Genomic DNA, 57,671 nt, shown 5'->3' with positions numbered 1-57,671 from the left:
TTATTAGTAATTATACAGGAGTAAAGATTGGACATGGAACAATTACCTCCCAGGACTGGTTGACAAATATGAACAGTGAAAGTGCGATCGCTAATACTAGAATTATGGGTGTAACGATAGGTGGTTTACTTGGCGGACCCATTGTTGGAATTGGGGTCGGTTTAATTGCTGGTATACACCGATTGACCCTAGGTGGTTTTACAGCTGCTGCTTGTGCCCTGTCAACGATTATGGCTGGAGTTGTCACAGGAATCTTAAGTAAGCGCTTTAAGATTCAAGAGGGGAATTCGCCTTGGAAGGCTGTTGTCATGGGGATATTAATGGAATGTGCACAGATGGGGATTATTCTTTTACAAGCCAGACCATTTAATGAGGCTCTGCATCTTGTAGAGGTAATTGCTTTCCCGATGATTGCGATTAATGGGTTTGGGACACTTCTTTTTGTATTGATAATCCAGGAAATTCTGCAAGAACAGGAGCGGATGAGAGCACTTCAAACACATAAAGCCTTATACATCGCTAACCAGACTCTCCCTTTTTTTCGCCAAGGTTTAAATGTGGAATCTTGTACAAAAGCAGCGGAGATTATTCTCCATTGGACCAATGCGGATGCCATTTCGATTACAGATCAATCCCATGTTCTTGCCCATGTCGGTACAGGTTCAGACCATCATATTCCATCAGGAAACATGGCGACGGAATTAACGAAAAAGGTGCTGGAACAAGGGAAGATCACAATTGCAAAATCGGTTCATGAAATTCAATGTTTTAACCCAAACTGCCCTCTGAAAGCAGCCATTGTATTACCTTTACAGGTCCATGCAAAAACAGTGGGGACACTGAAGCTGTATTTCACTGATACTAGTAAACTAGACCGGGTTGAACAAGAGTTGGCAGAAGGTTTAAGCAACTTATTTTCGGTTCAATTAGAAATGGCGGAGCTGGAAATGCAAAGAAGATTATTAAAAGATGCGGAGATTAAGGCTTTGCAAGCCCAAGTCCATCCACATTTCTTATTCAATGCTATTAATACGATTTCAAGTCTTATTCGAACAGATGCCGATAAAGCTAGGAGTCTATTAATCAAACTAAGTACCTTCTTCCGAAGTAATCTACAGGGAGCAAGGCAAATGTTAATACCGCTTGAAAAAGAACTCGAACATATTGAGGCTTACCTAACCATTGAGCAAGCACGCTTTCCAAACCGTTATCATGTTGAATTGGATATTTCACCACCGCTAGAAAGGGTACTAGTTCCGCCTTTTACATTGCAGCCGCTTGTTGAAAATGCAATTCGTTATGCTTTTCCAAAGGCGAAACATGGAACCGTAAAAGTCTGTGCCTTCCAGGAAGGGGAGAAAATGGTCCTTTTAACTGAAGATGATGGAAAGGGTATCTCAGCAGAGCTGCTTGGAACACTGGGAAACCAAACAGTGGATTCATCTGGAGGGACAGGAACGGCGCTCTGGAATATCAAAAAAAGGATTGAAGAAATTTATGGTCAAAATGCTTCTTTTCAAATTGAAAGTAGCCTTAATAAAGGAACGAAAGTATCGATTACACTACCGTTAACACAACAAAAGTGGGGTGAGGATGTTGTTAAAGGCTTTTATTGTGGATGATGAGCCGTTAGCTAGAGATGAGCTGACCTATCTTCTTAAACGAAGCAAACAGATTGAAATAGTGGGGGAATCTGATAGTGTAGAAAGCTCATTTGAAAAAATAAGCAATCTAGAACTTGATGTTATTTTTTTAGATATCCAGCTCGCTGATGAAAGTGGAATCGAAATTGCAGCTCTTGTTAATAAACTTGATCACCCTCCATTCATTGTATTTGCGACAGCGTTTGATGAATATGCCCTTAAGGCTTTTGAATTAAATGCCGTTGATTACATCTTAAAACCTTTTGATGAAAAAAGAGTCTTACAAACAATTGAGAAGCTTTATAAACTTATCGAATATAAAAAACAAGCTATTCCTTTTTCAATTCAGAAAAATAATTTTGTTTACGAGAGGTCTGAAAAGCTTGCGATAACAATTGATGAAAAAATTGTAATCGTAAACATAAGTGACATACTCTATATCGGTACAAATGAAGGGAAAACAGTCATTGCGACAGGGAACTCAAAGTACTCTGTCAGTGATACGCTAATCACTTTCGAAAGGAAGCTGCAACATTCGTCGATCATTCGTGTCCACCGCGCTTATTTAGTTAATGTCGATGCCATTGTTGAGATAGAGCCTTGGTTTAATTCTACCTACAACTTAATTATGAAGGATGGAGAAAAGGTTCCAGTAAGCAGAACCTATACAAAAGAGCTAAAACAGCTTCTTGGTTTTTAAGAAGCTGTTTTTTGCATTTCATGCTATTATTCTTGTTTTTCATCGTCTAATCCTTGCATTTTAGCTTGAAAACCCAATGTTGGCGTTTTCTTTCGCTAAGATAGAGACAAGTGAAGTATGAATATAGGAGGTTAGAATAATATGAATGCGGTTTCAATTGTAATTGGTTCGATCTGTATTTTAATGATTGCTTATCGTTTATACGGAACATTCATGGCAGCAAAGGTTTTAAAATTAGATGATTCAAAGCAGACACCGGCGCATGAATTAAACGATGGTAAGGACTATGTCCCAACCAATAAATGGGTAACATTTGGTCATCACTTTGCAGCAATCGCTGCGGCAGGCCCTCTTGTAGGTCCAATCCTTGCAGCACAATTTGGTTACTTGCCTGGTCTACTCTGGCTGTTAATCGGGGCTGTTATTGGTGGGGCAGTTCATGATGCGGTGGTTCTTTTTGCATCGATGCGAAAAAAAGGAAAGTCCTTATCAGAAGTAGCGAAGGATGAACTTGGACCTGTTGCAGGTTTTTGTACGGGTCTTGCCATGTTGTTCATTATTACCATCACAATGGCAGGTCTTTCAATGGTTGTTCTTCATGCACTTGAACACAATCCATGGGGAACCTTCTCAGTGGGAATCACGATTCCAATTGCGATGTTTGTTGGGATCGCTTATAAAAAAACCGGCAACTTGAAATTAACATCTACTATAGGTTTTATTCTCGTTATGGTCGGAGTGTTTGTTGGTCCGTCCATTCAAAATACGGTATTAGGTGATTGGCTGACATTAGATACAAAAACATTAGCTATTATACTACCAATTTACGCTTTCTTTGCAGCAGCGTTGCCAGTATGGCTTTTGCTTGCACCACGTGATTACTTAAGCAGCTTTATGAAAATTGGCGTATTTATTGCACTTATCATCGGAGTATTCATTATCAATCCCGCAATTGAGATGCCTGCTTTCACAAAATTCACATCTGGTGGTGGACCGGTATTAGGTGGTCCTGTATGGCCATTTATCTCAATTACGATTGCCTGTGGAGCGATCTCCGGTTTCCATGCTTTCGTAGGTTCAGGTACGACTCCTAAAATGCTTGATCGTTGGTCTGATATTAAAGTGGTTGGTTTTGGCGCCATGCTTGTAGAATGTGTGGTTGGAATCATGGCATTGATTGCGGCAACAGCCCTTCAGCCTGCAGACTATTTTGCGATTAACTCCACACCTGAAGTCTTTAAAACACTTGGCATGCAAGTGCAGGAGCTGCCGAAACTTGCCAAAGAAATTGGCATTAATCTTGAAGGTAGAACCGGTGGTGCGGTGACATTAGCAGTAGGTATGACCTATGTCTTCACAGCCATTCCATGGTTTACGAAATTATCATCTTACTTCTTCCAGTTTGTTATTATGTTCGAAGCTGTATTTATTTTAACAGCCATTGATTCTGGAACACGCGTTGCTCGCTATTTAATCCAAGACTTTTTCGGTGAATTCTATAAGCCATTGAAGAAAACAGATTGGCTTCCTGGTTCTATTTTTGCTAGTGCATTAGCATGTTTTATGTGGGGTTACCTACTCTTCTCGGGTGATATTGGCTCCGTCTGGGCGCTGTTTGGTGTTTCCAATCAACTAATGGCTTCCATCGGTCTAATTATCGGTGCAACAGTAATACTAAGCATTGCTGATAAACGTCGATATATGCTTACATGCTTGGTACCGCTCGCTTATCTCTTTGTAACTGTAAACTATGCGGGCTACTGGATGGTGAAAAATGTTTATCTAAATTCCGAAGCAGCAGGCTATAGTGTTTTAAATGGGGTTTTATCCATCATTATGCTAGCGCTTGGTATGATTATTATGGTGACTGCTATTAGAAAATGGATCACTATGTGGAATTCACCACGGATTAAGCTTGAAAGAAATGTAGCTTAAAAAAACGAAACAGATTACCTCGGAAGTCAATTTCTTCGAGGAATCTGTTTTTTTTTTTTTTTTTTGTTATATAGGAAATGATTATTCGTTAGAGTGGAAATTATAATAATTATATCGTAATAGTAGAAACCTTTGAATAAAAGGTTTCTACAAGTTAATTGAATATTAAGGCGGGGCGTTTCCATCGCTTTAATTTCCATGGAATAATATTCAAATAGTTTTATTTTTCGAAAAATATTGCTTTTTCGATAAAGTAATTATATTATTTCGATATATATTTTTAGTGAACTGTTTTTTCAGAACATTCCGTCATCATTTTCGTGGAGGTAAACCAATGAATTTATTTAGAAAAAGATCAATAAAGGATCTTATACAAGAAGCTGGACAAAAAGATGTAATTTTAAAGAAAGATTTAGGTGCCTTTGATTTATCCATGCTTGGAATTGGAGCTATTATAGGTACCGGAATATTTGTATTAACTGGTGTTGCAGCAGCAGAACATGCAGGACCTGCACTTATTTTATCTTTTGTTTTATCTGGATTTGCGTGCGTATTTGCTGCCCTATGTTATGCGGAATTTGCATCCACTGTACCGGTTTCAGGGAGTGCATATACGTATAGCTACGCTACCTTTGGTGAAATAATTGCCTGGATATTGGGCTGGGATTTAATCCTCGAATACGGGTTTGCATCATCTGCTGTTGCTAGTGGTTGGTCCGGGTATTTACAAGGGCTTCTCGCTGGCTTTGGTATACATTTTCCTAAAGCAATCACAAGTGCATATGATCCAGCAAACGGCACATTTATCGATGTTCCGGCAATTCTTATCATAGTAATCATCACGTTACTATTAACACAGGGTGTTAAGAAATCTGCTCGCTTTAACACGATTATGGTAATTATAAAGTTAGTCGTTGTTTTGTTATTTATCGGTGTGGGCGCTTGGTATGTAAAGCCTTCAAACTGGACGCCATTTATGCCGTTTGGATTTTCAGGTGTGACAGCTGGTGCTGCAACGGTATTCTTTGCTTATATTGGCTTTGATGCCGTATCAACTGCAGCTGAAGAAGTGAGAAATCCGCAAAAGAATATGCCAATTGGTATTATCGTATCTTTACTAGTATGTACGGTGTTATATATTACTGTCTCTGCCATTCTAACAGGAATCGTTCCTTACCAAGAGTTAGGCGTGAAAAACCCAGTTGCATTTGCTCTTAACTATATCCATCAGGATTGGGTGGCTGGTTTTATCTCGCTTGGTGCAATTGCAGGTATCACAACGGTATTATTGGTTCTTCTTTATGGACAATCTCGTTTATTTTATGCGATTAGCCGTGATGGCCTATTGCCAAAGGTATTTTCAAAAGTTGATAAGAACAAGCAAACACCAATGGTGAATTCATGGATTATTTGTTTACTTGTATCAATTTTTGCAGGTTTAGTTCCATTAAACAAACTTGCAGAACTAACAAATATCGGAACTCTCTTTGCCTTTATGACGGTTTCAGTGGGGATTTTATATCTTCGAAAAAATAAACAAGCACCTAAAACAGGCTTCCGGGTTCCATTTGTACCTTATATTCCAATTCTTGCTTTTGTGTTCTGCGGGTATTTAATTATTCAGTTACCAAAAACAACTTGGATTAGCTTCGGAGTTTGGCTTGTGATTGGACTATTCGTTTATTTTGGGTATGGACGTAAACATTCAACCTTGAATAAAGCAGTGGATTTGTTGAAAAAAGTTAACTAATTGGATTAAACAAAGAAGGGGCTTGCTATAGTAAGTTCAGATTGTCGAGAAAGGGTATTTTTCTCGGCAATTTTTTATTTTGCCAAATACCCATTTTTATTAAATTATTTGTCCTTGCAACCGGGCCTGTTGATTTCCGCTCCAGGTGCTTCGCTTTCCGCGGGCGTGCCGGGGAGCCTCCTGATATGAACGAAACTGTCAAGGCCCCCACTCTAAATTAGTATTTGTATTATTTTTGGGCAATTTTAAGAAGAGAAGCTAATTTTGGCTTCTTTTCATTGTTGTCTTATTAGCCTTCTGGCTAGATTATCTCCTTCTTTAGCTTACCAACCTATTCTCATCTCTTAGAATGGCTGTCAAGTGCTCTCCTTGACTGCCATTCTAAGAGATGAGACACTATTTTAAGCTAAAGAAGAAATGATCACATGTCCGCTCCTTATTTATTTGAATAGATGTTAAGAACACGGCACGAAAGCAAAAATCTCTACTGCGGTTAGCATTCTGATATTCGTGGGTTTTCACATTTTATCTTTCCGTTTAAAGGACTTTTCCACTAACTCGGCGCGTGCGTTAACCCTTATAAGGTATAGCACAGAGGAGGCACGTGGATTTTCCTTTCCGGTATTACTCTTTGCCTTCGAGCCCTATTCTCATCTTCTATTTTTAAATCAATATAAAAGCATTTTATTTTCAATATTTACAATCAAATTTTGGAAGTATCATTTATCTCTTGCGTAATAGCCCAAATAAAACCTGCCAACTCTCTTGCTACTGCAGTGATTGCTTTACCACCTGTTTTTCCTCTGGATAGTAGTTGAAAATATCTTTTATGAAGCCTATTTTGAGCTTTCCAGGATATACCTTGAACTATTGGAGATAAGCCGTCTTGCCGTCTCTTTAATTCACCTTTAACTGAAGGTTGATATCGATAACTCCAAGCAGACTCAATTAATAGACGGCGAACATGGCGATTTCCAGTTTTAGTAATTTCTCCTTGTCTCCTTTTCTCACCACTAGAGGATTCGCTCGGTACTAAACCAACATAAGCCATAAATTGTTTCGGGGTTGGAAAACGTTTAAAAGAACCAATTTCTGCGACAAGACTAGTCGCAGTTATAAGCGCAACACCTCTTAATGCTTGTAAGGCTTGAATCATTGGAGCATGAACACCTTCGGCTGCTTGTAATTTTATTTCCTCTTCGAGTCTTAGAATTCGTTGTTCTAACTCTTTTAATTGATGATAATATTCCTGAAAAACCACTCGTAAAGATGAGTTTTCAAATTTTAATACATTTAGCCATTCACGATACTTTTTAGTCCATTTATTAACTCCAGCTGGTGGGTGAAGATTATTACGTAATAAAAATTTAGATAAACGATGCTTAGCTCTTAGTTCATCTTCTTTTGCGTCTTCACGTGCTCTTACTAAATCACGGAGAGCTTCATCTTCCGTATCAGGAACATAAATAGGTGTTAATTCACCTGCTCGATATAACTGAGCAAGTCGGATAGAATCCCTACGATATGTCTTGATACGCTCACCTGGTCTTTTAGGTATTAAGGATGGAGCTATCACATCGCAATGAACTCCCAAAGTAAGTAATAGTCTAAATAGTGGGTACCCAGTTGGACCTGCTTCATAACACACTCGAAGAGTGTTAGGTTCTCCAAGTTTTTTTATTAATTTCCTAATTGCTTCAGGTGTATGAGGAATCATTCCAAAGTATCTAGGCTCTCCGCGGCCCTCTTCAGCAATAGCTACAGCAATTTTTTCCTTTGATACGTCTAAACCTACAAATTTTATGGCATCCTGCATAATGACTAGCTCCTTTCGTAATGTAGCTCTAATTTGGTTTTTTGTTTTTCAACATTAAACATTCTTACCAAATTAACCTACGAATTTACGAGTAAGGAGCTAGTTTCGTTCATGATAACTCGGCGCTAAGCGCCTGTGGGGTCTCCCCAGTCCCGTACTCCCGCAGGAGTCTCGCACCTTCCGCTCCAATCAATAGGGTGGCGAATCAATCTAAAGAATTGCAACACACTTTTTCCAGTCTGGCTAAGTGTGTTGCAATCTTTTTTATATTTTGGCAGGCTGCCGTAAGGAGAGCCTGTTCACTTGCATTCTTCAATCCCCGTAACCGGCAGTCCTCCCTTTCCTTAAACGGCTTTTTTTCCAAATTTAATTCTATCGTCTTCTATAACTTTATTTAATTCCTCAAAATATAGTAAGTTCCTTTTTTTATTTGATTTATCGAAAAATGTCGAAATTTATCGCTTTTACAAAAATAATGTAATTTAAACATAAGAAAGATGATAAAATAGGAGCAGGTTTTTTATCTAATTTAATACAAGATGATCAGATTGAGGAGAAACTAGCATGAAAGAAGGCATTAACAATCCGAAGCTTTTATTTGAAGAGAGAAAGGCAATAACACTGTTTTTATGGTTATTTTACTTTATGTTTTATTCGTTTGATATTTTCTATAATTATATTAGACCTCACTTAAATGACCAGAAAAGTCAATTTAATACAGAGAGAGTTGGTCTGGGAATTTGGTTATATATATTAATCCTTGCTTTGTTGCCTATTGCTATTTACTTTATTAAAAAGGGAAATCCTTACATTGTTAAATATATCTACATCATTAGCTATATCGGTATTGATATTTTGGACACCCTTTTAGAAATTTTAGGAACAACAGCTTCTTATGCTGCAGGAAATATCGTGGAAGTATTATTTGTTCTATTTAGTCCTATTTTTGTAAATAAAAAATACTTCTGGGTTGTTTCGTTGGGGATGATAGGGAAGGAATTATTGTTAGGAATAATTTTACAAGATTTAAACGTATTAATTCCAACAGTTATCTATGTCATCTTATCAGTGATAGCCTATATTTTAGTGATACGCTTTAATTCCTATATTCAAACCTTGACAACCGTTTACGAAGAACTACGACAAAAAGAAAAGCTGGCTGTTATTGGTCAAATGGCTGCGGCAATCGGCCATGAAATACGTAATCCCCTTTCATCATTAAAGGGCTTTACACAACTGCAGCAGGAACGGTACCCAAACACAAACGATTATTATCCAATTATGATTCAGGAAATCGACCGGATTAATTCCATTGTAAATGATCTGATGTCCATTGGAAAACCAAGAGTAATCAAATTTGAAAAGGCAAGTATTGAAGAAATAATTGCTTATACATTATCCATTACGCAACAACAAGCCGAAAGACAAGGAGTAATTGTTGAAACAATAATAGCTGGCCCCTTACCACCTCTGGATTGTGATGATAAACAATTAAAACAAGTATTTATTAATTTGATAAAAAATGCAATCGAAGCAATGCCTGAGGGCGGCAGGATAGAAATACATGTTAAAGTATTAGAAAAACACAAACTGTCCGTTTCAATTCAAGATGAGGGGTGTGGAATTGCTGATGAGAATATCCTAAATCTTGGAGAACCATTTTTTACTACGAAAACGGATGGAACAGGCTTAGGCTTAATGGTTACAGATCAAATAATTAAGGATCACAGGGGTGCGATGAAAATAAAAAGTATTATTGATAAAGGAACACGAGTAATTGTAACTTTACCGATACTACAAATAGACAAATAGTTCTACAATTATACAAAATTCATCAAAATAAAGTGTTTCAAGGGTATTATCAATGATATATAATGTAGAGGAATACTGAACATTAATAGATTTTGTAATTTTCTTTTATAGATTTGAAAAAAGTAAAAGTATTTTATATTAGCATTTCTATGAGGATTTTATGGAAAGTACAATGGGATAGATACATGGAGGAGTTTATGTTACCTAATGAAGAAATAAGAACTGTTAAATGGTTTCTTTTATTTTTTTATATAATTCTTGTAGGTTATGATTTTTTCTATTACTATCTTTTCCCAGCCTTCATAGAACATGAAGCAGTGGGCCCGCCTAGTAAATTTTTTTATTTAACCTATATCCTTTTAATAATATTAATTCCAATAGCATATTATTTAAATAAGCGGAATAAGCAAGCCTCAATAAAATACGTATTTTTTATTAGCTATCTATTGGTTACTTTTATTGTGGATATCTTATCCTTCTATGGAAGGGGAGCGTCTTACAAAAGTGGGAATTTAATAGAAGTGTTTTTACTTTTATCACTACCGCTTTTCCTTAGTAGAAGATATTTTTGGCTAGTAAGCTTAGGTGTTACGGCAAGATATTTACTTGTTGGTATTATATTAAAAACTTCTTATGTAATAATCCCAATTATTTTAATAGCTGTACTGTCTATCATGGCATTTTTTTTATTAGTTCGTTTTCAGGGATACGTAAAAGCGATAAGTACTTCATACGACAAACAATTAGAAGGAATTGTAAAAGGTGTTATTGCTACTCTGGAGTTAAAGGATCCATATACTAAGGGACATAGTGAAAGAGTAGCCAGTTATGCTTTGTTGTTAGCAAAGGAAATAGGTAAGCTTTCCAAAGATGAGCAAAAATCTTTTTATTATGCATGTTTATTACATGATATAGGAAAAGTTCATATCCCTGACCGTATTCTAATGAAACCAGGGAAGTTGACAAACGATGAATTTGAGATAATAAAATCACATCCAGTTGTTGGTGCTGAAGCAGTTGATAATGTCGAGGGGATTAAAGGTAGTCTTTCTGTCATTCGTTCGCATCATGAACGTTGGGATGGTAAAGGGTATCCTGATCAATTAAAAGGAGAAGAAATCCCCTTCCTTGCTAGAGTGGCTGCAGTTGCAGATGCTTTTGATGCAATGACATCTTCTCGATCTTATCGAGCAGCAATGCCAGTTGAAGTTGCCTATCAACGCATCATTGACGGAAAAGGTTCCCAATTTGATCCTATGTTAGTGGAAGAATTTAAAAAGGTATATCCAGCATGGATTAAATTTCATGAAAAATATCCGTGGTTAAAAGAATGGGAATTTCCTAAGGAGGTGGATTTATGAAAATCCGTAAGCTGAAAAAGGTAAAAACAACTTGCTGGTGGTGTCAATTTGTTCCTGGTTGGAAAGGTTAAAAAAAGGATGCTAGCGAAAAGCTAGCATCCTTTCTTAATGATAAAATATGAGATAAAGGGTGTTAATATGAACCTAACACTTCATTCACGTCTTTTGTTGGTCCCAGTCAATATTCGCAAGGATAGAAAACATTATATCGTTGAAGATATTGCATTAGGCGAGTTTTATGAGATGCCGAGGGTTTGTATTGATGCAATCCATTTAATCAACAATGGTGGGTCGATAGAGGAAATTGAACGGGTGCTTAAAGATAAATATCCTAATGATGAAGTAGATATGCTCGATTTTGCCGAACAATTACTAATTATGGGCTTGATAGGTGAAGTTGATGGTGTAAAAGTTGAATTGAAGGAAAAGAAAAAGAAAGACTTAGGCCTTTTATGGATTTCACCAAAGATCGGGGAGTTTTTCTTTAATAAGGCTGCATACCTTGTTTATTTCACTTTATTGCTAGTTAATGTGTTTATCCTTCTATCCCATCCAAGTTTATTTCCGCATTATAAGGATTTGTTTGTTTTTGATTTAATGATTTTGAACATCCCGACTTGGATGGGAATTACGATTATCCTTGTCTTTATTCATGAGTTTGGCCACATATTAGCGATGAGGGCTCAAAATCTTCCGACTAAGCTGGAGGTCGGGCATCGATTAATCCTTGTTGTCCTTGAGACTGATATGTCATCGGTTTGGAAACTTCCTTCTAATAAGCGGAATGTTTTATTTCTGGCGGGTCTTTGCTTTGATACACTTATTCTTTCATGCACATTAATTAGCCATCTAATTTTTACAAATGGGTCAGAAATTTTCCTGGGTGTTATGAATGTAGTGGTCTTGGATACATTTATTCGAATGGTTTACCAAGGCTTCATTTATATGAAAACCGATTTATATTACGTAATTGAAAATGTATCGGGCTGCTATAACTTAATGGAAAATGCTCAGAAAGCGATAAGGAAGAAGCTTTCATTTCTCAACTCACCATCAATACAAGAGGTTGTTTTTGAGGGAGAAAAAAAGATCGTTTTTTTATATTCAATCTTTTATTTTGTCGGAGTCATTCTGACAGTTAGCATATATACATTTTTTTATGTCCCCCAATTATTATTTGCATGGAAAAGAATTCTTCCTGGTTTTTCTCAAGGAACGTCCTCGCTTCCATTCTGGGATGCAATACTTTTTACCTTGCAAATACTAATTGGTTTATTGCTTCTTCTATATTCCTGGCGAAAAAAGTACACTCAAAGATAGATCTTAATACTAGATGTGACAAACATTTGTCTAAAATAATATTTCTAAGGGTTTTTTCCTTCCATGATAGGGGAACTCCCTGATATTTATAACACCACCGTTTTTCTTACAATAAGAGTAAGAAAAACGGTGGTGTTATTTTTTTAGGAGGGACTAGAGGATGCAATCAAATATTGCTACAAATAAAAAAACAGGAAGCTCGGTCAATGATGCCTTTGCTTCACATTTTGCTAAATCAATGTTTTTAACTATTGCCGGACTGGCCATTTTAACGTTTATTGGCACAAGAATGTTCACGCACGTTGACTTGAATCTTTATGGATATATGGTCGGAACAATCGTCTTTATCGGCGGATTTTTCTACCGCTTTATTGCTTGGGGCGAGAGACCACCGACCAAGATTCTTATTAAAAAAGGCTTAAAGCTTTTATTTCGAAAAAGTACTCCGAAAACGGCTGTTAATCATTTAGCTATTTACGATTTTATCCGAAATCGCGGGATTTACCGATGGGTACAGCATATTTTAATCGGTTGGGGCTGTGTCCTTGCGTGCTTGGTGACCTTTCCGCTCGTATTCAGCTGGATGTATTTTACGATGGAAGACAATGGCTACTATACGATCGTGTTATTTGGAATGAACGTCATGCAGGTTAAGGCCGAAGGAATTATTGCATGGTTTTCCTATAATGCACTGAATATTGCAGCTATCATGGTGACCGCGGGTGTGTGCATGGCGCTTTACCGTCGCTTAGGTAACATGCAGGCGAGAGCAGAACAAAAAATCATGTATGATTTTTTACCACTTTATCTATTGTTATTTATCTCTGTAACCGGGCTTTTACTAACCTTTCAAAACATTGTCATGCATGGCTGGATGCAGCCGCAAATGTCACTGATTCACCAATTTTCCGTAATCGTCACGTTAATTTATCTACCGTTTGGAAAGTTAGCACATATTCCATTCCGTCCAATGAGTGTATTCGCAAGAAATTACCGTGAACATTATGCTGAGCAGCAAATGAAGAAATGTAAGGTGTGCGGTGATCATTTTGTATCAGTGGAACAATCTAGTGATGTGATTCAAGTATTAGGCGCTAACGAGATCGACTTCAATATGCAAGATGGCTTTAATCTAGCTGAACTATGCCTGCCATGTCGCAGAAAATATAGAATTTCAAGATTCTCAGGCTTCGCAACTCATCAAGTAAAGGTCAAGGAGGCAAACCAGAATGCAAAAGGATAATTTTAGGAACCCAAGAGATAAATTTTTCAAAGAAGTCGAAAATGTTCGTCATCCGAATGAAACGCTTGTAAAAACACATTGCAGTTATTGCGGGATGCAATGCGGGATGAATTTACGGGTAAATACAAAAACAAATAAAATAATTGGGGTGGAGCCTCGATATGACTGGCCAGTAACGGTCGGAAAAATGTGTCCCAAAGGGGTTACTGCTTACCAGCAAACCAACCATGATGATCGTATTTTAAAACCACTAATTCGTGATGATGCCTCACTAAAGGGAACAAAAGATGGCTTTCGTGAGGCAACCTGGGATGAGGCCTATGATTTAATCGTGAAAAATTTTCAAGAGCTTCAAAAAAATTATGGTAAGGATTCGCTTAGTGTCTATAGCGGTGTATCGATGACAAACGAAAAATGTTATTTATCAGGAAAGTTTGCCCGTGTCGGCTTACAGACTCGTTACATTGATTACAACGGCCGATTCTGTATGGCAAGTGCCGCAGGTGGCTTTCTGAGATCCTTTGGAGTCGACCGAGGATCAACCCTGCCTTGGACAGATCTTCATGAAACGGATTGCTTGTTTATTGCAGGAAGCAATACAGCAGAATGTCACCCAACTTCCATGTTCCGAGTGTGGGCAGTCCAGGAGAGAGGAGGCTACTTAATTGTAGCAGACCCGCGTGAGACACCCATTGCCAGGAGAGCAGATGTTCACTTAGATTTAAGACCTGGAACAGACTTAGCCCTTGCCAATGGAATTCTAAACTTACTTATTCAAAATGGCTATGCGGATGAAGAATTCGTAAATAACCATACAAATGGCTTTGAAGAAACAAAAGAATTGGTAAAAGAATTTACACCAGAATATACGAGTGAGCTTACTGGGGTTGCACCGGAAAAAATCATTCGTGCAGCAGAAATCTACGGTAAAGCACCAAATGCCATTGTCATGTTTGCCCGAGGAATTGAGCAACAGCATAAAGGTGTTGATAACGTATCAGCATACACAAACATGGCCTTAGTCACAGGGAAAATTGGCCGCCCTAAAGCAGGAGTTGCTACATTTACTGGTCAAGGGAACGGTCAAGGCGGTCGTGAACACGGTCAGAAATCAGATTTACTTCCAGGCTATCGTAAGCTTACGAACCCAAAACATGTTGAGGAAGTTTGTAAAGTGTGGGGGATTACTCCTGAAGAAATGCCGGAACCAGGTGTTTCTGCTTATGAAATGTTCGAATTAATGGAGCAAAAAACAATTAGAGGTTTGTACCTGCTTTGCTCCAATCCAGCCGTATCGGCTCCAAATCTAAATTATGTACGTGAACAAATGAAAAATCTGGACTTTATGGTGTGTGCAGACTTTTACTTATCGGAATCAGCTGAGTTTGCGGATGTCATTCTTCCAACCACAACTTGGTCTGAAGACGAAGGAACAGTAACCAACCTTGAAGGACGTTGTATTAAAATTAACAAGGCACAAGAACCGCTGGGAGAATCGAAACCAGATTGGCAAATCCAAGTGGAATTATGTGAGCGTCTAGGCAGAGGAAAATACTTCTCACATTTAAAAACAGCAAGCGATGTTGGGGATGAATTCCGTTTAGCTTCTAAAGGCGGCTATGCCGACTACTATGGTATCACATGGGATAAAATCGAAAAGCAAGATGGTGTCTTTTGGCCATGTAAAGATGAAAATGATCCAGGAACACCCCACATGTTCTTAGATAAAAAGTTCTATCATCCAGATGGAAAGGCAAAAATCTGTGCCCTGCCCTATCGTCCACCGGCTGAAGAGCCTGATGAAGTATATCCATTACGCTTAACCACAGGACGTGTCGTCTACCATTATCTATCTGGAAACCAAACCCGCCGGATCCAATTTTTGCGCGATATGTGCCCAGAGCCGTATGTAGAAGTACATCCAGAAACAGCTGCTAAATATAACATTGAACACGAAGAATTTGTTCGCCTCTTTACTCGTAGAGGTGAAGCGGAATATAAAGTAAAAATCACTGAAGCCATTCGAAAAGATACCGTATTTGTTCCCTACCATTTTGGTCACGATAAATCTATTAATCTATTAACGATTGCAGCGCTTGATCCTATGTCACGGATGCCGGAATTCAAAGCGTGTGCCGCTCAGATTGAAAAACTAGAAATGAAGAAGGTGCAGTAAATGAAAAAGAGGCTATATCTCGAACTTGAAAACTGTATAGGGTGCCGCTCGTGTTTGGCGGCTTGTACGCAGTGCGGAGGGCATGAGGAACGTAACCGTAACTATGTTTACGATGTAAATCCGCTTGTTAACCGTCAAACGATGCCTCTGATGTGCCTTCACTGTGTGAATCCAGCTTGTGCAAGAAGCTGTCCAGCACAGGCGATCCAAATCCATGAAACAGGAGCCGTTCTTTCGGCTCTAGTGGAAAAGTGCATTGGCTGCCAAAACTGTACAATTGCTTGCCCGTATGGAATACCGAAGTTTGATACAGAGCAAAATTTAATGTACAAGTGCGATCTTTGTATCGACCGTACAAAGGATGGCATCCCGCCAATGTGTGCAAGTGTTTGCCCGTCTAATACATTACAATGGCTGACAGATGAAGAAATTGAAGCGAAGCAAAAGCAATTTAACTTAGATAATGGTAAATGGGTAACAAGTATGCCTTATTTAGAAGGCGAAACAAATGTAAAAGTGAATCTTCCTGGTATTCTGCAGGGCGTCACTAAATTGTTTTAGGAGGGATTCGCATGACAGATAAAAATAATAAAATCCCGTTCAAAGAAGATAATTATACACATAATATAAACCGCAATAATGAAAGAAAGCTCGATCGACGCGGATTTATGAAAACACTAGTTGGTGCGGCAGGTGTTTTCGCTGTTTCTTCACTCCCTTGGGGAGCCTTGGCTGCAAAAGAATTAACAGGATTGGGCGATAAAAAATATCCAAAGCAAAAAATTACCGATGTTAAATCTCTGCCTATCGGAGATGCAGTAGACTTTGCTTTTCCTAGTGAACATGATAGTGCTATTTTAATTAGACTCTCCGAAAATAAATATGTAGCCTACCAAAATGCATGCACCCACTTAAGATGCCCTGTGTTTTGGAAAAAGGATGAGGGAGAAATGCTTTGCCCTTGCCATCACGGGAAATTTGATGTCGAAACAGGCGCGCCGATTGCTGGTCCACCGAGACGTCCACTTCCTGAAATTTATGTAAAAGTAGAAAACGGAGTGGTTTATGCTGTGGGGGTGAAGCGTTATGAAGCGTAGCTATTTGCCAGTTGCCCTACTACTTGCGGTGTTGATGTTAAACATTATCTTTACACAATATATGGTTCATCAATACTTCTATGAAAACTATACTAATACAATAATTGCCGCAATCATTAACGTTATTTTATTTCCAGTCGCATTCCTTATTTATAAAAAAGGTGTGAATATCAATGACTAGTGAAACCTATATTGATTTTTGTTTTGTCCGGCCAGAAGCAGGCGGCTTTAGCCATGAAATTGATGAGTTATTGAAGAACACTTTTTCGAAAAAACGCCTAAATTGGTTTCTTGAAGAAAAAACACTCGATGGGGCAGAGATGGTTATTGCTGAAATAAAAGGAATGAGTGACTGGGGTTCTGAAGAAGAAACGATTCAATTCATCGAGGAAAATGCCGATGAGAAGTTTTGGGAGTATTTGCAGGGCTTTAAGGTGTTCATCTATCCTGTGAAGAGAGGATGTAACAGCTGTGGAACTCATTAAATTAGATGATTTGAACATATTTGTGGGTGTGCCGGTAGCAATTGCGATTCAAGATGCGGATGGTGGAGATCAGGCGCCAGCTGTGAAGAAAACCATAAAAAAGGTGCAGTTCTGTCCTGATGGAACCCATATCCGCTTTTATTTTGATGATTTTTATTTTCTTGCGGTACCGATTTCTTGTCGAGTAAGTCAGATGGATGGACAATGGTCGGCTTTTGATTCGGAGAGCGGCTTAACGTATACTGTAAAAAAGGTACAGGTCTTTTAAAAAAGAACCTGCCTTTTTTTTATAACCGGAGGTGGCGGGATGGATGTATTAAATTCAAAACAGCAGATTAGCTCTTATATTATTCATTCCCAAGAGGAAGAAATAAAACGGATTGCCATAGAGCTGCACGAAGGTGTTGGACAAAATCTATATAGTATTTTAACAGGCTTGCAGTTTATTGAATCAGGTGCAAAAGAGCTGCATATGAAAAGTTATGTCCGCGAATTGTCGCAGTTGATTGAAAAGACCATCCAAGAAATTAGGCTTCTTTCGGTTGAATTGCATCCGCCTACCCTAACTACTCTTGGTTTACTACCAGCCATGAAGAGCTATATTAAGTTATACACATCCACGTTTGGGATCCTAGTGGATTTAGATTCAACGGGTGAAGAAAAGTGGATATCTGAAAAAAATAGGATCACTGTATTTCGTGTATGCCAGGAGGCACTTGCCTATATTGCCAAGTATGCAGATACATCCAATGTAAAAATGAATTTTATTTGGTCAGAGCAAGAGCTGAAAATTTCCATATATGATTTCGGCAGAGGGTTTCAACAGGACGAAAACGATTTCATTAATCCTTCATCAGGTATTGCGGCCATGAAAGAACGAATGCTTCTGACTGGCGGACAGTGTACCATTTCTTCTAAAATAGGAGAAGGAACATCCATAGTGCTAGCCCTTCCGTTAGTAAATAGGGATTAAAGGGGAGTTAAGAGTGATAAAGATTCTGTTGGTTGATGATCATGCCGTAGTTAGAATGGGTTTAAAAATGCTTTTGAACACAAATCCTGAAATGGAAGTAATTGGTGAAGCATCAGAAGGCAATGAAGGAATCAAAAAAGCCTTGAAGTTAAAACCGGATGTCGTAGTCATGGATTTAAGTATGCCACATGGAAAAGACGGCTTGTCGGCAACGACCGAATTAAAAAAGCTAAAGCCGGAAATAAATATTTTGATCCTCACGATGCATGATGATGAAGAATACCTTTTTCGAGCAATTCAAGGGGGAGCTTCCGGCTGTATTTTAAAAAGCGCCCCACATGATGAACTAATGTCAGCAATCGAATCAGTTGCAGTCGGGGATGCCTATTTACATCCATCTGCACAGAAGCGATTGATGGAAGAATATTTGAGCAGCGTAAAACAAGATGGGAATGATACGTATAATCTTTTATCCGAGCGGGAGAAAGAAGTTCTAACACTTATTGCTAAAGGGTATTCCAATAAGGAAATTGCTGAACAGCTGGTAATCAGTGTAAAAACGGTCGAAACCCATAAAGGTAACTTGATGGAGAAACTTCAGATGAAAACCAGACCTGAGTTAGTGGAATACGCAGTTAGGAAAGGTTTATTAGGTTATGGTATTTAAGGAGAGTTACTTGGGATGAAAGAGATTATAGAACTGCAAGATGTTATCAAGGTTTGCAACAGTCTTATGGCTGTGGCAGGCTGCGAATTTGTAGCCTTGGCGTTGCAAAATGAAGTGGGCCCGGATGTTAGGTGGCATTATGCATCCGCCAATTTAAATGATAAATACAAAAGAATAACCGTCCGTTTCGGTAAAGGGATCGCGGGAAAAATAATCTCAAGCGGCAGTCCGATGATGATAACAGATTTTCCGAATGGAATTATCGGAAAAGTAACAGATTATCCAATTATGCTTGCTGAAAAACTTGTTTCCTCCTATGCCGTCCCTTTATTTTTTAATGCTGTACCAAAAGGAGTTTTACTCATTGGTAATAGGAGAGCCACAACGTTTACTGAACAAGATCAGCAGTATGTAAGAGAATCCGCTCAAGCCTTGGAACAGATATTAAAGGAGCAGATACTATGAAAGATGCAGGGGGATGTTAATGAACAAGAAAATGGACCAGCCTGCAAATAATCTCGCAGACCTTGAGATAGAATTAAAAAAATCGATGCAAGAATTGGTAGATATAAAGTTTGCGCTCGATGAATCTTCTATTGTTGCCATCACAGATTCTCGGGGAATGATTACATATGTAAATGATCAATTTTGTCATATCTCGAAATATTCCAGAGAAGAACTGCTGGGTCAAGATCATCGAATTGTGAATTCCAGGTACCATTCAAAAGAATTTTTTAAAAAAATGTGGAGAACAATTGGTTCCGGTGAAGTCTGGAAAGGTGAAATTTGTAACAGGGCAAAAGATGGTACAAATTATTGGATGGATACCACGATTGTCCCTTTTTTAAATGAAAAAGGAAAGCCTTATCAATACTTAGCGATTCGTTATGAGATCACCGAGCGAAAGCGAGTCGAACGAGAACTTCAAAACATGATGACAACCATCATCAATGTTCAAGAAGAAGAACGTAAGCGTTTGTCGCGAAATTTACACGATGGCATCGGTCAAAATCTTTATAGTCATTTAATAACGATCAATCGACTCCTTGCTGAAATGGATCATCCGCTTCTTTCGCAGATGCAAACAGAAGCAACCCAGTTAATCGAAGAAATCCGCGAAATCTCATGGGAGCTGCGGCCGTCGGTATTAGATGACCTGGGTTTAGTACCAGCCATTCGCTCCTTTCTATCACGTTACTCTGACCATTATAGTATTGATGTTTATTTTGAATGCGTGCTAAATCGCCGCCTGAACATCAGCATTGAACTTACGATTTACCGGATTATTCAGGAGGCGCTAACAAATATCCGAAAATATGCAGAAGTGACCGAAGCAACAGTGACTGTTAGAGAGCTGGATGATATCGTTCGGGTTATGGTTGAGGATAAAGGAAAGGGTTTTGAGATTAAAAATCAATCCGTGGGTGTAGGTTTGTTTAGTATGGATGAGCGCGCTCGCTCTGTCGGAGGAGAACTATTTATTAGTTCTTCCCCTGGGATGGGAACCAAACTTATCTTAGAAGTACCCATCACTATTATAGAATAGAAAAAGAACCAGGCAATGTTTTGCGCCTGGTTCTTTACTGTTATATTTTAAAAGAACTTTTTAAGGAAACAATCCTGTTAAATACTAACTTATCGACTGTCGTTTCTTTGGGATCGACGTTGAAGTAACCGTGTCTAAAGAATTGGAATTTTTCCTGCGGTCTGCTTTCCTTCATGTTTGGTTCTACAAAACCTTGTAACACCTCAAGTGAATGTGGATTAACGTTATCAAGGAAGGATTTTTCAGCCCCGTCAGCTTCATCAGCTGTATCCAAAATAAGCGGCTCATAAAGTCGGAATTCAGCAGGAACTGCATGGGCTGCTTCCACCCAATGAATGGTTCCTTTTACTTTTCTGCCTGTAAAACCTGTACCACTTTTTGTTTCAGGGTCATAGGTACAGCGCAGTTCGACGACCTTACCATTTGGATCTTTGACAACTTCTTCACATTTAATGAAATAAGCGTTTTTAAGGCGTACCTCATTGCCTGGGAATAGACGGAAATACTTCTTAGGTGGTTCCTCCATGAAGTCGTCTTGTTCAATATAGATTTCACGAGAGAATGGAATTTTCCTTGTTCCCATCTCAGGATTTTCTGAATTGACTTCGGCATCAAGCAATTCAATTTGTCCTTCTGGATAATTCGTGATGACTACCTTTAAGGGGTTGATTACACCCATGGTACGAGGTGCTTTTAATTTCAAATCTTCACGGACAAAATGTTCAAGCATTTGTGAATCAACTGCACCTGAACCCTTATGAACGCCAGTTTCACTGACAAAAGCACGAATCGATTCTGGTGTAAATCCTTTTCTTCTCATCCCGGAAATCGTCGGCATACGCGGATCATCCCAGCCATCAACAAATCCCTCGTCAACCAATTGCTTCAACTTTCGTTTACTCATCACAGTATTGGTTACATTTAAGCGGCCAAATTCAATTTGTTGTGGGATGCTTTCCATTTCACAGTTTTCAACAATCCAATTATAAAGGGGGCGTTGATCCTCAAATTCAATCGTGCAGATCGAATGAGTTACCCCTTCAATCGCATCTTCGAGTGGATGAGCAAATGCGTACATCGGATAAATGCACCATTTATCGCCCGTGTTATGGTGCGTCGCATGTGCAATTCGGTAAATAACTGGATCACGTAAATTAATATTTGGTGATGACATATCAATCTTTGCCCGCAGGACCTTTTGACCGTTGTCGTATATACCATTTCGCATATTTTCAAATAATTCAAGGTTTTCTTCTATGGAGCGATCGCGATAAGGGCTATTTTTGCCGGGCGCGGTAAGTGTTCCACGGTATTCACGAATTTCATCCGCTGACAGGTCATCAACATAGGCTAATCCTTTTTTTATTAAAAGAACCGCTCTCCTAAACATTTCTTCAAAATAATTCGATGCAAATAGTAAGTTATCCCATTCAAAGCCTAACCATTTTACATCTTCTTTGATCGAATTTACATATTCGATATCTTCCTTTAACGGATTCGTATCGTCAAAGCGTAAATTGGTAAGCCCGTTAAATTCATCTGCCAAGCCGAAGTTGATTACAATCGATTTTGCATGTCCGATATGTAAATAACCGTTTGGCTCTGGCGGGAACCTAGTGACGATTTTGTTGTGCTTTCCGGACTCCAAATCTTTTATCATAATATCTTTAATAAAATTTGATGTATGATTTTCCACCCTTTTCAACCTCTTTCATTCTTAACTACTACTTTATAAATAACATAAATACTGATATTTTTCCATTGTTCCCTACAATTCATGTGAAAAACACACATAAAATGGAATGTTTGCTCATTTTTTTGAAATTCGGAATTGGCAAGTGTGGTTGAAAAAGACTACAATGGTTTCTTGAAGATATATAAAGGAAGGGGAAGTACAATGATTAACTTTGGTACAGTCGGGACAGGGTGGATTACTGAATCCTTTATCCAAGCAGCACAACTTAGCGGACAATGGCAATTAACAAGTGTCTATTCCAGAACAGAGGATAAAGCGAAACAATTTGCAGATACATATAACGTTCCTAATTTTTATACAGATCTAGAGGAGATGGCAACAAGTTCTGAAATAGAAGCTGTATACATAGCATCGCCAAATTCAGTCCATTTTGACCAGACACTAATGTTTTTGAAAAATAAGAAACACGTGATCTGCGAAAAACCGATATTTTCAAATAGTGCAGAGTTGGCGGAGGCATACCAGACAGCGGAGGAAAATGGGGTTTATTTATTTGAAGCAATTCGAAATGTGCATACCCCTAATTTCAAAATATTAAAAGACAAGCTCCCTATGGTCGGGGAGTTGCGAAGTACCATGTTACCATACATGAAATATTCCTCCCGTTATGATTTATTTTTACAAGGGGAAGAACCAAATATTTTTTCTGCTTCCTATTCTGGCGGCGCGCTTGTTGATTTAGGTGTTTATCCACTCTATTTAGCCGTCGGGTTGTTTGGTGAGCCCAAGCAGGTAACCTATCACCCGGTCCTCCTCCGCAGCGGTGTGGATGGAAGTGGAACACTTGTGTTAACGTATGACGATTTTGTTTGTACAATCCTATGTTCGAAAATATCTCATTCGGAATTACCTTGTGAAATACATGGAGAAAAGGGAACCTTTGTCCTCGAAGATGCGGCCCCGATTTCAAAAATAACCTTCGTTGACAACCGTGGATTAGAGAGCGAGAACTTGAGTGTCGATCTAGATGAACAAAATATGGTTTATGAATGTAAGAATATTGCCAGGATTATTGAAACCGAAAATGATCAAGAATATCAGCAATTAAAAAGTTGGAGCGAAATTGTCCTTCGAATCACAGAAGAAGCACGGAAACAGAATAATATTTTATTTGCTTCAGAAATATAGAAACAAAAACAGGCCAGGGGATACATCCTCTGGCCTTGTCTTATGGGGTTTTCTTCAATGGTAATGAACTTAATTGACGTTTTAAAGAATGGTTATATGAACTCTTTATGAATTCAATATTCTCAATGACTTTTATCACATTCCATGCATTGTATGTTCTTTATAGTTGATGTAACAGGATTGGAGGAAACCCTTATGAAGTCAAAAGCGTGGTATATGAAACAGATGAAACGTAAGCCTGTGCAAATGACAAGATATACTGTTCAGGGCTTGTTTCTGCTGTTTTTACTATATATTGGTTTGCAGTTTTATCAATTTTATTTGCATTTTGAAACCCTCGGAAAAACCCCTTTCGTTGAACGACCATCTGCGGTCGAAGGGTTTTTGCCAATCAGCGGCTTGGTCGCCTTAAAGGTATGGCTGACGAGTGGAGAGTTTGATGTGATTCATCCTGCGGGCCTGATTTTACTAGCATTTTTTGTAGGTGCAGGAATTATTCTTCGTAAGTCGTTCTGCAGCTGGATATGTCCTGTTGGAACATTTAGTGAAATGATTGGCTGGTTTGGCAGAAAGATGTTTAAAAGGAATTTTGAAATTCCACGATGGGTAACTTGGCTTTTAACACCTATTAAATACTTATTGATGCTCTTTTTTGTCCTAATGGTTGTTCAAATGCCTGCTTTTACTGCTAGAAGCTTTCTCGAGGAGCCGTATAATAAGGTCTCTGATGTGAAAATGCTTCTTTTATTCACAAATCTTGGCGGCTTTGCCTTGAAGTTTATTATTGTGATCTTCATCTTGTCATTATTCTTTAGAAACTTTTGGTGCCGCTTCCTCTGTCCGTACGGTGCATTAATTGGTCTTGGAAGTATCTTTAGGATTACAAAAATTGAGCGGAATGAAGATACTTGTACAAACTGCGAAATGTGTACAAAGGTTTGTCCGCAACGATTAAAGGTACACAAGGTGGAGACTATAAATTCTCTTAATTGTTCAGCATGTATGTCCTGTGTAGAGGCATGCCCTGTAAAAGACACACTCAACATGACGGTTGTGCGTAAAAAGGTGAATAAATGGTTTGTACCAGTTACCTTCTTCGTGCTGTTTTTCGTTATTATTACTTTTGCAAAAATAACAGGTCACTGGGATTCAATCATCTCCTATGAAGAATGGAAACAACTAATCCCAGAAGCCAAAAACATAAAATAATTAGCGGTGTTTTCCCGTATAAGTGTTAAACACATAGCCCACATTTCATCATATAAATATAGAAAACTAAAATGGGTGAGTTATGATGTTTGGATCTAACAGTGAATTAATAACTTGGATAGTGCCATACCTCCCAGCTGGAGCAGAATTGGAATATCGAGATTCACAAGCGGTTATCCAATATATGGATATAGATGAGGATGGATTATATGAAATATTTGGGGTGTATTGTCTTAATCGAAAGCCCTATTTATTTGTTCTGAAAAATTATTTTGGTTATTTTATATATTATTATCCTATGCCTCCTGAAGTGGAGAAAAAGGCGGTCCGAGCGCTTTCAAATTTTCGAGACACAAGGGCCGTCTATCTTTTCCCAGTGGTGATGAAGGAAATTGGCGGAAATAAGTGGGGCTATATCGATACGAAAGGGAAACTGATTCTTCCTATCAGCTATGAGCATGCCGAGGATTTCCAGGAGAATGGTTTAGCTATTGTTGGTTTAATGGACAAATCAGGAATTATTAATGACCAAGGGTATTTTATTGTGCAGCCCAAATACGATACAATTAATCCTTTTTCAGAAGGCCGGGCCGTTGTCAACGACCCTCAAGGATTTAAGGTGATTGATGAAAGTGGCAAAGAAATCACGGATCGGGCTTATTCGATTATTGTCGGAGAGTATAAAGAGGGGCGCGTACGTGCTGTAGAAAAAGATGAGCATGGGCGGTATTTATACGGTTATTTGAATAAACGAGGGAAAGTGGTTATTCCGATAACCTTTGAAAGCGCTAGTGATTTTGATCAGGGGAAAGCAATTGTAAAAACAAAAGATGGAAGTTTTCAATTAATCGACCTTACCGGAAAGATATTACAATCGTACCCTTATGCTTATGTCAGTAATTATGGCCAAGGTTTGCTTGCATTTAAGGAAATCAACGATGGGAAGATTGGATATATCAATGAACAGGGAAAAATCGTCATAGAGCCTAAATTTTCATCTGCAGAGTCATTTATAGACGGACGTGCCATTGTTAGTTTGTCAGATAATAATAGGGAACAGTATGGCGTTATTGATCGAACTGGCCATTATGTGATTAAGCCAAACTATAACCAAATCTTATATCTAGATGAGGGACGCTTTGCCATCGGGAATGAGATGGATCCAAAACTACCCTGTATGAGGTCTATTTACGCCTTAGCAGATTCGAGTGGTCATATCCTTACAGGATTTATCTTTAATGGAATCACGAAATTTCAGGACGGCCTTGCCTCTGTCTCCGATGCTCAGCATACTTACTTTATTGACAAACTTGGAAAGAGAATCGAACAGCTGCCAATGGTCAGGGGCAGCGGCTCGATTAGTTTTGAGAAAACGTTAATCAAAGGTGATGTTGACGAGCGCCTGCACTATTTTAATCAAAATGGTGAGTTGCTCTGGAAGCAAGCCACGATTGTCCCGCTAAATAATAACTACTCAGTTGTCGAGCAAAAATATAAGCCGAATAAGGATTATTTAGTCTATTTCCCGCAGATTGAAGGTATGAAAATTCATCAGGAAAAAGTAAATCATGCTTTAAAGGAACTGGCGGGGGTAAAACCCATGCCGGCACACACACAATTGGAATCGAATTATACGGGGGATTTTGAGGTTACCCTTTACGAGAAAAATTTACTGGTCATTAAGATAACAGGGTATGACTACCCGTTTTGTGCCGCTCACGGTATGCCAGTGGAAAAATATGCTAATATTAACCTAAAAACAGGCTCGATCTATCAATTAAAAGACCTCTTTAAGTCTGGCAGCCCGTACGTGAAAGTAATCAGTGATATGATTGGTGATCAAATAAAAAGTAATGAAAAATATTCATCTTACTTATTTCCTGATGAGTACCATGGAATCCAAGCTGATCAGCCATTTTTTATTAGTGAGGCGGGCTTGAATATCTACTTTAATCCATATGAAATCGCCGCTTTTGCTGCTGGTTTCCCTACCTTTACCATCCCTTTTAAGGACTTAAAGAACATCATTAATGGTAACAGTGAATTTTGGAAATCGTTTCATTAACAAAGGCAGGAATCAAACCTGTCTTTTTTTCATGGATTCTAATGAAAAAAAATGAAATAATGGTGATACAGTCAAGATGTCTAGGGGAGGTATTGGAATGAAGATTTTTGATGTTTCTAGAAAGCTAATAAACGGGATGCCAGTCTGGCCGGGTGATACCACCTTTAAATATGAGGTCTCATGGCCAATGGAGGAAAGCGGCTCTGTTAATGTTGGCAGACTCGAATTAAGTACGCACACGGGAACACATGTGGATGCTCCGTTTCATTTTGATAACGCAGGAAAAAAGATCATTGAGTTGGACCTTAATCTATACATCGGTCCAGCGAAAGTTATTGATATGATTGGAAAGGAAAGCATTGGTGCAGCTGATTTAAGAGAGATGGATCTTGATGGGTGCAAACGGGTGTTGTTCAGAACCCTTGCGTGGGAAAATCCCAATCAATTCCCTGAAAAGATCCCACATATTGAGCCAAACTTAGCTCCTTTCTTAGGAAGGAAAGGGATTCAGCTTATCGGCTTGGATATTCCATCTGTTGATCCAATCGACAGTAAAGAGCTTCCTGCCCATCATAGCTTGAATGAACATGGAATTCACATCCTAGAGTCACTAATGCTCGATGAAATTGAACCAGGAGATTACGAACTCATTGCCCTGCCGCTCCCATTGGTCGAAGGAGACGGGAGTCCAGTTCGCGCAGTCCTGCGTCAGAAATGAATGGTGTCAGGCACCATTATGGAATAAAAAAGAAGCGTGAATCTCAACTAAACTGGATTCACGCTTCTTCTGTTAAAGGCCACAATCAGATTTGTTTGGTTTAAGCAATAACACATCAATCTAAAAGGAAAAAACCTCCAGAGTCTCTTCGTTCTAAGTATGTTTTCTACGAAATACTAGCCAGTAACTCCCCAGTCCGAAGATAAAAAATAAACCGACCAAAACAGGAATAACATAATTATTAAAGGTAGGCTCAGCATCCTTCTCTTGTTTAGGAGTCGATGAGGCATGCTCCATTTGTGTCATGGTCTTTTTATTTGCTGATACTATTTTATGATTAACAGTGGTTAAGGGGATAACCTGAACTGTTTGGCTTAATACTCGATTATTTTGAGGAGAAGAGACTTCTAATCTAGAATCGGCAAAGACATTCGTTCCTAATAGAAAAAACAACATGGATGTGATAAGAGAAATCTTATTAAACATCATTTTCAACTCCACTATATTGAAATCTTCTTGTTGTTGATTCTATCACCGATTCTTGAAGGTGATATCAAATTGAAGGCATTGTTCACAAAGCTTTCGAATTTAAAACTCTTTAATCTAACCAAATGTCTGCCAAACCATAGGAATACACAGTGTATTGTGCCATATTTATCGTAATTATTCCAAACTCAAACTTGATATAAATCAATTTCATTAAAGAAGAATGGTGATAAACTGAAGCATAAACTTAAACTCTAAGGGGAGCGAGAACTATGTTTGAAATAGTTGATAAAAAAGCAGTCATGGATATCCGCGAGCACATTGCAAAGGGGGAACATCCGCGAAGAGAAATAATAAATTTCGTGAAAGCTGCACCTGTAGGAACCTTATTTGAAATTCATTTGCCACATCGTGGTGAACCGCTTATTGGCAGTTTGCAATCATTAGGAATGAATGTAATTGTCAACGAAATTGAACCCATGCATTTTAGACTAATGGCAATAAAGTTAGATGAAATTAACTAATACCTGCGATCTGTTTAAGCCGGTGCAACTCAAGAATCTGTATTTGGCGGCGTCCGTCCATGCTAATTAGCTTTTGCGACATGAACGACAACAACTTTCTGCTTACCGATTCTGGAGTTGTTCCAATATAACGAGCTAAATCCTTTTTTGTGATTGGCAAGGAGAAGGTCCCGTTCTTAGCGATCATTTTATCATGAAAGAGAATAAGTGCTCTTGCAAGCCGTTGTTCAACCTCTAGTAAACTTAGGAAACCAACCGACTCATCTGCTTCAAATAGCCTGTCGTTTACGGCCAGTAAGAATTGGTAGGACAACTCCGCGTTATTTTCCATTGTTTTAAGAAAGTCCTTTTTTTCGATATAACAAATAACCGTTGAAGATCCCACGGCTTCTGCATTCATATAGTGTTTTTCATTTTTTAATAATGAAAATAATCCAAAGAAATCCCCAGGGAACAGCAATCTTACAATTTGTTCCTTCCCTTCTGCGGACATTTTTGTTAACTTGATCAGTCCTTCATTGACAACGAATAATGTTTCCGAATGTTCTCCTTCTCGAAAAATAAATTCTCCTTTCACAAAGCTTCTGCTTCTTGTTACCTTTTGCAGCTTTTGACGATCCGCTTCCTTCATTCCTTTAAAAACAGGTACGGATGTAATGCACGATGATTCCTTAGAGCAGCAATGGTTACAACACATTCTTAAGTCACTCCTCCACATTTCTATTAACTTAATAGTATCTGTTTTGATCAATCCTTGTAGTGATTTATATCAATTCTGCTTTTCTTGATATAGGTCAATGTTAATGAGAACGATTCGCATTACAATAAAAGAAAAACAAGAGGTGATTTAATTCAAATGAGTATTATGGAATTGGCATTGAATGAGGTCGCATGCTCAGGATGTATCGGGAAGATTAAAAGAGAGATGCAAAGAACCAATGGGATTGAAAAAGTAAAGATCATGTCCGGTAGTGGAAAAATCAAAATAAGCTTCAATGAAAATATTATTCATTCGGAGGAAATTAATCGTAATCTGTATAAAATGACTTTGCGAACATTTGATTAAAGGCTGCTCCTTGTGGGCAGTTTTTTTTTTGAAAATAAAAACTGTATTAAGAACGGAAAATTCGTTATAATATTAACATTAAAGAACCAAGGATAAGAGGTTGTAATAATTTTCCCTTCCAGATAAATAATAAACAAAAAGGGAGGGATTTTTTTTTGGAGCGCAATCAGGATAGTAAATTTGAAGAAACCTTTCTTCCAGTGACCTCAATCGGCAGTGGAGTTGGAATAGCAGTTTTGCCTGATATTTATTGTTACACCGACAAAATCGTGAACCTAGTACTTGTAGGCAACCCGAATGAGTTGGATGATTTTGTTTTAATTGACACGGGCATGCCTAAGTCAGCAGATGAGATAAAGGAAATGGTTGAAGAACGTTTTGGTGAGGGTGCCCTTCCTAAAGCGATTGTATTAACGCATGGACATTTTGACCATGTCGGATCAGTGGCTGAATTGTTGGAGGAATGGGAGATTCCGGTATATGCACATGAGCTGGAAATCCCTTATTTGACTGGAAAGTTAGATTATCCGCCTGGTGACCCTAATGTTGATCGTGGACTTGTTGCAAAAATGTCGCCGATGTTCCCCAACCATGGAATTGATATTAGTGCGCATGTTCAAATGCTTCCTGCAGATGGAACCGTTCCAAATATGCCTAATTGGAAGTGGGTACATACACCCGGGCATACGCCTGGCCATATTTCCTTATTCCGTGAACAAGACCGGGCGCTGATTGTGGGAGATGCATTTGTGACGGTAAAACAAGAATCTCTATATAAAGTAATGACGCAAACACAAGAGATTAGCGGTCCCCCAAAATATTACACTACTGATTGGGATGCTGCTTTTGAATCTGTAAAAAAGTTAGAGGCACTCAAGCCGCAAGTAGCAGTGACTGGTCATGGACTTCCAATGAGTGGGGAGGAGCTAGCAGAAAATCTAAATTATTTAGTGGAGCATTTTGCTGAAATTGGCCGGCCTGACAGTGGGAAATATGTGAATTAGTAATTTCTGAAGAAACTAGGGCTGTTGACTCATGCAGCTCTTTTAAATCACTTACTTGTTCGTTTTTAAGAACAAAAAAACTTTAGGTATCAGCATAGATATCATTAGAAATAATGGAGACTAATTGAACTAATTCATTTGAGGTGGAAATAATGAGACTCTGTTTCTTTTTACTAGTTGCTGGACTGTTGGATGCTGTTTTAACTCATTTTGGAATTGTTTCAGGTATTGTTGAAGAGGGAAATCCAATGATGAAGCTTGTAATTGAAAAAAGCTGGTCCTATTTTTACATCATAAAAATCTTTCTGCCCCTCTTGTTGCTTGGTTTGTTCTACTTGCGACCACTAAAAGGGTGGATTCGGACTCTTTTGGTTTCCACTTGTGTTCTTTATCTCTCCGTCCTGGTATATCATATGGTGTGGATTGTCCTCTACTTAAATACTGCATCATGACTTTTCCTCTATTCCCAACTAGACACTCCGAGGTTATTCAGTTAGTATCAATACGATATGGAAAGACAAATAATAAGAAAAATGATTTTTATATAAAGGAGTTCAATATGTTAAATACCTTAAAACCATACTTGCAGGAAGCTTGGGAAAAGTCAGGATTTCAACAGCCGACTTCCATTCAAGAAGCCGCTATTCCAATGATTCTTGAAGGCAAGAATTTAATTGCCGAGTCACCGACAGGTACTGGAAAAACGCTGGCTTATTTGCTGCCATTGTTAGATAAAATGGACCCAAGTCTACAAACTTTGCAAGCGGTTGTGTTAGCTTCTTCGCAGGAGCTGGTAATGCAGGTCTATCAAGAATTTCAAAAATGGTCGGAAGGCAGCGGAATAAGGGGCACTTCGATTATTGGCGGAGCCAATATGAAACGCCAGCTTGAAAAATTAAAGAAACGCCCGCATGTTATTTTTGCAACACCTGGTCGTTTATTTGAACTGATCAAACAGAAAAAGGTGAAAATGCATGAAGTAAAATTGGTTGTTCTCGATGAGGGTGATCAATTACTTATTCACGAGCATCTTAATACTGTCCAAAACATTGTAAAATCAACCATGAGTGACCGCCAAGTTGTTTTGTTTTCAGCTACAATGAAACCGGCAACAGAGAAATTGGCAAAAGAAATGACGAAAGACCCGGAAGTTCTTCGCATCGAAAAGGATGAACTTGCTTCGTCTGGAGAAGTCGAGCATATTTATTTTTCATGTGATCCAAGAGATAAGATCAAGCTCCTCGAAAAAATCACGCGCTTAGAAAATAGTAAATCGCTTGCGTTTATTAATGATATTGGTGAAATTGAAGTATTTAAGGAAAAATTACATTTTAAAGATTTATCGATCGGAATTCTGCATAGCGACATGAAAAAGCTCGAACGGCAGGCTGCATTAAAGTCTTTCCGTGATGGCAAAATGAACATGCTAATTGCTACAGATGTGGCGGCGAGAGGACTTGATATCCAAGGGGTTACCCATGTGGTCAATATCGATTCTCCAAAGGATATATCGCAATATGTGCACAGGGCTGGAAGAACAGGAAGAATGGGTGCAAATGGGATTGTTATCTCGCTTGTTACCGAAAGGGAAGAAAGAGAATTGAAACAGTATTGCCGTGAGTTAAACGTTTCGGTTCATAAAAGAGTGTTTTACAAAGGCCTGATTTCTGAAGAAGGACAAAGAGACCAGAAATTACGGAGATAATGGAGAACTCACATCCAAAGAACTAGTATTATGAGCAAATGACTAAATTTAGAAAAAGCTCCAGTCCTCAAAAAAGAATAAGACTAATTATTTTCACTCATACTATCAATGTATTTCTCGAAAAAGGAGATGGTAGTGTGGGAAGACAGAAGCTTGGTAATCAAAATGCTCAGCGTAATAATAATCGCAAAAAACCAATGAGAGATAGTGAAGAACTGGTTGAATTTACAACTGGAGAAGCACTAAAACATAACCGTCCAAATAGTAAATAACAAAGTGCGCCTCCTTTTTAATAAGGGAGGCGCTTTTTTTATGGGAGGTCACCACATTTGTAGATATCTTGTTAAACACGACGAAAATCACTCTTCAGCAAGTAATTTGAGTGCTTTTTTAGCGGGGCCCTCAATAACATCGCCTGAATATGCATAGCGAGAACCGTGGCATGGGCAATCCCAAGATTTTTCAGCATGATTCCATTCACACTCACAGCCAAGATGGGTGCAGGTGGTGTCGACAACATAAAGTTTACCGTTTTCATCCTTATAGCCGCCGGCCCTTTTTCCGTTATACATGACAACAGAGCCTTCACCCACCTGTAAATCATCTGTGGACTTATCCGTATACTCAAGTTTGCCTTTAATTAGATGTTTAGCCACATCTGCATTGGTTGTGATGAAACTCTTTAAGTCGGGATCAGCTTGGAATCGGGACGGTGTATAGAGCTCCATATATGGGTTGTCCCTTTCCATAACATAATCGGTCAACAAGTGACCTGCGAGAATCCCTGTTGTCATCCCCCATTTTTTATAACCTGTGGCCACTAAAACATTCTCACGGCCTTCAGTGTAATGTCCAATATATGGAAGTTTGTCCAGTGTAACCATATCCTGGGCAGACCAGCGATAATCGTACTCCTTAATCCCAAAAACCTCTTCAGCAAACGTTTCGAGTGCTTCATAATGCTTCAGCGTGTCCATTCCTTGCCCCGTTTTATGATTTTCACCACCGATGATCAATAACTTTTCCTTTTCCCCATTAAGAGGTGTATAACGAATCGATCGAGGTGGGTTATCGGCGCTGATATACATGCCACCAGGGTAGTCCTTATCGGTTTTTATCCCGATTGCGTAAGACCTGCTCGCATACATTCTCGCAAAATAAAGCCCTGGTTTATCATAAAAAGGGAAATGGGAGGCAATAATCACATGCTTGCATGATACTCTATGTCCAGACTTAGTAACAACTTTTGGTTCCGAATCATCGTCCTCAATGTCTGAAGCGACTGTATTCTCATAAACAGAACAGCCCGCCTTAACCGCATCATCTAGAAGTGCTTTTAGAAACTTAAGGGGATGATATTGCGCTTGATTGCGCATCATGAGAGCACCTTTTGCAGGAATTTTAAAGGGGATGGTATCCTTTAAAGCCCCATCGATTTCTAGACTTTTATATGCTTCCCATTCCGTTTTAAGCTTGTCGACATACTCATCCGTTGTTGCATAAACATAAGCGTCTTGCTTACTGAAATCACAATCAATTCCCTTTTCCTCTACGCAGCTTTCGACAAATCGAATGGCATTCATATGTGATTCATAATAAAGCCGAGCTTTTTCTATTCCAAAATGATTTATTAATTCATCATAAATAATGCTATGCTGTGCTGTTAATTTTGCAGTTGTGTGGCCAGTAGTCCCATTCAAGACACTGCCTGCTTCTAAGAGGGCCACCTTTAAGCCTTCCTTTGACAGCAAATAGGCAGCGGTAATTCCAGATATCCCGGCACCAACAATTGCAACATCCACAGAAAGATCTTGTTCTAATGAATTAAAAGCAGGTAATTCTATTTCACGCCAATAAGTTTTTGGGAATTTTGGGATTTTTTCAGATGAACTCATATATACTCCTCCAGCCTAAAAAAATGACATCATATTTAATTTTTCCAAAAGTGATAAAATTAATGTAAGTATGGAAATATTTCCTTAGTCGCAAAAAAAGAACCTTGCGTTATGCATGGTTCTTCCAGTTATATATTAGGAGGTTAAATAATGATGAACCCGTGGTCTACAGAATCTGAATTAACTTAGCAAGATGCCGACGCATATGACAAACCTTAAACTTGGCTTTGACTGAATAAGAAAGAATCATTCCTCTTTATCAATTTTTAATGGATCAATACGGGTAGAGTCTTCAGTATTTAAGGCGCTTCTAACGAAATGGAAAAATGTTCCTCCAATACAGCCGAGAAATAAGACAAAACCAATCGTTGTGACCCACCAAATTGCAGACATTGTATTCCCCCTTTGTCTAGCTTAAGCATTCATTTCTTAAGCTTTTCTAAAAATATATGCATAAGGGGGGAGGATTTTTCCTATGAATCACTGATGGAAATATACTATTTTTTATTAGTCTTTTTTCTTAAGTGCGGCATAGTAGTCAACTTTTTTGATATTGACGCCGACAAAGGTTTCGATAATGGACTGGCCGCCGGCAATCGAGAAAATTAAAATAACCACATAGGTAATACGCGGAAAGAGCAAATATGCACCCCCAAGTAAAATAGCGCTCCAAACACCAGCACACCAATAACATTTCAATAAATAACCAAACATTGATGTTGGAACTTCCTTGGTTTCCACTCCATCGTCCGTTTCTACTTTTACTTTCTTAACAAAAGGTTTACGAATAAATTCAGTAATTTTATCAAAGACAATTAAATGAGTTAAACGGTAGCTCGCTAGAATTAACATGATATAGGTCATCCATGAGATATCTTCCACGTTTTCAATCCTCCAATATCCACTTGGTCTCTCCCTAATGGACAGCTCCATTTTATTTTTCATTTCCCTGTATATTTTGAGCCTGAAATCAAAATTATATATTCGGAGGAGGCGAAAAAATGAAAAAATCTTTTTGGTTTAGTTTTCTGTTTTTATTATCACTATTTTGTATTCCGAGTGTGTCTTTTGCCCAGCAAATTTACACCGTACAGCCGGGGGACACACTTTGGAAAATCGCAGTTAGGTATCAAGTTGGAATTTCCGAAATTATTTCGGCAAACCGACAATTTTCGAATCCAAATTTGATTTATCCAGGTCAAAAGGTTACTATCCCAAGTTTCGATGCTGTAAAAAGTACGGAAAGTCAGGTAATCCAGTTAACCAATCAGGAGCGTGCAAAAAATGGTTTGAAGGCATTAACACCTGATTGGGAGCTCTCAAGGGTGGCTCGTTATAAAGCCAATGACATGAGAGATAAAAACTATTTCAGTCATACCAGTCCAACGTATGGCAGTCCGTTTGCTATGATGAAAAGCTTTGGGATTTCCTACCGCTCAGCTGCTGAAAACATTGCAGCAGGGCAAATGACACCGGCTTCAGTCGTTCAAGCTTGGATGAATAGCTCCGGTCACAGGGCAAATATTTTAAGCACGAGATCTACCTATATTGGGGTTGGTTACGCACAGGGTGGCTCACAAAGACACTATTGGGTACAGATGTTTATTTCTAAGTAAGATAAAAGGGTCAGTTTCTTAAGCATTTCGCTTAGGGGCTGACCCTTTCTACGTCTTAGGACCGATATGAAAATCAAGCTCAAGCGCAATTATGATAAACAATGAAAAGAGGTAAGATGAAATCAAGATAAAGAAAGGAGCAAAACAAAATGAAAAAATTTGGTTTACTGTTAGCAGGTGGAATTGCAGCGATGATCTTGCTTTCCACCATTGGTCCAATGGTGGGGTTACTCGTCAGCTTAGTACTCCTATACTTCATATTCAAACAGTTCTTAAAAGCTGAATCGACAGGAGGAAAAATTGGGCTTGGGATCATTGGATTCATTGTCCTCATCGCATCCATTCATAACGCTCCAGCAATTATAGGGGTTGCAGCAGCTTATGTGTTATACCTTGTTTATAAAAAATGGAATGAGAAAAAGCACACAACCGTGAAGGAAGAAAATGACCAATTTGTTAATTTTGAAAAACAGTGGAATGAATTGAAAAATTATTAAGAAATAAAGGAGAGAATGAACATGACAAACTTATTTACAAGAATTAAAAACACGATTACAGCAGATTTACACCAGGCACTTGATCAAAAAGATAAACAAAATCCAATTGCTTTATTAAATCAATACCTACGCCAGTGTGAGCAAGAAACAGAGAAAGTTAGAAAGCTATTAGAACGTCAATACACACTGAAAGATGAATTTACAAGAGAATATCAGCAAGCGTCCCAGTTAGCTGAAAAAAGAAAGTACCAAGCTGAAATTGCTTCTAAAGCAGGCGAATCAGAACTATATCAGTTTGCCTCAGCAGAGCATCAGCAATATGCAGACCGTGCAAGCCGCTTGAGTGCATCACTTGAACAAGTAAAGAATCAACTAGTAGAATTAGAAAGAAAGTATGAAGAAATGAAACACAAGCTAAAAGATATGCACCTAAGACGGATGGAATTAATGGGCCGTGAAAATGTAACACGAGCGAACCTCCAAATCAACCAGGTGCTTGATTCTAATACGTATTCAGATAAATCCTACTCGAAGTTTAAAGATATTGAAAACTATCTTGACCGCTTAGAGCATCAAGTGAATAGCTCATACTATCGCAATACGATCGATGCTCGTGTCGCACAACTAGAAAAAGAAATGAAATTGGAAGAAAGCAAGTCCATTTAAATACAAAACATGGTATGCTAAATAAAAAAGCTCCAGCGCCCCTAGGCGCTGTAGCTAGACACAAAAGGCGTAGGATTTCTGCGCCTTTTGGCCATAAACAATAGTAATACAAACTATAAAAGAGTTATCCAGATGGTTATAAGGGAGGGTGGACCATGTTTAAAAATACTAAAAATGATTATATAGGCTGGCTGGTTATTATAGGTGCGATCATTCTAGTCATGGAAATACTATTTTTTAACAGTGGGCTAATTTTCTCTCTTTTTATCTCTGGAGGCATGATTTACCTCGGCCGCAAACGAGCGGGGAAAAAGAAGGGGAAAATACTTTTTATCGGTGGGATTATTTTCTTAGTCCTTAGTCTCTTAAATATGATGACGTTTAAGTTTTTACTAGTCGCGATATTACTGCACTTTTTTATTCAATTTTTAAATGCAAAAAAGAAACCTAAGAAAATCTCACCTGAAATCACGGAAATCGAACCAACCTCCCATGAAGAAACAATGATAAAGTCAGAACCTCTGTTTGAAAATATCGTCCTTGGTCAGCAAAAGACCCCCCCGGGTGCCTACGAATGGAATGATGTAAATATCCAGGCAGGGATCGGTGATACCATCATTGATCTGAGCTTTACGATGCTGCCTAAAGGGGAAACGGTTATCTTTATTCGCAATCTGATTGGGAATATACAAATCCTTGTTCCTTATGATATTGATGTTAGTGTCCAGCATTCATGCATCATGGGTTCAACGACTGTTTTCGAGCACCACGACTCTAAACTTTTCAATCGAGTATTACACCTAAAAACACCAGGATATGAGACAGCTGAGCACAAAGTGAAAATTTTCACCTCGCTCATGGTTGGAAATTTAGAGGTGAGCCGGATATGAGCACAACCCAGCGTAAAATTTTCTGGAGTGTTGGCTTTTCCTTTTTCCTTGCGATTATTGTCAGTGCCATTTTTATCTTCGTATTCCCACTAAGCAGTTGGGCGGAATTGTGGGGTAAACATTTCATGAATGTTCCGTTTGTAATCTTTATCCCTGCCTTTAGCATTGCCGTTGGGATTCTCTTAGGTGCAGTCTCTGGGGTGTTTTGGAGAAGGCAGTTTCTATCCATTGAACACTCCTTGCATCTATTAGAAGAAGGAAAACAAATAGAAGTAGTTAAGGAGAAACCTGCTATCTCAGAAATGCAGCTCATTGCAAACCGAATTGAGAAAATCGGCAAACAAATGGCTGAACAAGCGAAGCTTTCGCAGCGATTAGCCACTGAAAAGGTGGAAGACCTAGAAGGAAGAATCCAAGAAATTATTGAACAGGAACGGAACCGATTGGCCCGTGAACTGCATGATTCTGTCAGTCAGCAATTATTTGCTGCTTCGATGATGATGTCGGCCATCAACGAAACTAAACAGCAATCACCAGTAGAAAATGACCGCGAAGCGAAACAATTGAAATTAGTCGAAGAAATGATTCACCAATCACAGTTAGAAATGCGTGCCCTGCTTTTACATTTACGGCCAGTGGCCTTAAAAAATAAAACACTTCAAGAAGGAATTGAAGAGCTATTAATCGAATTATCACAAAAGGTTGAGATGGATATTAAATGGAAGACAGAGGTTTTTCCGTTAGATAAAGGAGTAGAGGATCATCTTTTCCGTATCCTCCAAGAGTCGATCTCAAATACGTTAAGACATTCGAAAGCCAATAAACTCGAAGTTCTGATGGTGAAACGGGATGATCTTGTCATCTTAAGGATTATTGATGACGGAATAGGTTTTAATGTAAACGAGATGAAAGCAGGTTCCTATGGAATGCAAAATATGCATGAGCGTGCAGTAGAAGTAGGCGGCACGTTAAAAGTGGTTAGTGTAAAAAATCAAGGAACAAGGCTGGAAGTGAAGGTTCCGGTGATGATTAATGGAGATGGTGCCAATGATTAGAGTCGTATTTGTTGATGATCATGAAATGGTTAGAATCGGAGTTTCTTCTTATTTATCAGCGCAGCCAGACATTGAGGTAGTTGGAGAAGCTGACGATGGAAAAAAAGGTGTGGAGCTTGCCCTCGAACTTCGCCCTGATATCATTCTAATGGATTTAGTGATGAAGGAAATGGACGGGATTGAAGCCACAAAGCAAATCATTGAACAGTGGCCGGAAGCGAAGGTCATAATCGTGACAAGCTTTTTGGACGATGAAAAAGTTTATCCTGCACTTGAAGCAGGGGCAACCAGCTACATGCTGAAGACCTCTAAAGCGGGTGAAATTGCCAATGCAGTCCGTGCTACATATCATGGACAATCGGTCCTGGAGCCGGAAGTAACCGGAAAAATGATGGTGAAGATGCGTCAAAAAAATACGCATTTGCCTCACGAAGACCTTACCACCCGTGAAATCGAAATATTATTATTAATGGCAGAGGGCAAAACCAATCAAGACATTGCTGATGAGTTATTTATTGCCCTCAAGACCGTCAAAACCCATGTCAGTAATATTTTAAGCAAGTTGAATGTTCAAGATAGAACGCAAGCGGTCATTTATGCATTTAAGCATTCATTAATTAAATAAATCTCTAAGACTTTCCTAAAAAGGAAGGTTTTTTTTCTTTTTTTATAAAATTTTAAAAATATAATTGAAAACATTTCTCATTTGCTGTTATTATATAAATGAAAATGATTATCATTATTATAGATACTGGAGGATTACATAAATGAAACTATTAAAAGTGTCAGGCACTCTAATTATATCTAGCAGTCTACTATTTGGATGTTCAAATAATACGGAGAAAACAGCAACTACAGAAAAGGTAAAAGACAAAGTAGTTACAAGTCAGGCTGCACTTACTGGGGTCACAGATGATTACAGGGCATATGCCTTAGGAGAAATTGAAGAATTTGTTAAGGCAACAGATGCCTTTACAACCGCTGTTAAAAATGGAGATATAGAAGAGGCTAAAGCTCTTTATGGGCCCGCACGGATGCACTATGAGCGCGCCGAACCAATTGCGGAAGTGTTCGGCGACCTTGACCCGAAGATTGATGCACGAGAAGGAGATGTCCCGGAAGCGGAATGGGGCGGCTACCACAGGATAGAAAAGGGCCTATGGATCGACAAAACGACCAAAGGATATGAACAATATGCTGAGCAGTTAATGAAAGATGTCAATCTTTTACGTGCAAAGGTAGATACCGTAGAAGTGACACCTGAATTATTAATAACCGGAGCAGTTGATCTATTAAATGAGGTTTCTACTTCCAAGGTAACAGGCGAAGAGGATCGTTATTCCCATACAGATTTATATGATTTTGCTGCTAATGTACAGGGCGCAGAAAAGATTTATCAGCTTTTAAATCCGGCATTAAAGAAAAAAGATGAGGACGTTTCAAAAGAAATAGAAGCGCGTTTCAATGATGTTTATAAACTACTAAACCAGCATAAAAAAGGCGAAGGCTATAAGCTCTATACTGATTTAACGGAAGCACAGGTTAAAGAACTAAGCCAGGCGATTGACGCACTAGCTGAACCACTCTCTCAAATAGGACTTGTTACGGAGGCGTCTTAATTGGCAAAGAATAAAAACATCATCGATGAATCTATATCAATCGGAAATAAGATTTCGAGAAGAGATATCCTAAAAACGGCCGGTGTTGGCGGTGTCGGAGTAATTCTGGGCGCTTCAGGACTCAGTAGTTTGCTTTCGATTTCTGAGAGCAAAGCTACCACCAAAGATGACCATGAGATCGTGCCCTTCTATGGAAAACATCAAAGTGGCATTACGACGAAAACACAAAACCATGTTTATTTTGTTTCCTTGGATGTGACCACCTCGAAAAAGGAAGATTTGGTTCAATTATTCAAGGATTGGACAAAAGCCGCAGCATTGTTATCTGAAGGGAAAGCGGTAGGTGATTTATCAAGTAATGAATTTCTCCCTCCCAAAGATACGGGCGAGGCAGCGGGATTATCCGCATCCAATTTAACGGTTACATTTGGGGTTGGCCCAAGCCTATTTGTAAAAGACAATCAAGACAGGTTTGGTCTAAAACATAAGCAGCCTAAAGAATTAGTTGACCTTCCTAAATTTCCGCTAGATGCGCTGGAAGAAGAGTGGACCGGAGGCGACCTTTGTATTCAAGCCTGCGCCGATGATTTGCAAGTAGCCTTTCACGCGGTTCGAAATCTGATTCGAATTGCAAGAGGGAAGGCGATTTTACGCTGGGCACAAACAGGGTTTCAACGCACGAAACAAGCAGACACCAAAAGTGAAACGCCAAGGAATTTGTTTGGCTTTAAAGATGGGACAGCAAATCCTGATGTAAACAATGAATCACAAATGAACAAGCAGGTTTGGGTTCAGCCTGGGGATGGCCCTAATTGGTTAGAGAATGGAAGTTACCTTGTTGTCCGTCGAATTCAAATGTTTATTGAAGTGTGGGACCGTACAACATTAAAAGATCAAGAAAATACCTTTGGCCGTTATCGTGAAAATGGTGCACCAATTGGGCAAAAAAATGAATTTGAAAAACTTGATTTGAAGCAAAAAAATGAAAAAGGCGAATATAGCATTCCTGCCGATTCGCATACACGCTTATCCCATGGGGACGGTTCCCAGCAGATTCTGCGCAGGGCCTATTCTTATTCGGATGGAATGGATCTGAAAACCGGCAGCTTTGATGCGGGTCTATTGTTCTTATGTTTCCAACGTGCTCCTAGTAAACAATTTATCCCTATACAAAATAGATTGGCCAAGATGGATAAATTAAATGAATATATATCCCATAGAGGAAGTGCCATCTTTGCTTGTTTACCAGGAACGAAATCAGGTGGTTTTATAGGAGAAACACTTTTTAACTAAGGTTTTTCCTTTCATTAGAGGAGAGAGACGCATGCGACGATTTAAGACAAAAAGTAAATCTATATTATTATTAATGATGTTTTTCATTCTTTTTCAAACAGTCCAGCCAGTGAAAGCGGCTGTGAATCATGATGAGCTTTTCGTTCTAATCGGAGATAGCTTAATGAAAGCCAAAGATGGCGACCATTCAGCAGTTATGAGAAATATGGAGCTGTTTGCTAACGAATGGGCATCGATTAAGAAAGAAGATAGTAAACAGGCTGAGAAGGTTGAACAAGAACTTAATAAGGTTCAAAGTTTACTAGCCAAAGAGAATTTGGAAAAAGAGGTTCTTTCAAAGAGTCTTTCCTCTTTATCAAGTACAGTGGTTCTTTATGACCAAGAACAAAATCCACCGGATAAAGAAAAAGGAAAAGAGCAAGTAAAACAGCTGGAACCGCTCATCGCCACCTTGAAACAATCGATTGAAGATGGGAATCAGTCTGTTTTGAAAGCCCAATATCAAACGCTGTTAAATAAATGGAATGCCTCAGAAAAAACGGTTCATGATGAAAGTATTGTCGCCTACGGTAACATTGAAAAATACATGGCATTGATCCGAATTGCGATTACACAGAATCCCGCAGATTTAGAGAAGGCCAAAACAAATGTCGAAAAGCTATCAAGTGAAGTGGAAAATTTCTTGGCTGGTAAGGTTTCTACTCAGGTCAAAGGGGATTATTCACTAACCGATCTAACTACATTATTGAGTAATGCAGAAACACAGATTGCAAAAGAAAACTATAAGAGTGCTTCTGACCAGTTAACTGAAATACTAAACATTTGGCCAATGATTGAAGGGGATGTTCAGACAAGAGACAGTAAGTTGTATAGTGATGTTGAAACAAAAATACCTACAGCTATTAGTCTTATAAACTCTGCAAAAGTTGATGGTCCAAAAGCAGAGGAGATCGTAAAGGAATTAAATTCTCGTCTAGCGCCGTTAATTAGTAAAACTGATTATTCTTTATGGGATGTCGCATTAATTTTGTTACGTGAAGGGTTAGAAGGGTTATTAATCGTAGCCACATTGCTTGCCTTTCTGAAGAAAATGGGTCAGGGCGCGAAACAGAAATGGATTTGGGCCGGTGTTGGAGCAGGGATCCTTGCGAGTGCTGTTCTGGCCATTATTATCAATATTGTATTCTCACGAATAGTTGCTGCTTCTAGCCGAGAATATATTGAGGGAATCACTGGGGTTGTCGCTGTCATTATGATGTTAACCGTTGGGGCATGGCTCCACAATAAATCCAGTATCGGGAACTGGAATAAATATATTAATCAACAAATGGAGCAAGCGATTGCCAGAGGAAGTCTTTTTTCATTTGCACTGATTAGTTTTCTGTCAGTTTTCCGTGAAGGGGCAGAGACGATCATATTCTATACAGGAATCACGCCCTATATAAGCTTGCAGCAACTGGTTTTGGGTGTAATTCTTGCAGTAGGAATCCTAGTTATTGTTGGTTTTGCAATTATCTACTACAGTGTAAAAATTCCGATTCGCTTATTCTTTAAGGCTGCAACCATTCTTATCTATTTCTTAGCCTTTAAAATTCTTGGTATTAGTATCCATGCTTTGCAAATTTCGAATGTGCTGCCGACTAGCACTGTACATCAGTTTCCGTTTATTGATTGGATCGGATTATATCCAACCTGGGAAACGACGATTACACAGTTAATATTAGTCATGGCTATTATTTTATTAACATGGATGATCAGAAAAAAAACAGTAATGGTGAACGTTTAAAGGGCTGCGAGCCCTTTTTTTCGTTCTCCTAAAAATTTTTCTCTAATAATCAAAGAACTTGTCTCATAAGTTTATAAAAGTGAGATGAGTATGGAGGAGAAAAAATTGGCTATTTATTATAAGGGGATATTCTTTTTAGCTGTAGCTGCTTTTTTGGGGGAAGGTATTGAAATTTTAGTAAATATGATTCTTGCTCGAGAGTTAGGACCACATGGGCTAGGTCTGTATATGTCCATTTTGCCATCGATCTTCTTTATTGTGTTACTATCCAGCTTTGAGTTGCCTGTATCGATTTCAAAATTTATTGCAGAAAGGGAAGATCGTTATCACCGAAATATCCTTCATCATGCGATTACGATTACGATTGTGTTCTCGGCTGCCCTTTTTTTAGCAGCTACTGTAATCATTCCGTTTATTCCTGTGTTTGACAAATATCATCCATACGTAAGATGGCTTGTTTTGATCTTAATACCCATCATTTCCTTCACCTCCGTCGCGAGGGGATATTTTATGGGCAAGCAGCAAATGGGGAAAATAGCAGTCTCAAATTTTTTAAGGAAAACGATTCAACTTTCAGGACTGTTCCTCCTTTTCCGTTTCTTTGCTTTCGACACAGCTGAGTCAGTGTTAATCGCGATTGGTACGTTTATAGGAAGCGAGATAGTTGTGTTCCTTTATTTAATATACATGTTTATTATCCAATTTCAGCAATTGAAGCGACAGCCATTTTCTAATATGAAACGTAAGGTAGTTCAGAAAAATCTAATGGCAGTTTCGATTCCAACAACAGGTCTTCGCTTGTTTTCAGCTTTTACTGGTGCCATACAGCCCTTTATCATTAAGGCAGCGTTGGTTCGCTCTGGCTTGAGCGATACATTAGCGACAGAGCAATTTGGAATGCTGATGGGGGTGGCCATTTCGATAGGCTTTTTTCCGGGTTTTATTGCTCACTCGTTAATGGTCGTTCTAATCCCAGCTGTGTCCAAGACATACGCAGAGGGTGATTACCAAAGGCTCCAAAAAATGCTTCTACAGGTGATGAAGCTAACCTTTGTATATGGGGTCATATCCGTAGCTATTTTCTACTTCTTTGCACCCGAGTTAACGTCGCTATTTTTTAAATCAGAAACACCTGCCCTATTTTTACAATTACTCTGGCCATATTTCTTATTTCACTTTTTTATCATGCCGATGCAGGCCTTTTTGTTTGGACTTAATCTACTTAAAGAGACATTCATTCATATCATTTGGTCGACGATCATCTCTTTTTCACTCATTCTTTTGCTTGCAGCCATGCCTGAATGGAGAATGAATGGCGTTATAATTGGAATGAATACAGGTGCTGTTTTGTTAGCCCTCATGCATTATCTAACGATCTGCAAGAAAATTGGCGTCAGTATTTTTATGAAAGGCTTCATTCAAAATACTACTGAGCGATAAACTCCTGAGAAATTTTCTGTATTACTGTAGGGGGGAATACTGTCAATTCCGTCTAATAGAATGAAGATCATTTTAAAGATGGAAAGGATGGAGAACATGCTTGCTGGAATTGTCCCATCATTTGAAGAAGTGGTAATGGAACATGGAAGATCCATTTATAAATATATTTTGTCTTTAGTGAAGCATAAAGAACTTGCAGAGGACATCTATCAAGAGGTATTACTCTCAGCTTATTTAGCATATCCTTCAATTAAGGAGCAATCTAAATACAAAGGATGGTTTTTTACGATTGCAATCAATAAATGCCGTGATTATTGGCGGAAGGAAAATAAATCTAAGCAATTTTGGAAGGAAGGAGTTTATTCCTATTCAGCCTCATTCGAACCAAGCGTCATTCCAGAAGAGGAAGTCTTACATAAATTTTCTGCTGAACAGATGGCTGAAAAGGTAAACCTATTACCGGAAATTTACCGTTATCCTATTTATCTTTATTACTATCAAAATTTCTCACTCATTGAAATCGCGAAGAAAAGTAATCTGCCAATGTCGACAGTAAAAACAAGAATGAAAAGAGCGAAGGAGAGACTTCGCCCAAAAATGCAATCACTCGCATAATTGCTTCATCAAAGAATATTCTTTGCAAAGGAGAATGTTGAAGATGACAGGAAATGAAACAAAAAGGTCTCCAGTACAGTTACTTCCGTATATTTCAAAGCAATATTACAACCGTTATACGCCTATCGATCATGCGGTATGGCGTTTTGTCATGAAACAAAATCATTACTTTTTAAAAGATATCGCCCATCCTGCATATGTGAATGGCCTAAACGATTCAGGAATTAAAACAGAATCGATTCCAAAAGTAGATGACATGAATACCAGTCTAGCAAAAGTGGGCTGGGGGGCCGTCACGATTGCTGGGTTAATTCCTGGCACAGCGTTTTATGGGTTTCTGGCAAATTGTATTTTACCAATTGCAACGGAAATAAGAAAAATACAAAATATTGCCTATACCCCTGCACCGGATATGATCCATGAGGCAGCTGGACACGCGCCCATTTTATTAGATAAATCATATCGGGAATTTGTTAAGAAAATCGGCGAAATGGGAGCAAAAGCACTCTCAAGTAAAGAGAAGCTAGAGGTATTTAAAGCAGTTCGTCATTTAACGATTGTTGCCGAAGATCCAAATTCTACACCAGAGCAGGTTAAAGAGGCAGAAAGACTGGTAGCAGAAGCTAGAAAGAAGGTCAAAGGTCTATCAGAGGCCGATCAAGTTTCAAGGCTTTTTTGGTGGACGGTAGAATATGGATTAGTTGGTGACCTAAAGAATCCGAAAATTTATGGAGCCGGCTTACTATCATCAGTAGGTGAGAGTCAAAGTTGTCTTGCTGATGATGTCAAAAAGATCCCATTCTCAGTAGAAGAATGTATTAAGACACCATATGATGTCACAAAGCAACAGCCGCAACTATTTGTTTGTAAGAACTTTGATGAACTGGCAATGGCTATTGATCAGTTTGCTTCAACCATGGCATTTCAAAAAGGTGGAACGGAAAGCCTAGAAAAAGCTTTGCAATCTGATAATCTCGCAACTTTTGTCTTCTCTTCAGGGTTGCAAGTGACCGGCACACTAACAACGATTTTGAAGGATGATAAAGGGGAAGCTGTTTATATTAGAACAAAGGGACCTACAGCACTATCGCTGGATCAGAAACAATTAGTGGACCATGGCAGAGAGACACATCATAAAGGATTTGGGACACCCATAGGAAGACTTGAAGGAAAGATGGTGATTGAGAATAGCTCGCTTGATCAATTAAAGGATTTAGGCATTATTGAAGGAAGCGAAGCAGATTTGAAATTTGAAAGTGGTGTCAATGTAAAGGGAACCATGAAGACGATTTTGTTGTCTGCAGGTAAGCCAATCTTAATCTCATTTAAGGATTGCCAAGTAAAATTCAAGGATCAAGTCCTTTTTGAACCATCTTGGGGGACCTATGATATGGCGGTGGGAGCAGAAATTACCTCTGTTTTTGCAGGCGCGGCTGATCCAGACGGTTACTTTGACTGGCCAGCAATAGAGGAAACAAATGTTGTAGAGGAAACAGTAGGGCAGCAGAGTTGGAATCAACTAGAAAAGCTATATGAGGAAATCCGCAGTTTACGTGAGAGTCCGGTGTGGAATGAACAGAGTTGGTCCAGCTTGGAAAAAGTAATATCAACCTTGGATCAGCAGTACCCCAATGAGTGGCTATTAAGGCTTGAAATACTAGAACTCTATAAGAGGCACAATGGCAGCCATCCCAACGTTAAGCGTATAACTGAAATGTTACTGAAAAAAAACTGGGAAAAATCAATAAAGCAGGTGATTCAGCGCGGATTCACGTTAATATATAATAGCTAAACGTAAAAGGAGCTTGGATACCCAAGCTCCTTTTATATACTGACCTAATTCAAGCGGCTAGTCTTTACTAGATAGAATCCCCAAAATACGAAGGATGCTGACGAAAAGGTTAATAAAATCCAAGTATAGGTTCAATGCCATCAATGGAACTTCTTCCGGTCTTACCCCGTAATGCTTCATTCGGCTGAAATCAAAGAGGACATACCCACTAAATACTAATACGCCAATAAAGGAGTACGCAAGCATCCCTGTAGAGCCTAATGGAATGAAGATATTAAAAATGGAAATGGCCACTAATGCAAGTAAGGCAGCAAGCAGGAATCCTCCTAAAAAGGAAAAGTTTTGTTTTGATTTAGTCGCATAAATAGCAACACCTGTAAAAACAACCGTTGTACTGGCGAATGCCATAACCACCACGTTTGCACCTGCTGTAGCTAAGTAGTAAGCTACGATTGGATAAAGGGTTATTCCAGATATAAATGTAAAAATGTATAAGAATGAATAAGAAATCGCCTTTTTACGTCTGAAAAAGAAGGCAACCATGAGCATGACAAATTCTAAAATAGCTAATGGCATAAATAGGCTAGATGGAACAAATACTCCTGCCATTGTACCCAAGAAAGCAATCGCAAGCGAAAGGGCAAATGTTCGTAAAACAGATGGCAAAAATTCAGTAGATGTTTGAGTATACAAATTTTTCACCTCAAAAAGTATTTATTATTAAGTTATACGAGGAAATGGTCAAGATGTTTCATTTTTTCTAAAAAAATCTTTATCTTCTTTCAATAAATCGCGAATTTCTGCTAAAAGCTCTTCCGTTCGGTCCACTTTCACAACAACCGCTGCTGGTTCCTCTTTCTTTTTAAAACGGTTAAGAAACTTTATAAAAAGGAAAATGGAAAAAGCTATTATAAAGAAATCAACAACTGTTTGAATAAACAGACCGTATTTTATACTTCCATATGCAAGTTTAGAAAAGGTGCCTACTCCAATTAATAATCCAAACAGTGGCATGATGACATCAGCGACTAAAGAAGAAACGATTTTCCCAAATGCTCCGCCAATAATGACACCGACTGCTAAATCGATGACATTGCCTTTCATGGCAAACTGTTTAAATTCATTCCACATAAAAAATATCCTCCAAACTCACTTTTATTTAATTGTACATTATAACGATAAACCAAGTAAAATAGCAAACAATTTATCATGAAATTAAGTTCATCTTTATTGCTTTTACTGCTGCATCAATCCGGTTCTTTGCAGCTAATTTTTGAATGATGATAGAAATATAATCACGAACCGTATAGCTGCTTAGGTGAAGAACCGTTGCAGCCTCATTGATAGATGCACCCTCGGCGATCAATTTTAAAACTTCTTTCTCACGTTGTGTTAAGACGCCATTGGAGTTCGCAAATTGTTGAAGTGCCTCATCTCCAATAGAAAAAAGCAATTCCCCTGCATAATGCCCAAATTTTATTAATGTGGCCAAGGTTTGAATAGAAACTTTAAATTGAGACTCTTCCCCTTTGTCCAAAAGGGCAATACCGATCAGTTTGCTTTTTGTTGGGACAAATATTGGTAATATCACTAGTGACTTTAATTTATATTCCTGGACATATTTTTTAGGTAACACTTCAGCAGCATCTGCAAAATAAAGGGGCTGAGAATGATTTAGTGTATGAAAATATTTTTTTAGTAGGGGGAGCTTAAATAATTCTTCCCTAATTTTCTGAATAGTGGGGTTGCTTACATTATATCCAGAAACTCCGATTCCTTTGTCCTCGTATGGATTATACAAAAATAGGGCACAGCGATTAAAAGGCATATATTCTACTAAACCTTTAGTAATCGCCTTAACCGCCTCATCCGCACCTCGGGTACGTAGCAAGTGCTGTAAGAAGAGAAGTGATGCATCTTTCCATTCCATCTTACTTTCAAGATGATGTAGTTTTAGCTGACGTAAATACATCCCCCTAATAAATTCGATTTCATGATTGCTGATAGGATAGTCTTTATGTAGCAGACCTATTATCAGGGTGTCATTCAAACAAGGAATTTGGACAATGGAAGCCTCGTCGCTGCTTGTTCCTAATAGTCTGGCAATCGCTGTAGATAAGTGGTCGATTTGACTTGCCTTTAAACCTTTGGACATTTCAATTAAAGGGTTATCTACTTGATTTAGTTCAGAACAGACAACACTATCCACCTGATAATCATCCTGTCCCTTATTAACGACAGCTATCCAATTGATTGGAATGACGTTAGTAGCGATAATAGTTTTTATCCATTTCTCATTCCGATCTTCTATATCTTGTGTTAACAACGTCTGGTCAAGTATTTTCGAAAAAAGGGATTGGACTGCCTGATGATCGAGAAATGTTGAAGATTTATTTTCAGATAACAGCTTTTGAAATATATTTTCAATCGTTGTTAACAAGAATATTGACTCATTTTCATCATATTTGGAGGAGAAACGATTTTTCCATTCAGCAAGCAGGGAAAGAATGAAGGAGTCTACACTAGGGATTTTATCGTTAAGTACTTGTTGGGAGGCAATCTGGATTAGACAATCAAATTCATCCACTAAACTGTCCTTTCGGTATTTTAATGTGGATAGAACTTCCTTCCATTCTTTCATAAATGGTTCATTAAGCCCAATAAGAATGGATAGTCCTTTTTGAATAAGCTGTTCCACTTTGTGCTCCATGTTGGTTCCACCTCCACCAATAACCGTTTTAATATTCTTCGGTATAATTTTTTTCGATATGTCCGTAGTAGTAATCCGTACCCGACATTTGACGGGGTACAAGATTTTATACGATATATTTCGTGATTGTGGCGGTGAAATAACCGTAGTAAGCTATTAAAAAGAATATTATTAAAAAATTCAGAAAGTAGGTGAGCGATTATGGAAAATTCAATTCAGCATGTTGAGGGGATGACAAGTAAAAGGGTTTTCTGGTCAGCATTAGGGTCGGGAATTCTGGTATTAGCGCTGCTATTAGTCTCATTTGGGATTTCGGGAGTAGCATATGCTGTCCCAATTGCTGGTGTAGGCGACTTTTATGTAGAGTTTGATAAATTGGAAGGGAATGGCTACACCTTTTTTCCAAAAATGGGTGAAACAAGCAGTGAAGATTCGGCTCCACAAGGCACAAATTTAATAGAAAATTTGACAATTGATAAGTTGCAATTATACAAGGATTTCAAGGTGGGCGGACATTGGATCCGAGTCAAGATTACCGCCTCCAAACCTGTACAGATTACCGGACTGCAACACGATGCAGGTCTTATTGAAGCCGATGCAAAATTCCAAAACTTAGCGCTAAAAGAAAATCATAGCGATGATTGGCAAAAACAATTCCAACAAACCTCCTCGAAAATTACCTTAGAGCATGCAAAGCTTAAAACACACTATCTGTTTCAGAAAACGATTAATATGAACGGGATGAGGCTGACAGTTGAAAAGATTAATAAGAAATAAGGAATGGAGGAAAGTAGATGGGATTTACTAAATGGCGAAAAAGCCGGCCGCTGTGGGGTGCTTTGATTACCATAATCAGCGGACTCATGATTTCATGGGTGCCTTTAAACCTATATTTAAGTACATTCCTTCCAGGGTCGATAGCTATCATAGGCTTACTTTTTGGCGGACTACTTATATTGATTGGAATTGTGGCCATATTCTTTCCAAATGCTTCTAAAATTCTAGGAATCTTTACTATTTTTCTATCAATACTTTCTGTTATTGGAGCATTAGGAGGGTTTCTTTTTGGCACGATCTTTGGCATCTTCGGGGGAGCATCGCTGATGGCCTGGAGTCTGGCACCAGTCAAAGTAAAAGTAACACCTCCAACTGAGATGGAAAAAACGGCCCAGACTTTCTAAAGGAGATCAAAAAATGTGGTGGAAAAGGAAGATGATCTTGTTAAGCTTATGTCTCCCGTTGATGTTATTAACAATTTTCGCTAATGGTGGAGCAGTTAAGGCGGAAGAACAAACTACAGATGGTTTTGTAATTGAGGCAGACCGAGTCGTTGGTTCGGGTATGACTGCAAACATCATTAAACAAGAAACCTCTACAAATAGTGGTAAACTAATGCTTCGTTTTCATTATAAATCCGCAATAATTTATGGAATGAAATTAACCAAGCAGGTAAATTCCCCAAAGGGTCCTGTAAGTATTAGTTTAAAAGCAAATGGACCTGTTAGTGTAAGGAATATGACTGTTGATACATCGGCTTTTGTCTTTAAAGGGGCTTGTGTAAAGGCATCAGAAACTGTTCCAGAGCTTGGGATGGAGCAGGTGGTCATGGTGGCTCATTTCATGGAATCAAAGAATAGTATTATTAAGCAGTTAGTTCTTAATACGGTTTCCGGTCAATCAACTGCACCCAAGCCCGAAAGGCTGAAAATTATTCAAGATTTAAGCTCTCTTCCACTTCATCAATTGGATAAAGAGCTTGATAAAATTTCAAGTGGACATATGCCTCTCACGTGTGAAGAGGGTTCCAAAATAGTGGAGTCACCTGATGCGATTGGAAAAATCACTGAACCGGTTGAAGATGTGATGGAAGTCGTGACCAAACCATCGAAAACGATTCCAAAACCATTGGAACCGATAGTAGATCCACTCAAGCCAATAGTGAAGCCTTTAGAACCAGTAACAGAACCACTTGAGCCAGTTTTGAAACAGCTCGAGCCTCCAACGAAAAAGTTTGAGACGGTTTTGAATCCACTTAAGCCTTTAACAAAGTCGCTTGACCCAGTAGTCAGCGGAACTACGGAAAAGGTGGAACAGATTGTAAAATCCGTTTGTGAACAAATGGAGGATGCAAAGGGAGTAATTAATAAGGAACTGGCCCTGTCTCTAATTGATGAAGCCATTGAAAAGAAAATATTATTGAGTAGTGTCTGCCGAGGTGACACATCACTGACAAAAGAACTTCAAAGCTTGGAAGAGGGTTTATTAAAATCACTCGGTCTTATTGATTTAATAGGAAAAGTCGTACCTGAGGATCCAATTGAACAGTTGAATAAAATGCGTGAAAAAGTTGCAAAGGAAAAGGAGGGAGCCATTATTTTTTCACCATAGAAAAAAGAGCAGGGAGTCCTTGCTCTTTTTGTGCTTAGATTAGAAAGCCCAGTTTCCGCCTCGAAATACGGGTTCTGTTTTGCCATCAGCGGTGATTCCATCGATGTCCATCTCCGTGGAACCAATCATGAAATCAACGTGAGTGATACTTTCGTTCAGACCGTTCTCTTTCAATTCTTCGGAAGACATTTTCTTGCCGCCTTCGATACAAAAAGCATAGGCACTGCCGATCGCTAAATGGTTTGAGGCATTTTCATCAAACAGTGTATTGAAGAACAGGACATTTGATTGGGAAATGGGTGAGTTATATGGTACAAGTGCAACCTCCCCAAGATAATGTGAGCCTTCGTCTGTATCGACAAGACGCTTAAGGATCTCTTCGCCTTCTTCGGCCTTTACCCCAACAATTTTTCCATTTTCGAACGTAATCGAAAAGCGGTCAATAATATTTCCACCATAGCTTAAAGGCTTTGTGCTAGCAACTGTTCCATTAACACCTGTTTTATAAGGAACAGTGAACACTTCTTCTGTCGGCATGTTTGCCATAAACTCGAAGCCTTTCTCATTTACACTGCCTGCGCCCACCCAGATGTGTTTTTCAGGAAGTTCAATTGTTAAATCTGTACCAGGAGCTGTGTAATGGAGCTTTTGGTATCTTTTTTCATTTAAATAATGAACTTTTTCATGAAGTGTTTCATCATGTTTTTTCCAAGCTTCTACTGGATTTTCAACGTCTGCACGCACGGCTTTGAAAATCGCATCCCAAAGTTTGCTTACTTGGTTTTCAGCAGGCTCATCCGGGAAAACTTTAGCTGCCCATGCCGGCGCGGCAGCTGCAATAACAGTCCAACTCACCTTATCTGATTGTGCTGCCTTCCGGTAATTCGCCAGTGCTTTTCCAGCAGCTTTATTGAAGTTGGCAATCCGTTCTGGATTCACGCCTTTTAGCAAATCAGGGCTAGTGGAAATAACCGACATAAAGGCAGCGCCTTGATCTGCTAGATCTTCCATTTCTTTGGCACGCCAAACAGGGTACTCAAGGAATGCCTCATCGGGAGCTAAGTCATATTTTGTTCTCGTAACGGTATCGTCGTTCCAGTTAACGATGACATTTTGTGCACCAGTTTCGTATGCCTTTTTAACAATCAGACGAACAAATTCAGCCGCATCTAAGGTGGCGTTTACGACTAAGGTTTGACCTTTCTGAACATTTACGCCTACTTTAACGGCTAGTTCAGCGTATTTTTCAAGGTTTTTTTGAAATTCACTCATATGTACGTCTCCTTTTCTTCTGAATCTTCCTTTATTGTAGCGTTTCCAATTGGAAAAAGAAACTGAAAGCCATTTAGCAAAAGGATACCTGATAAAACAAAAAAACAGTAAAGATTTTTATCTTTACTGCAACTTGCTGCCGTATACTTTTATATTTAAATAAACACCTGCGGAAAATAGGACTAAAAATGTAATAATTCCTGACAATGAAGTTGGAGCCATGAACTGGGATAATTCCATTGTTTCCACCGCCCTTATAATATTAACTTTTGTAAGTTAATTATAATACAAATTAGGCAAATGTGAACATTTTGTACAATTTTCTATGATTTATTGACATGCGATAGCATTTTCGAGGATCTCGTACCTTCCGCTCCAATCACTTATCGGACAACTCATTTTGTTAGTCTTGATTTTTTAAGGCTTGTTTCAGTAAATCACCTAAGCTTGTTCCAAAATCCTCTTTTTGCGTATATTTCTGGACAAGTTTTTGTGCTTCTTTCTTATTGACTGCTTTTTTCTTGTCTTCTGCTTTTTCAACGACATTGCATCGGCGGCATTGGAAGTAGGCGCCTGCTTTCCCGTCATGAATCTCCATTTTTTTATGGCACTGTGGACAGCGGCGATTGGAAAGCTTCGGATCCTTTCTTTTCCGGTAAGAACACTCAGGACTTGAGCAAACAAGAATTTTCCCATCCTTTGTATTTCTTTCCTTTAAGAATTCGTTACATTCTGGACATCTCGAGCCGGTTAAATTGTGAGCCCGGTACGTTTTGTCGCTCGTTTTAATTTCAGAAACCAGCTGCTCTGTTTGACGGCGAATTTTTTGTAAAAAGGCTTTTGGGTCTGCCTTTCCTTTTGAGATTCGTTCCAGTTCCTGCTCCCATTTGGCTGTCAATTCTGGTGATTTTAATTCATCATTGACAAGGTCGATTAGTTGTTTGCCTTTTTTCGTTGGATGGAAGCGCCCATTTTGCCGTTCAACAACTTCTGTTTCCACAAGTCTTTCAATAATTTCTGCTCTGGTTGCTGGGGTTCCTAAACCGAATTTCTCCATTTGAGCTAAAACATCCGCTTCAGAATAGCGCTGCGGTGGTTCGGTCCATTTTTGGTTGATGGAGCTATTTTTAACCGTAAAGGACTGACCTTGGGCTAATTTTTGCAGGCCAGTTACAGCATGTTCAGTATCTTCTTTTCCTAAGACTTTCTTAAAGCCCAAATCGATTACATTTGTTTCTTTTGCTGTAAATGTCTCACCTTCTACCTTGAAGGTAGCCTGAATGGTTTCATATTCATAAGCAGGTAAAAACAAGGCTAAGAACCGTCTAGCAATGATATCGTATAGTTTTCTTTCATCTGAATCGAGTTCACTAAGATTCAGCCGTTGTTCCGTAGGAATAATGGCATGGTGATCCGTTACCTTTTCATTGTTAAAAACGCGTTTGGCAAGCACAATACCCCTATTTGCAAGAAGAGGGCGGACTTCATCTCTATATCCAGAAGCCATTCCTTGCAGGCGGTCTGTCATTGTGTTCATCATATCTGTTGTTAAATAGCGTGAATCGGTTCTTGGATAAGTAACTAATTTGTATTGCTCGTAAAGACGCTGTAAGACGGTCGAAGTCTTTTTTGCAGAAAAACCAAATCGCTTATTGGCATCACGCTGTAGCTCTGTTAAATCATAGGGTAGAGGCTGCGGCTCTGATTTTTTCTTTCGCTCAATTTTTTCAAGCACAGCTTTTTTCCCATTGATTTTCGATTGGATCGCTTCCGCTTTTACTTTATCGAAAATGCGCTTTTCATTGTCTCGTTCCCAATCAGTTGAAAGCGGGCCGATTTCTGCCCGAATTGTCCAATATTCCTTTGGTACAAAGGATTGAATCTGCTGCTCACGCTCAAGAACAAGTGCAAGCGTAGGGGTTTGAACCCGACCTGCAGATAGAGGATCCTTGTATTTGGTGGTCAATGCTCTTGTCACATTTAGACCAATTAACCAATCAGCCTCTGCTCGGCAAACTGCTGAATGGTAGAGGTCCTCAAACTGTTTGCCTGGTTTTAATTGTTTGAACCCATCCTTTATAGCCTTATCTGTTTGTGAAGAAATCCATAATCTTTTTAAAGGTTTGTTAAAGTGGAGCTTTTCAAGAATCCAGCGGGCAACCAGTTCGCCTTCACGACCTGCATCCGTTGCAATGATACATTCGTTAATATCTTTCCGTTTGGCTAACGCTTCAATGGCACGGAATTGATGGTTCGTTTGCTTCATGACCATCAAGCCCATTTTTTGTGGAATGATCGGTAAATCTTCCAAATTCCATGTTTTATATTTCGTGTCATAATGCTCGGGCATTTTTAATTCGATTAAGTGTCCAAGGGCCCATGTGACAATATATTGATTGCCTTCCATATAGCTTTTATGTTTTTGATTGCAGCCAAGGACACGAGCAAGTTCACGAGCCACACTTGGCTTTTCTGCAAGTACGAGAGATTTCATAGTAACTCCTTTCGGGTAAATCCATTTTGACCTTTTTATAGTATAACGGAACTTTCCTTTATTTTAAATCGTTGTAGCTCATACGCCGCTAAACCGGCGCTTCCGCTTTTCATTATTATCGTACTAGAGTGTTATCGTACTAAAGTGTTATCGTGCTAAAATTCAGAAAATTAAATTGACAAATAAGTTTTTCATCACATACAATAATTATCAATAAGATAGTTAAGGAATGGAATGATCCCATGAGGCATCTAATAATATTCAATCAATTAATCATAAAAGAGGCTGGACTCCAAATCAAATAGATTCGGAATCCAGCCTCTTTCTTTATTATACTACAGTGGTAGAGGAGAGAGACAATATGATCACACTTACAGGTGGAAGCTTAACGTTAGAGCAGATGAAAGATGTATTATATGGCAAGCAAAAGGTTAATGCTTCAGACAAGAGTATGGAAGCTGTTAAGAAGAGCCGTGAAGCAGTAGAAAGAATTGTTTCAGAATCAAAGGTAGTTTATGGAATTACGACTGGATTTGGAAAATTCAGCGATGTACTTATCGATAAGAATCATGTTCAAGACCTGCAGCTTAATTTAATTCGTTCCCATGCGTGCGGGGTAGGTGATCCTTTTCCGGAAATTGTTTCTAAAGCCATGGTCCTTCTTCGGGCTAACGCACTACTAAAGGGCTTTTCTGGAGTTAGACCGATTGTCATTGAAAAGTTATTAGAGTTAGTGAATAAAGATATCATTCCTGTCATCCCACAGCAAGGTTCCCTTGGTGCGAGCGGTGATTTAGCCCCGCTTTCTCACCTTGCCTTAGTTCTAATTGGGGAAGGAGAGGTATTTTACAAAGGTAAGCAAATCGATGCTTTTGATGCGCTCCAGTTAGAAGGGATTTTACCCGTAACATTGGAAGCAAAAGAAGGTCTAGCTCTAATTAATGGTACTCAAGCGATGACAGCAATGGGTGTTATTGGTTACTTGGAGGCAGAACAGTTAGCACATGAAAGTGAGCTGATTGCTGCAATGACAATGGAAGGGTTAAACGGAATTATCGATGCATTCGCAGAAGAAGTTCATGTCGCAAGGGGATACAAACAGCAGATTGACACAGCAGCGAGAATTCGTCGTTATTTAAGCGATAGTTTATTGACAACACAGCAGGGCGAGTTACGGGTTCAAGATGCTTATTCTCTCCGCTGCATTCCACAAGTCCACGGGGCATCTTGGCAGGCCTTGGATTATGTGAAAGAAAAATTAGAGATCGAAATGAATGCAGCAACGGATAATCCATTAATTTTTGATGATGGAGAAAAGGTGATTTCTGGGGGGAACTTCCACGGGCAGCCCATAGCTTTTGCGATGGATTTTATGAAGATTGCCGTAGCGGAACTAGCAAATATCTCGGAAAGACGAATTGAAAGATTAGTCAATCCACAGCTTAATGATTTACCGGC

56 protein-coding genes (2 of these 56 running past the window's edge) are annotated in these 57,671 nt (G+C 38.8%); 44 read left to right on the top strand and 12 right to left on the bottom strand.

Annotation, left to right across the window (positions count from 1 at the left end; all coding sequences use genetic code 11):
* The 4 genes from QF028_RS22255 to QF028_RS22240 form a co-directional block, all read left to right on the top strand.
* On the top strand, positions 1 to 1,622 hold the 3' portion of the coding sequence (locus QF028_RS22255) for a LytS/YhcK type 5TM receptor domain-containing protein (RefSeq protein ID WP_429468886.1). It extends 157 nt beyond the left edge of the window; the window shows 1,622 of its 1,779 coding nt (coding positions 158–1,779); its start codon lies beyond the left edge, outside the window; the stop codon is at positions 1,620 to 1,622.
* A complete protein-coding gene (locus tag QF028_RS22250) occupies positions 1,597 to 2,343 on the top strand; it encodes a LytR/AlgR family response regulator transcription factor (RefSeq protein ID WP_429472457.1) in 747 nt (248 codons plus the stop codon). The genes QF028_RS22255 and QF028_RS22250 overlap by 26 nt, the downstream gene beginning before the upstream one ends.
* A 141-nt stretch (positions 2,344 to 2,484) precedes the next feature.
* Positions 2,485 to 4,278, top strand: coding sequence for a carbon starvation protein CstA (gene cstA / locus QF028_RS22245; protein ID WP_429468884.1), 1,794 nt, complete (start codon positions 2,485 to 2,487; stop codon positions 4,276 to 4,278).
* A 334-nt stretch (positions 4,279 to 4,612) separates the two neighbouring features.
* Entirely contained in the window at positions 4,613 to 6,028 is a 1,416-nt protein-coding gene (locus tag QF028_RS22240; protein ID WP_429468882.1) for an amino acid permease, read from the top strand.
* A gap of 703 nt (positions 6,029 to 6,731) precedes the next feature.
* Here QF028_RS22240 and QF028_RS22235 read toward each other — a convergent pair.
* Positions 6,732 to 7,844, bottom strand: coding sequence for an IS110 family transposase (locus QF028_RS22235; protein WP_429468880.1), 1,113 nt, complete (start codon positions 7,842 to 7,844; stop codon positions 6,732 to 6,734).
* A gap of 564 nt (positions 7,845 to 8,408) precedes the next feature.
* Between QF028_RS22235 and QF028_RS22230 the strand changes: the two genes are divergently transcribed.
* The 14 genes from QF028_RS22230 to QF028_RS22165 all read left to right on the top strand — a co-directional run bounded on the left by QF028_RS22230 (position 8,409) and on the right by QF028_RS22165 (position 20,524).
* Entirely contained in the window at positions 8,409 to 9,656 is a 1,248-nt protein-coding gene (locus QF028_RS22230; protein WP_215002900.1) for an ATP-binding protein, read from the top strand.
* Between the two features lie 197 nt (positions 9,657 to 9,853).
* Positions 9,854 to 11,017, top strand: a complete 1,164-nt coding sequence (locus QF028_RS22225; protein WP_429468877.1) for an HD-GYP domain-containing protein — start codon at positions 9,854 to 9,856, stop codon at positions 11,015 to 11,017.
* 138 nt (positions 11,018 to 11,155) lie between these two features.
* Entirely contained in the window at positions 11,156 to 12,337 is a 1,182-nt protein-coding gene (locus QF028_RS22220; protein WP_429468875.1) for a hypothetical protein, read from the top strand.
* Positions 12,338 to 12,497: 160 nt separating this feature from the next.
* Positions 12,498 to 13,580 (top strand): hypothetical protein, encoded by a 1,083-nt coding sequence (locus tag QF028_RS22215; RefSeq protein WP_429468873.1) that lies wholly within the window; start codon positions 12,498 to 12,500, stop codon positions 13,578 to 13,580.
* Entirely contained in the window at positions 13,567 to 15,756 is a 2,190-nt protein-coding gene (locus QF028_RS22210; protein ID WP_429468870.1) for a molybdopterin oxidoreductase family protein, read from the top strand. The genes QF028_RS22215 and QF028_RS22210 overlap by 14 nt, the downstream gene beginning before the upstream one ends.
* On the top strand, positions 15,757 to 16,317 hold the full coding sequence (locus QF028_RS22205; protein WP_007086371.1) for a 4Fe-4S dicluster domain-containing protein: 561 nt from the start codon (positions 15,757 to 15,759) through the stop codon (positions 16,315 to 16,317). It abuts the gene before it with no gap.
* 11 nt (positions 16,318 to 16,328) lie between these two features.
* A complete protein-coding gene (locus QF028_RS22200) occupies positions 16,329 to 16,853 on the top strand; it encodes a Rieske 2Fe-2S domain-containing protein (RefSeq protein WP_429468867.1) in 525 nt (174 codons plus the stop codon).
* A complete protein-coding gene (locus tag QF028_RS22195; protein WP_429468864.1) occupies positions 16,843 to 17,034 on the top strand; it encodes a hypothetical protein in 192 nt (63 codons plus the stop codon). Before QF028_RS22200 ends, QF028_RS22195 begins: the two co-directional genes overlap by 11 nt.
* Positions 17,027 to 17,338, top strand: a complete 312-nt coding sequence (locus QF028_RS22190) for a hypothetical protein (RefSeq protein WP_429468861.1) — start codon at positions 17,027 to 17,029, stop codon at positions 17,336 to 17,338. The genes QF028_RS22195 and QF028_RS22190 overlap by 8 nt, the downstream gene beginning before the upstream one ends.
* Positions 17,325 to 17,606, top strand: a complete 282-nt coding sequence (locus QF028_RS22185) for a hypothetical protein (protein WP_410885300.1) — start codon at positions 17,325 to 17,327, stop codon at positions 17,604 to 17,606. The genes QF028_RS22190 and QF028_RS22185 overlap by 14 nt, the downstream gene beginning before the upstream one ends.
* A 39-nt stretch (positions 17,607 to 17,645) precedes the next feature.
* Positions 17,646 to 18,311: a sensor histidine kinase gene (locus QF028_RS22180; protein ID WP_429468857.1), complete on the top strand. Its 666-nt coding sequence runs from the start codon at positions 17,646 to 17,648 to the stop codon at positions 18,309 to 18,311.
* A gap of 13 nt (positions 18,312 to 18,324) precedes the next feature.
* Positions 18,325 to 18,978, top strand: a complete 654-nt coding sequence (locus QF028_RS22175; protein ID WP_088085771.1) for a response regulator — start codon at positions 18,325 to 18,327, stop codon at positions 18,976 to 18,978.
* Between the two features lie 15 nt (positions 18,979 to 18,993).
* Positions 18,994 to 19,443: a GAF domain-containing protein gene (locus QF028_RS22170; protein WP_429468854.1), complete on the top strand. Its 450-nt coding sequence runs from the start codon at positions 18,994 to 18,996 to the stop codon at positions 19,441 to 19,443.
* 31 nt (positions 19,444 to 19,474) lie between these two features.
* Positions 19,475 to 20,524 (top strand): PAS domain-containing sensor histidine kinase, encoded by a 1,050-nt coding sequence (locus QF028_RS22165; RefSeq protein WP_429472455.1) that lies wholly within the window; start codon positions 19,475 to 19,477, stop codon positions 20,522 to 20,524.
* Between the two features lie 40 nt (positions 20,525 to 20,564).
* Here QF028_RS22165 and QF028_RS22160 read toward each other — a convergent pair whose 3' ends face one another.
* Positions 20,565 to 22,220 (bottom strand): glutamine--tRNA ligase/YqeY domain fusion protein, encoded by a 1,656-nt coding sequence (locus tag QF028_RS22160; RefSeq protein ID WP_429468851.1) that lies wholly within the window; start codon positions 22,218 to 22,220, stop codon positions 20,565 to 20,567.
* A gap of 204 nt (positions 22,221 to 22,424) precedes the next feature.
* Here QF028_RS22160 and QF028_RS22155 point away from each other — a divergent pair, with 204 nt between their 5' ends.
* The 4 genes from QF028_RS22155 to kynB all read left to right on the top strand — a co-directional run bounded on the left by QF028_RS22155 (position 22,425) and on the right by kynB (position 27,400).
* On the top strand, positions 22,425 to 23,408 hold the full coding sequence (locus tag QF028_RS22155) for a Gfo/Idh/MocA family protein (protein ID WP_429472453.1): 984 nt from the start codon (positions 22,425 to 22,427) through the stop codon (positions 23,406 to 23,408).
* A 195-nt stretch (positions 23,409 to 23,603) separates the two neighbouring features.
* Positions 23,604 to 24,617, top strand: coding sequence for a 4Fe-4S binding protein (locus tag QF028_RS22150; RefSeq protein WP_429468848.1), 1,014 nt, complete (start codon positions 23,604 to 23,606; stop codon positions 24,615 to 24,617).
* Positions 24,618 to 24,699: 82 nt separating this feature from the next.
* A complete protein-coding gene (locus tag QF028_RS22145; RefSeq protein ID WP_429468845.1) occupies positions 24,700 to 26,682 on the top strand; it encodes a WG repeat-containing protein in 1,983 nt (660 codons plus the stop codon).
* Positions 26,683 to 26,779: 97 nt separating this feature from the next.
* Positions 26,780 to 27,400 carry an arylformamidase gene (gene kynB / locus QF028_RS22140; protein WP_215002908.1) on the top strand — a complete coding sequence of 207 codons (621 nt, stop codon included), beginning with the start codon at positions 26,780 to 26,782 and terminating at the stop codon, positions 27,398 to 27,400.
* A gap of 153 nt (positions 27,401 to 27,553) precedes the next feature.
* Here the strand turns inward: kynB and QF028_RS22135 are convergent, their stop codons facing one another.
* A complete protein-coding gene (locus QF028_RS22135) occupies positions 27,554 to 27,889 on the bottom strand; it encodes a hypothetical protein (RefSeq protein ID WP_429468842.1) in 336 nt (111 codons plus the stop codon).
* Positions 27,890 to 28,158: 269 nt separating this feature from the next.
* Here QF028_RS22135 and QF028_RS22130 point away from each other — a divergent pair, with 269 nt between their 5' ends.
* Positions 28,159 to 28,410, top strand: coding sequence for an amino acid decarboxylase (locus QF028_RS22130; protein WP_429468840.1), 252 nt, complete (start codon positions 28,159 to 28,161; stop codon positions 28,408 to 28,410).
* On the opposite strand, the gene QF028_RS22125 is transcribed toward QF028_RS22130, so the two are convergent.
* Positions 28,403 to 29,107, bottom strand: coding sequence for a Crp/Fnr family transcriptional regulator (locus QF028_RS22125; RefSeq protein ID WP_429468838.1), 705 nt, complete (start codon positions 29,105 to 29,107; stop codon positions 28,403 to 28,405). The genes QF028_RS22130 and QF028_RS22125 overlap by 8 nt on opposite strands.
* A gap of 159 nt (positions 29,108 to 29,266) precedes the next feature.
* Between QF028_RS22125 and QF028_RS22120 the strand changes: the two genes are divergently transcribed.
* The 5 genes from QF028_RS22120 to QF028_RS22100 all read left to right on the top strand — a co-directional run bounded on the left by QF028_RS22120 (position 29,267) and on the right by QF028_RS22100 (position 32,457).
* Positions 29,267 to 29,476 (top strand): heavy-metal-associated domain-containing protein, encoded by a 210-nt coding sequence (locus QF028_RS22120; RefSeq protein WP_088085779.1) that lies wholly within the window; start codon positions 29,267 to 29,269, stop codon positions 29,474 to 29,476.
* Between the two features lie 155 nt (positions 29,477 to 29,631).
* Entirely contained in the window at positions 29,632 to 30,480 is an 849-nt protein-coding gene (locus QF028_RS22115; RefSeq protein ID WP_429468835.1) for an MBL fold metallo-hydrolase, read from the top strand.
* Between the two features lie 152 nt (positions 30,481 to 30,632).
* Positions 30,633 to 30,932, top strand: a complete 300-nt coding sequence (locus QF028_RS22110) for a DUF5658 family protein (protein ID WP_215002912.1) — start codon at positions 30,633 to 30,635, stop codon at positions 30,930 to 30,932.
* A gap of 107 nt (positions 30,933 to 31,039) precedes the next feature.
* Entirely contained in the window at positions 31,040 to 32,185 is a 1,146-nt protein-coding gene (locus tag QF028_RS22105) for a DEAD/DEAH box helicase (RefSeq protein ID WP_429468832.1), read from the top strand.
* 137 nt (positions 32,186 to 32,322) lie between these two features.
* On the top strand, positions 32,323 to 32,457 hold the full coding sequence (locus tag QF028_RS22100; RefSeq protein ID WP_282599650.1) for a hypothetical protein: 135 nt from the start codon (positions 32,323 to 32,325) through the stop codon (positions 32,455 to 32,457).
* An 87-nt stretch (positions 32,458 to 32,544) separates the two neighbouring features.
* Here the strand turns inward: QF028_RS22100 and QF028_RS22095 are convergent, their stop codons facing one another.
* The 3 genes from QF028_RS22095 to QF028_RS22085 form a co-directional block, all read right to left on the bottom strand.
* Complete coding sequence (locus QF028_RS22095; RefSeq protein WP_429468830.1) at positions 32,545 to 34,080, bottom strand: FAD-dependent oxidoreductase; 1,536 nt, start codon at positions 34,078 to 34,080, stop codon at positions 32,545 to 32,547.
* Between the two features lie 246 nt (positions 34,081 to 34,326).
* Positions 34,327 to 34,473: a hypothetical protein gene (locus QF028_RS22090; RefSeq protein WP_214715314.1), complete on the bottom strand. Its 147-nt coding sequence runs from the start codon at positions 34,471 to 34,473 to the stop codon at positions 34,327 to 34,329.
* A 114-nt stretch (positions 34,474 to 34,587) separates the two neighbouring features.
* Entirely contained in the window at positions 34,588 to 34,962 is a 375-nt protein-coding gene (locus QF028_RS22085; RefSeq protein ID WP_215002918.1) for a DUF1360 domain-containing protein, read from the bottom strand.
* A 119-nt stretch (positions 34,963 to 35,081) separates the two neighbouring features.
* On the opposite strand from QF028_RS22085, the gene safA reads away from it, so the two are divergent.
* From safA to QF028_RS22025, 12 genes are all read left to right on the top strand, one after another.
* Positions 35,082 to 35,696, top strand: a complete 615-nt coding sequence (gene safA / locus QF028_RS22080; RefSeq protein WP_429468825.1) for a SafA/ExsA family spore coat assembly protein — start codon at positions 35,082 to 35,084, stop codon at positions 35,694 to 35,696.
* Between the two features lie 149 nt (positions 35,697 to 35,845).
* Complete coding sequence (locus QF028_RS22075; protein ID WP_429468822.1) at positions 35,846 to 36,193, top strand: flagellar basal body rod protein; 348 nt, start codon at positions 35,846 to 35,848, stop codon at positions 36,191 to 36,193.
* A gap of 21 nt (positions 36,194 to 36,214) precedes the next feature.
* Positions 36,215 to 36,859, top strand: coding sequence for a PspA/IM30 family protein (locus tag QF028_RS22070; RefSeq protein WP_429468819.1), 645 nt, complete (start codon positions 36,215 to 36,217; stop codon positions 36,857 to 36,859).
* 155 nt (positions 36,860 to 37,014) lie between these two features.
* Positions 37,015 to 37,749 (top strand): cell wall-active antibiotics response protein LiaF, encoded by a 735-nt coding sequence (gene liaF / locus QF028_RS22065; RefSeq protein ID WP_168242205.1) that lies wholly within the window; start codon positions 37,015 to 37,017, stop codon positions 37,747 to 37,749.
* The gene (locus QF028_RS22060; protein ID WP_429468817.1) at positions 37,746 to 38,804 is read left to right on the top strand and encodes a histidine kinase; all 1,059 of its coding nucleotides are present in this window, start codon (positions 37,746 to 37,748) and stop codon (positions 38,802 to 38,804) included. The genes liaF and QF028_RS22060 overlap by 4 nt, the downstream gene beginning before the upstream one ends.
* Positions 38,797 to 39,429, top strand: a complete 633-nt coding sequence (locus QF028_RS22055; protein ID WP_098930058.1) for a response regulator transcription factor — start codon at positions 38,797 to 38,799, stop codon at positions 39,427 to 39,429. Before QF028_RS22060 ends, QF028_RS22055 begins: the two co-directional genes overlap by 8 nt.
* A gap of 142 nt (positions 39,430 to 39,571) precedes the next feature.
* Positions 39,572 to 40,423: an iron uptake system protein EfeO gene (gene efeO / locus QF028_RS22050; RefSeq protein WP_429468814.1), complete on the top strand. Its 852-nt coding sequence runs from the start codon at positions 39,572 to 39,574 to the stop codon at positions 40,421 to 40,423.
* Positions 40,424 to 41,716, top strand: coding sequence for an iron uptake transporter deferrochelatase/peroxidase subunit (efeB, locus tag QF028_RS22045; RefSeq protein WP_429468812.1), 1,293 nt, complete (start codon positions 40,424 to 40,426; stop codon positions 41,714 to 41,716).
* 31 nt (positions 41,717 to 41,747) lie between these two features.
* Complete coding sequence (locus QF028_RS22040; RefSeq protein WP_429468810.1) at positions 41,748 to 43,502, top strand: FTR1 family iron permease; 1,755 nt, start codon at positions 41,748 to 41,750, stop codon at positions 43,500 to 43,502.
* Between the two features lie 105 nt (positions 43,503 to 43,607).
* Positions 43,608 to 44,942, top strand: coding sequence for a polysaccharide biosynthesis protein (locus QF028_RS22035; RefSeq protein WP_429468807.1), 1,335 nt, complete (start codon positions 43,608 to 43,610; stop codon positions 44,940 to 44,942).
* Between the two features lie 87 nt (positions 44,943 to 45,029).
* Positions 45,030 to 45,557: an RNA polymerase sigma factor gene (locus QF028_RS22030; protein WP_251026959.1), complete on the top strand. Its 528-nt coding sequence runs from the start codon at positions 45,030 to 45,032 to the stop codon at positions 45,555 to 45,557.
* A 43-nt stretch (positions 45,558 to 45,600) separates the two neighbouring features.
* Positions 45,601 to 47,349: an aromatic amino acid hydroxylase gene (locus QF028_RS22025; RefSeq protein WP_429468803.1), complete on the top strand. Its 1,749-nt coding sequence runs from the start codon at positions 45,601 to 45,603 to the stop codon at positions 47,347 to 47,349.
* A gap of 57 nt (positions 47,350 to 47,406) precedes the next feature.
* On the opposite strand, the gene QF028_RS22020 is transcribed toward QF028_RS22025, so the two are convergent.
* The 3 genes from QF028_RS22020 to QF028_RS22010 all read right to left on the bottom strand — a co-directional run bounded on the left by QF028_RS22020 (position 47,407) and on the right by QF028_RS22010 (position 50,059).
* Positions 47,407 to 48,042, bottom strand: a complete 636-nt coding sequence (locus QF028_RS22020; RefSeq protein ID WP_215002937.1) for a Bax inhibitor-1/YccA family protein — start codon at positions 48,040 to 48,042, stop codon at positions 47,407 to 47,409.
* Positions 48,043 to 48,090: 48 nt separating this feature from the next.
* Positions 48,091 to 48,480 carry a large conductance mechanosensitive channel protein MscL gene (mscL, locus tag QF028_RS22015; RefSeq protein WP_429468801.1) on the bottom strand — a complete coding sequence of 130 codons (390 nt, stop codon included), beginning with the start codon at positions 48,478 to 48,480 and terminating at the stop codon, positions 48,091 to 48,093.
* Positions 48,481 to 48,556: 76 nt separating this feature from the next.
* The gene (locus QF028_RS22010) at positions 48,557 to 50,059 is read right to left on the bottom strand and encodes a LuxR C-terminal-related transcriptional regulator (RefSeq protein WP_429468799.1); all 1,503 of its coding nucleotides are present in this window, start codon (positions 50,057 to 50,059) and stop codon (positions 48,557 to 48,559) included.
* A 201-nt stretch (positions 50,060 to 50,260) separates the two neighbouring features.
* Between QF028_RS22010 and QF028_RS22005 the strand changes: the two genes are divergently transcribed.
* Genes QF028_RS22005 through QF028_RS21995 form a run of 3 tightly spaced genes read left to right on the top strand, consistent with a single transcriptional unit; the run spans position 50,261 to position 52,447 of the window.
* Positions 50,261 to 50,836, top strand: coding sequence for a DUF6230 family protein (locus QF028_RS22005; RefSeq protein ID WP_429468796.1), 576 nt, complete (start codon positions 50,261 to 50,263; stop codon positions 50,834 to 50,836).
* 17 nt (positions 50,837 to 50,853) lie between these two features.
* Positions 50,854 to 51,240 (top strand): DUF6114 domain-containing protein, encoded by a 387-nt coding sequence (locus QF028_RS22000; protein ID WP_429468794.1) that lies wholly within the window; start codon positions 50,854 to 50,856, stop codon positions 51,238 to 51,240.
* Positions 51,241 to 51,253: 13 nt separating this feature from the next.
* Entirely contained in the window at positions 51,254 to 52,447 is a 1,194-nt protein-coding gene (locus QF028_RS21995) for a hypothetical protein (RefSeq protein WP_429468791.1), read from the top strand.
* Positions 52,448 to 52,486: 39 nt separating this feature from the next.
* Here the strand turns inward: QF028_RS21995 and QF028_RS21990 are convergent, their stop codons facing one another.
* The gene (locus tag QF028_RS21990) at positions 52,487 to 53,719 is read right to left on the bottom strand and encodes an aminopeptidase (protein WP_429468788.1); all 1,233 of its coding nucleotides are present in this window, start codon (positions 53,717 to 53,719) and stop codon (positions 52,487 to 52,489) included.
* A gap of 403 nt (positions 53,720 to 54,122) precedes the next feature.
* Positions 54,123 to 56,213: a DNA topoisomerase III gene (locus tag QF028_RS21985; RefSeq protein WP_429468785.1), complete on the bottom strand. Its 2,091-nt coding sequence runs from the start codon at positions 56,211 to 56,213 to the stop codon at positions 54,123 to 54,125.
* A 361-nt stretch (positions 56,214 to 56,574) separates the two neighbouring features.
* Here QF028_RS21985 and hutH point away from each other — a divergent pair, with 361 nt between their 5' ends.
* Positions 56,575 to 57,671 carry the 5' portion of a histidine ammonia-lyase gene (hutH, locus tag QF028_RS21980; RefSeq protein WP_429468782.1) on the top strand. 430 nt of this gene lie beyond the right edge of the window, so 1,097 of the gene's 1,527 nt are visible here — the first part of the coding sequence; its start codon is at positions 56,575 to 56,577; its stop codon lies beyond the right edge, outside the window.

Origin of the sequence: Neobacillus sp. B4I6 (genome assembly GCF_050434045.1) — a bacterium.
Lineage (GTDB): Bacteria > Bacillota > Bacilli > Bacillales > Cytobacillaceae > Neobacillus.
This window is presented reverse-complemented; position numbering and strand designations above follow the sequence as displayed.

What these genes read in the sequence shown, in the direction of transcription:
- QF028_RS22200 (WP_429468867.1), top strand. Translation starts at nt 16,329, where the DNA reads ATGACAGATAAAAATAATAAAATCCCGTTCAAAGAAGATAATTATACA.
- QF028_RS22150 (WP_429468848.1), top strand. Translation starts at nt 23,604, where the DNA reads ATGAAGTCAAAAGCGTGGTATATGAAACAGATGAAACGTAAGCCTGTG.
- QF028_RS21985 (WP_429468785.1), bottom strand. Translation starts at nt 56,213, where the DNA reads ATGAAATCTCTCGTACTTGCAGAAAAGCCAAGTGTGGCTCGTGAACTT.
- QF028_RS22230 (WP_215002900.1), top strand. Translation starts at nt 8,409, where the DNA reads ATGAAAGAAGGCATTAACAATCCGAAGCTTTTATTTGAAGAGAGAAAG.
- QF028_RS22060 (WP_429468817.1), top strand. Translation starts at nt 37,746, where the DNA reads ATGAGCACAACCCAGCGTAAAATTTTCTGGAGTGTTGGCTTTTCCTTT.
- QF028_RS22055 (WP_098930058.1), top strand. Translation starts at nt 38,797, where the DNA reads ATGATTAGAGTCGTATTTGTTGATGATCATGAAATGGTTAGAATCGGA.
- QF028_RS22215 (WP_429468873.1), top strand. Translation starts at nt 12,498, where the DNA reads ATGCAATCAAATATTGCTACAAATAAAAAAACAGGAAGCTCGGTCAAT.
- QF028_RS22000 (WP_429468794.1), top strand. Translation starts at nt 50,854, where the DNA reads ATGGGATTTACTAAATGGCGAAAAAGCCGGCCGCTGTGGGGTGCTTTG.
- mscL (WP_429468801.1), bottom strand. Translation starts at nt 48,480, where the DNA reads ATGTGGAATGAATTTAAACAGTTTGCCATGAAAGGCAATGTCATCGAT.
- QF028_RS22075 (WP_429468822.1), top strand. Translation starts at nt 35,846, where the DNA reads ATGAAAAAATTTGGTTTACTGTTAGCAGGTGGAATTGCAGCGATGATC.
- QF028_RS22125 (WP_429468838.1), bottom strand. Translation starts at nt 29,107, where the DNA reads ATGTGTTGTAACCATTGCTGCTCTAAGGAATCATCGTGCATTACATCC.
- QF028_RS22130 (WP_429468840.1), top strand. Translation starts at nt 28,159, where the DNA reads ATGTTTGAAATAGTTGATAAAAAAGCAGTCATGGATATCCGCGAGCAC.
- QF028_RS21995 (WP_429468791.1), top strand. Translation starts at nt 51,254, where the DNA reads ATGTGGTGGAAAAGGAAGATGATCTTGTTAAGCTTATGTCTCCCGTTG.
- cstA (WP_429468884.1), top strand. Translation starts at nt 2,485, where the DNA reads ATGAATGCGGTTTCAATTGTAATTGGTTCGATCTGTATTTTAATGATT.
- kynB (WP_215002908.1), top strand. Translation starts at nt 26,780, where the DNA reads ATGAAGATTTTTGATGTTTCTAGAAAGCTAATAAACGGGATGCCAGTC.
- QF028_RS22165 (WP_429472455.1), top strand. Translation starts at nt 19,475, where the DNA reads ATGGACCAGCCTGCAAATAATCTCGCAGACCTTGAGATAGAATTAAAA.
- QF028_RS22135 (WP_429468842.1), bottom strand. Translation starts at nt 27,889, where the DNA reads ATGATGTTTAATAAGATTTCTCTTATCACATCCATGTTGTTTTTTCTA.
- QF028_RS22170 (WP_429468854.1), top strand. Translation starts at nt 18,994, where the DNA reads ATGAAAGAGATTATAGAACTGCAAGATGTTATCAAGGTTTGCAACAGT.
- QF028_RS22180 (WP_429468857.1), top strand. Translation starts at nt 17,646, where the DNA reads ATGGATGTATTAAATTCAAAACAGCAGATTAGCTCTTATATTATTCAT.
- QF028_RS22010 (WP_429468799.1), bottom strand. Translation starts at nt 50,059, where the DNA reads ATGGAGCACAAAGTGGAACAGCTTATTCAAAAAGGACTATCCATTCTT.
- QF028_RS21990 (WP_429468788.1), bottom strand. Translation starts at nt 53,719, where the DNA reads ATGAGTGAATTTCAAAAAAACCTTGAAAAATACGCTGAACTAGCCGTT.
- QF028_RS22145 (WP_429468845.1), top strand. Translation starts at nt 24,700, where the DNA reads ATGATGTTTGGATCTAACAGTGAATTAATAACTTGGATAGTGCCATAC.
- QF028_RS22070 (WP_429468819.1), top strand. Translation starts at nt 36,215, where the DNA reads ATGACAAACTTATTTACAAGAATTAAAAACACGATTACAGCAGATTTA.
- QF028_RS22030 (WP_251026959.1), top strand. Translation starts at nt 45,030, where the DNA reads ATGGAGAACATGCTTGCTGGAATTGTCCCATCATTTGAAGAAGTGGTA.
- QF028_RS22090 (WP_214715314.1), bottom strand. Translation starts at nt 34,473, where the DNA reads ATGTCTGCAATTTGGTGGGTCACAACGATTGGTTTTGTCTTATTTCTC.
- QF028_RS22110 (WP_215002912.1), top strand. Translation starts at nt 30,633, where the DNA reads ATGAGACTCTGTTTCTTTTTACTAGTTGCTGGACTGTTGGATGCTGTT.
- efeO (WP_429468814.1), top strand. Translation starts at nt 39,572, where the DNA reads ATGAAACTATTAAAAGTGTCAGGCACTCTAATTATATCTAGCAGTCTA.
- QF028_RS22105 (WP_429468832.1), top strand. Translation starts at nt 31,040, where the DNA reads ATGTTAAATACCTTAAAACCATACTTGCAGGAAGCTTGGGAAAAGTCA.
- QF028_RS22025 (WP_429468803.1), top strand. Translation starts at nt 45,601, where the DNA reads ATGACAGGAAATGAAACAAAAAGGTCTCCAGTACAGTTACTTCCGTAT.
- QF028_RS22210 (WP_429468870.1), top strand. Translation starts at nt 13,567, where the DNA reads ATGCAAAAGGATAATTTTAGGAACCCAAGAGATAAATTTTTCAAAGAA.
- QF028_RS22195 (WP_429468864.1), top strand. Translation starts at nt 16,843, where the DNA reads ATGAAGCGTAGCTATTTGCCAGTTGCCCTACTACTTGCGGTGTTGATG.
- QF028_RS22190 (WP_429468861.1), top strand. Translation starts at nt 17,027, where the DNA reads ATGACTAGTGAAACCTATATTGATTTTTGTTTTGTCCGGCCAGAAGCA.
- liaF (WP_168242205.1), top strand. Translation starts at nt 37,015, where the DNA reads ATGTTTAAAAATACTAAAAATGATTATATAGGCTGGCTGGTTATTATA.
- QF028_RS22225 (WP_429468877.1), top strand. Translation starts at nt 9,854, where the DNA reads ATGTTACCTAATGAAGAAATAAGAACTGTTAAATGGTTTCTTTTATTT.
- QF028_RS22095 (WP_429468830.1), bottom strand. Translation starts at nt 34,080, where the DNA reads ATGAGTTCATCTGAAAAAATCCCAAAATTCCCAAAAACTTATTGGCGT.
- QF028_RS22220 (WP_429468875.1), top strand. Translation starts at nt 11,156, where the DNA reads ATGAACCTAACACTTCATTCACGTCTTTTGTTGGTCCCAGTCAATATT.
- QF028_RS22005 (WP_429468796.1), top strand. Translation starts at nt 50,261, where the DNA reads ATGGAAAATTCAATTCAGCATGTTGAGGGGATGACAAGTAAAAGGGTT.
- QF028_RS22205 (WP_007086371.1), top strand. Translation starts at nt 15,757, where the DNA reads ATGAAAAAGAGGCTATATCTCGAACTTGAAAACTGTATAGGGTGCCGC.
- QF028_RS22240 (WP_429468882.1), top strand. Translation starts at nt 4,613, where the DNA reads ATGAATTTATTTAGAAAAAGATCAATAAAGGATCTTATACAAGAAGCT.
- QF028_RS22120 (WP_088085779.1), top strand. Translation starts at nt 29,267, where the DNA reads ATGAGTATTATGGAATTGGCATTGAATGAGGTCGCATGCTCAGGATGT.
- QF028_RS22040 (WP_429468810.1), top strand. Translation starts at nt 41,748, where the DNA reads ATGCGACGATTTAAGACAAAAAGTAAATCTATATTATTATTAATGATG.
- QF028_RS22235 (WP_429468880.1), bottom strand. Translation starts at nt 7,844, where the DNA reads ATGCAGGATGCCATAAAATTTGTAGGTTTAGACGTATCAAAGGAAAAA.
- safA (WP_429468825.1), top strand. Translation starts at nt 35,082, where the DNA reads ATGAAAAAATCTTTTTGGTTTAGTTTTCTGTTTTTATTATCACTATTT.